General features: G+C 30.1%; 38 protein-coding genes and 1 tRNA gene. 5 read left to right on the top strand and 34 right to left on the bottom strand.

The annotated features are described in order from the left end of the window. The 13 genes from DW911_RS08290 to DW911_RS08230 form a co-directional block, all read right to left on the bottom strand. Positions 1-7372, bottom strand: a 7372-nt coding sequence (locus DW911_RS08290) for a discoidin domain-containing protein (protein ID WP_199669466.1), incomplete at its 3' end; no start/stop codon positions are given. A gap of 121 nt (positions 7373-7493) precedes the next feature. Continuing rightward, complete coding sequence (locus DW911_RS08285; RefSeq protein ID WP_118433235.1) at positions 7494-7997, bottom strand: AAA family ATPase; 504 nt, start codon at positions 7995-7997, stop codon at positions 7494-7496. A 15-nt stretch (positions 7998-8012) separates the two neighbouring features. Further along, positions 8013-9368 carry an MATE family efflux transporter gene (locus DW911_RS08280; RefSeq protein WP_118607698.1) on the bottom strand — a complete coding sequence of 452 codons (1356 nt, stop codon included), beginning with the start codon at positions 9366-9368 and terminating at the stop codon, positions 8013-8015. Further along, complete coding sequence (locus tag DW911_RS08275; protein ID WP_118433231.1) at positions 9349-9792, bottom strand: MarR family winged helix-turn-helix transcriptional regulator; 444 nt, start codon at positions 9790-9792, stop codon at positions 9349-9351. The genes DW911_RS08280 and DW911_RS08275 overlap by 20 nt, the downstream gene beginning before the upstream one ends. A gap of 88 nt (positions 9793-9880) precedes the next feature. After that, positions 9881-11236 carry an InlB B-repeat-containing protein gene (locus DW911_RS08270; protein ID WP_118433229.1) on the bottom strand — a complete coding sequence of 452 codons (1356 nt, stop codon included), beginning with the start codon at positions 11234-11236 and terminating at the stop codon, positions 9881-9883. A 117-nt stretch (positions 11237-11353) separates the two neighbouring features. Next, positions 11354-12307: a helix-turn-helix transcriptional regulator gene (locus tag DW911_RS08265; protein ID WP_118607697.1), complete on the bottom strand. Its 954-nt coding sequence runs from the start codon at positions 12305-12307 to the stop codon at positions 11354-11356. A 173-nt stretch (positions 12308-12480) separates the two neighbouring features. Next, entirely contained in the window at positions 12481-12744 is a 264-nt protein-coding gene (locus DW911_RS08260) for a hypothetical protein (RefSeq protein ID WP_118607696.1), read from the bottom strand. Positions 12745-12841: 97 nt separating this feature from the next. Then, positions 12842-12918: transfer RNA gene (locus DW911_RS08255), tRNA-Arg, on the bottom strand. An 83-nt stretch (positions 12919-13001) separates the two neighbouring features. Then, positions 13002-14165, bottom strand: coding sequence for an FprA family A-type flavoprotein (locus DW911_RS08250; RefSeq protein WP_118607695.1), 1164 nt, complete (start codon positions 14163-14165; stop codon positions 13002-13004). A 56-nt stretch (positions 14166-14221) separates the two neighbouring features. Next, positions 14222-15331 carry an AI-2E family transporter gene (locus DW911_RS08245; RefSeq protein ID WP_118433223.1) on the bottom strand — a complete coding sequence of 370 codons (1110 nt, stop codon included), beginning with the start codon at positions 15329-15331 and terminating at the stop codon, positions 14222-14224. Positions 15332-15390: 59 nt separating this feature from the next. After that, entirely contained in the window at positions 15391-16008 is a 618-nt protein-coding gene (locus DW911_RS08240; RefSeq protein ID WP_158568213.1) for a phosphatase PAP2 family protein, read from the bottom strand. Beyond that, positions 15980-16522 carry a serine O-acetyltransferase gene (gene cysE / locus DW911_RS08235; RefSeq protein WP_118433219.1) on the bottom strand — a complete coding sequence of 181 codons (543 nt, stop codon included), beginning with the start codon at positions 16520-16522 and terminating at the stop codon, positions 15980-15982. Before cysE ends, DW911_RS08240 begins: the two co-directional genes overlap by 29 nt. Before the next feature lie 308 nt (positions 16523-16830). Beyond that, positions 16831-17805 (bottom strand): glycosyltransferase family 2 protein, encoded by a 975-nt coding sequence (locus DW911_RS08230; RefSeq protein ID WP_118433217.1) that lies wholly within the window; start codon positions 17803-17805, stop codon positions 16831-16833. A gap of 113 nt (positions 17806-17918) precedes the next feature. On the opposite strand from DW911_RS08230, the gene DW911_RS08225 reads away from it, so the two are divergent. Next, positions 17919-18206 (top strand): hypothetical protein, encoded by a 288-nt coding sequence (locus tag DW911_RS08225; RefSeq protein ID WP_118433215.1) that lies wholly within the window; start codon positions 17919-17921, stop codon positions 18204-18206. A gap of 19 nt (positions 18207-18225) precedes the next feature. Here DW911_RS08225 and DW911_RS08220 read toward each other — a convergent pair whose 3' ends face one another. Together DW911_RS08220 and DW911_RS08215 are read right to left on the bottom strand one after the other, a co-directional pair. Further along, positions 18226-18738 carry a thermonuclease family protein gene (locus DW911_RS08220; RefSeq protein ID WP_118433213.1) on the bottom strand — a complete coding sequence of 171 codons (513 nt, stop codon included), beginning with the start codon at positions 18736-18738 and terminating at the stop codon, positions 18226-18228. Further along, complete coding sequence (locus tag DW911_RS08215; protein ID WP_118433211.1) at positions 18735-19322, bottom strand: ribonuclease H1 domain-containing protein; 588 nt, start codon at positions 19320-19322, stop codon at positions 18735-18737. Before DW911_RS08215 ends, DW911_RS08220 begins: the two co-directional genes overlap by 4 nt. A gap of 113 nt (positions 19323-19435) precedes the next feature. Here DW911_RS08215 and pepT point away from each other — a divergent pair, with 113 nt between their 5' ends. Genes pepT through DW911_RS08200 form a run of 3 tightly spaced genes read left to right on the top strand, consistent with a single transcriptional unit; the run spans position 19436 to position 22858 of the window. Further along, a complete protein-coding gene (pepT, locus tag DW911_RS08210; protein WP_118433209.1) occupies positions 19436-20638 on the top strand; it encodes a peptidase T in 1203 nt (400 codons plus the stop codon). Between the two features lie 2 nt (positions 20639-20640). Beyond that, the gene (locus DW911_RS08205; RefSeq protein WP_118433208.1) at positions 20641-21537 is read left to right on the top strand and encodes a diacylglycerol/lipid kinase family protein; all 897 of its coding nucleotides are present in this window, start codon (positions 20641-20643) and stop codon (positions 21535-21537) included. A 16-nt stretch (positions 21538-21553) separates the two neighbouring features. Continuing rightward, positions 21554-22858 (top strand): glycoside hydrolase family 32 protein, encoded by a 1305-nt coding sequence (locus DW911_RS08200; protein WP_118607694.1) that lies wholly within the window; start codon positions 21554-21556, stop codon positions 22856-22858. Position 22859: 1 nt separating this feature from the next. On the opposite strand, the gene DW911_RS08195 is transcribed toward DW911_RS08200, so the two are convergent. The 13 genes from DW911_RS08195 to pflB form a co-directional block, all read right to left on the bottom strand. Next, a complete protein-coding gene (locus DW911_RS08195) occupies positions 22860-23270 on the bottom strand; it encodes a hypothetical protein (protein WP_118433204.1) in 411 nt (136 codons plus the stop codon). Positions 23271-23293: 23 nt separating this feature from the next. Further along, a complete protein-coding gene (locus DW911_RS08190; RefSeq protein WP_118433202.1) occupies positions 23294-23479 on the bottom strand; it encodes a PspC domain-containing protein in 186 nt (61 codons plus the stop codon). A 158-nt stretch (positions 23480-23637) separates the two neighbouring features. Continuing rightward, on the bottom strand, positions 23638-25260 hold the full coding sequence (locus tag DW911_RS08185) for a peptide ABC transporter substrate-binding protein (RefSeq protein WP_118607693.1): 1623 nt from the start codon (positions 25258-25260) through the stop codon (positions 23638-23640). Between the two features lie 150 nt (positions 25261-25410). Then, positions 25411-26340 (bottom strand): ABC transporter ATP-binding protein, encoded by a 930-nt coding sequence (locus DW911_RS08180; protein WP_118433199.1) that lies wholly within the window; start codon positions 26338-26340, stop codon positions 25411-25413. Between the two features lies 1 nt (position 26341). Beyond that, the gene (locus tag DW911_RS08175; RefSeq protein WP_118433197.1) at positions 26342-27424 is read right to left on the bottom strand and encodes an ABC transporter ATP-binding protein; all 1083 of its coding nucleotides are present in this window, start codon (positions 27422-27424) and stop codon (positions 26342-26344) included. 2 nt (positions 27425-27426) lie between these two features. Further along, on the bottom strand, positions 27427-28353 hold the full coding sequence (locus tag DW911_RS08170; protein WP_118433195.1) for an ABC transporter permease: 927 nt from the start codon (positions 28351-28353) through the stop codon (positions 27427-27429). 2 nt (positions 28354-28355) lie between these two features. Beyond that, on the bottom strand, positions 28356-29300 hold the full coding sequence (locus DW911_RS08165) for an ABC transporter permease (RefSeq protein ID WP_118433193.1): 945 nt from the start codon (positions 29298-29300) through the stop codon (positions 28356-28358). Positions 29301-29383: 83 nt separating this feature from the next. Further along, positions 29384-31006, bottom strand: a complete 1623-nt coding sequence (locus tag DW911_RS08160) for a peptide ABC transporter substrate-binding protein (RefSeq protein WP_118433190.1) — start codon at positions 31004-31006, stop codon at positions 29384-29386. Positions 31007-31235: 229 nt separating this feature from the next. Next, positions 31236-32012 (bottom strand): nitrilase-related carbon-nitrogen hydrolase, encoded by a 777-nt coding sequence (locus DW911_RS08155; protein ID WP_118607692.1) that lies wholly within the window; start codon positions 32010-32012, stop codon positions 31236-31238. Between the two features lie 71 nt (positions 32013-32083). After that, positions 32084-33358 carry an O-acetylhomoserine aminocarboxypropyltransferase/cysteine synthase family protein gene (locus DW911_RS08150; protein ID WP_118607691.1) on the bottom strand — a complete coding sequence of 425 codons (1275 nt, stop codon included), beginning with the start codon at positions 33356-33358 and terminating at the stop codon, positions 32084-32086. Positions 33359-33423: 65 nt separating this feature from the next. Then, the gene (locus DW911_RS08145; RefSeq protein WP_118433184.1) at positions 33424-34299 is read right to left on the bottom strand and encodes an ROK family protein; all 876 of its coding nucleotides are present in this window, start codon (positions 34297-34299) and stop codon (positions 33424-33426) included. A gap of 131 nt (positions 34300-34430) precedes the next feature. Next, complete coding sequence (gene pflA, locus DW911_RS08140; protein WP_118433182.1) at positions 34431-35186, bottom strand: pyruvate formate-lyase-activating protein; 756 nt, start codon at positions 35184-35186, stop codon at positions 34431-34433. 68 nt (positions 35187-35254) lie between these two features. Then, positions 35255-37519, bottom strand: a complete 2265-nt coding sequence (gene pflB, locus DW911_RS08135; RefSeq protein ID WP_118607690.1) for a formate C-acetyltransferase — start codon at positions 37517-37519, stop codon at positions 35255-35257. A gap of 238 nt (positions 37520-37757) precedes the next feature. Between pflB and DW911_RS08130 the strand changes: the two genes are divergently transcribed. After that, positions 37758-38447 carry a BglG family transcription antiterminator gene (locus tag DW911_RS08130; protein ID WP_118607689.1) on the top strand — a complete coding sequence of 230 codons (690 nt, stop codon included), beginning with the start codon at positions 37758-37760 and terminating at the stop codon, positions 38445-38447. A gap of 19 nt (positions 38448-38466) precedes the next feature. Here DW911_RS08130 and DW911_RS08125 read toward each other — a convergent pair whose 3' ends face one another. From DW911_RS08125 to clpB, 6 genes are all read right to left on the bottom strand, one after another. After that, complete coding sequence (locus DW911_RS08125) at positions 38467-39921, bottom strand: UDP-N-acetylmuramoyl-L-alanyl-D-glutamate--2,6-diaminopimelate ligase (protein WP_118433176.1); 1455 nt, start codon at positions 39919-39921, stop codon at positions 38467-38469. Further along, on the bottom strand, positions 39922-41205 hold the full coding sequence (gene mtaB, locus DW911_RS08120; RefSeq protein ID WP_369831769.1) for a tRNA (N(6)-L-threonylcarbamoyladenosine(37)-C(2))-methylthiotransferase MtaB: 1284 nt from the start codon (positions 41203-41205) through the stop codon (positions 39922-39924). Between the two features lie 8 nt (positions 41206-41213). Then, positions 41214-41978, bottom strand: a complete 765-nt coding sequence (locus DW911_RS08115) for a hypothetical protein (RefSeq protein WP_118433172.1) — start codon at positions 41976-41978, stop codon at positions 41214-41216. Then, complete coding sequence (locus DW911_RS08110) at positions 41978-42718, bottom strand: RsmE family RNA methyltransferase (RefSeq protein ID WP_118607688.1); 741 nt, start codon at positions 42716-42718, stop codon at positions 41978-41980. The genes DW911_RS08115 and DW911_RS08110 overlap by 1 nt, the downstream gene beginning before the upstream one ends. A 52-nt stretch (positions 42719-42770) precedes the next feature. Further along, on the bottom strand, positions 42771-43577 hold the full coding sequence (locus DW911_RS08105; protein WP_118433168.1) for a YhjD/YihY/BrkB family envelope integrity protein: 807 nt from the start codon (positions 43575-43577) through the stop codon (positions 42771-42773). Between the two features lie 101 nt (positions 43578-43678). Next, complete coding sequence (gene clpB, locus DW911_RS08100) at positions 43679-46246, bottom strand: ATP-dependent chaperone ClpB (protein WP_118607687.1); 2568 nt, start codon at positions 46244-46246, stop codon at positions 43679-43681. Between the last annotated feature and the right edge of the window lie 148 nt (positions 46247-46394).

Genomic DNA, 46394 nt, shown 5'->3' with positions numbered 1-46394 from the left:
CAACAACTTTATATGAATATGTTCCAGCGTCTAATCCTGTTTCTTCATAACTGTTTGTATCGACTGTTGCTACTTCTTCATATTGTCCTTCAGCATTTGCTTTTAAGATTTGATATTTTGAAGCATGTTCTACTTTATCCCATGTTAATTTAACAGTATTTTTTGTTACTGCTACTTTTGGTGTTACTGCTTCTAATTGTTTTGTAACTTTATAAACATCACTTTCTACAGCATCACTTGATCCATAGTTCCCTGTTCCCTTAGCGATAACTTTATATTGATGTGTTCCTGGTGTCATTGTTTCTTCAAAGCTTGTTTGATTTGTTTCTAACACAAGTTTATATTCTCCATTGTTATCTTTACGGTAGACTTCATAACCACTTGCATGTTCTACTGCTTGCCAGCTTAGTTTTGCTTTATTTCCTTCTTGTTTTGCATCTAATACCACTGATGCCAATTTTTCTACTTTGACTGTAGCTTCTACAGCTTCACTTTCTTTTGATGTTGTATAAATTTCATCTCCTAAAACAACAACTTTATATGAATATGTTCCAGCGTCTAATCCTGTTTCTTCATAACTGTTTGTATCGACTGTTGCTACTTCTTCATATTGTCCTTCAGCATTTGCTTTTAAGATTTGATATTTTGAAGCATGTTCTACTTTATCCCATGTTAATTTAACAGTATTTTTTGTTACTGTTGCTTTTGGTGTTGCTGCTTCTAATTGTTTTGTTATTCTTGTAGATACTTCATTGCTATCTGTAGAATCTGCGTAGAATTCACTTCCTTTAGCAACTAATTTGTAACTATAATCTCCTGGATCTAAGTTTTTATCTTGATATGATAATTGATCAGTTGTTGCTATTTTTTGATATTCACCATTATTTTGTTTACGATATAATTCATAATTTGTTGCATTTTCAATAGCATTCCATGAAAGAGTTACATTATTATCATCTGTTGTTTTGTTTAATACTGGTGATTCTAATGAACCCATGACAGTTAAGCTAAATGTTCTTGAAATAGTACCAGATGACACAGTGATTGTAGCTTTTCCTGGTTTTAAAGTATGAACAACTCCATTAGTTACAGTAGCAACATCTGGATTATCACTACTCCATGATAATGTACTTGGATCTAATGTTGTTTTTACTTGAATTGTATAATCTTGATTTACACCTACTGTTGCAGAAGTTACATCTAAATCAATAGCAGTTGGTGCAGAAACTTTAATAGATTGTGCTCTACTTAAATCACTATCTAAATAATCAGCATCTCCACTACATGCTTGAACTTTATAGTAATATTTTCCATCAGTTAATTGATCAATAGAATAATGTGTATCTGTGATTGGTGCTTCATTAACTTTAGTATATTCACCATCTGCCTTATCACTTACATAAACATTATAATGATCTGCAAATTCAATAGCATCCCATGATAAATCTACACTATTATAAACTTTTTGGTCTAATGTTAATGAAGGTTTACTGATTTTTCCTGTTACTTTTACTTTAACTTCATATGTTTTGTTGTTAGCGGCAATAGCTGTAATTGTTGCTTCACCTAATTTTTTAGCTGTAACAACACCTTTAGCATTAACTGTTGCAACTTCTTCATTAGAAGATTTGAATGTAATAGATTGATCAGTTGCATTTGCTGGATAGAATACATAATTTAATTGTAACTTATCTTTTAAAGCAATTTTACTTTCTTGAGGTCCAACTAAGATATGATCCAATTCAATTGGTTCAACATATCCTGCCTTCATCGAATATAATGAAGCTGCCCAATCAGTACCTCTTTGATCACAACGTACTTTAACATAACGTGCATTCACTGTAGCAAAGCTTGCTGTATCATCTCCTACATGTCCTTGATCAGTAGAATAAACATCATCCCAAGATGAAGCATCATTAGATACTTGGATTGTATAAGCTTTGGCATAAGCTCCTTCCCAATTAAACTTAACTTCATTAATATCTTTAGCTTCACCTAAATCTATATAAATCCATTCATTTTGGTCATTTCCATCAGCTTGCCAACGATCTTCATCTTTTAATACTTTTATAGCATCTTGAGTATTTGTTGAAGCAACAGCATCAACACCATTATAAATAGTTTCTTTAGCTTCTTCATCTCTAGATGAACCTACTGTATAGACTTGTAATTCTTTAACATTGATTGAACCTTCAACATTATAATCAACTTTAATATAACGTGCATCAACTGCATCAAATGATAAATCAATGTTTTTATCTAAATTAGATGAATCAATCTTTGTCCAATTTTCACCATCTGTTGAATAAGAAATCGTATATGTTCCTTGTCCAGCTTGTTCATGATCAAAAGTCATACGATCAATGTTATATGTTTTAGCTAAATCAAATGTAAATGAACCTTGTCCAGATAATGTTGTTGATGTATCCATATTGCCATCATGTAAATTATCATAAGTGTCTCCTTCATACATTGCATCAACACCTACGTTTTGTCCAAATGGTTGTGCGTCTGTTAAATTTCTTACTTCCATTTCACGTAAAGCATAACCATAACCTTGACCTAATTTAATACCTTGCATTCTTACATAACGTGCTTTAATTGTATCAAAGTTACAAACATCTGTTGCATCATCACTATTGTTATTTGCTTGATTATAAATATAAACTGTCTTCCAATTCTTTTCATCATCAGATACTTGAATTGCATATTTATTACCTGGTGCTGTATTGTTAACCCAATGTAATTTTACTTGATTAACATCCATAGAAGCACCTAAGTCAACATAACAATATTCTTTATTTCGATCTTCAACATTTCTAAAATCAGATGACCAAGTAGAATCAATATTTCCATCAACAAGATTCTGTTTACTATTTTCATTTTCTAAAGAAGAGACAACAACATTTTTGTTGTAAGCTAAGTTACCACTAATTAATTCATTAGTATCTGATGCACCTTTTTCACCAGCAAGTAATTCTTCTTCAATTTCTTCATCTTCTTTTACACTAAATTTAGGTGCTTTATCATATAAGTCTTCATCACCTATATCTACGCCATTATTAATGACATAATTTCCACTAACGGTATCAGAAGCAAGCATTCCTTTTTTAAATGCTTTAACTTTAATATTTGTATCTTTAGTAAGGGTTAACCCCGGAATATATAATTTAGATTTTTCTGTTGGTTCACTACCATCAGTAGTATATCTAAATTGAACACCCTTTGTACCACTTGCTATACTTAAGAATTGATTTCCTTGATATGTTCCTGATTTCAATGATAATTGTGGTTTTGATATCTTACGTGCTTCATAAACACCAATTTCATAAAGTGAATAAGTATAATCAGTACCAGCTTGGTTCATTTTAATACGGACATATCTTGCTTTTGTTGGATTAAAGATAGCTTCATCAAAATTACCATCACCATTTGTTTCAGTGTATACTGTTTTCCAACTTGTTTCATCATCTGGAGTATTAGAAACTTGAATTTCATATCCTTTAGCATATGCTGATTCCCAACTTAATTTAACTTTATTAATATCATATTCTTGTTGTAAATCTACATAAATCCATTGATCATCTTTTTGGGCTGCTTCCCATCTCGTTTTAGCATTATGATCAGTAGCGTTACTTGCTACATTACCATTTTCACTAGAAGCAACAACTGGTTTATTAGTAGCAAGATTAATACCTGTAGTAATACAATTTGTATCAATATTGATTTTTACAGAATTCATTGATGAGTTAATATAATCATCTTTAACTGCAATTGCTTTTATTGTTGTTGATTCACTTACAGCAATTCTTCCTTTATATACAGGAGAATTTGTTGTTGGCGTACTTCCATCAGTTGTATAGTGAATTGTTGCACCTTTAGTTTCAGATGAAATCTTGACATATTGAGTATCATCATATGTATCACTTTCAACAGAGAAAGTAGGTTTTTGTGTTTGTACAGCATCTTTTTGAGTAGGATCTAAACGCAATAATGATTGTGCAGCTATTGTTGCATTTCCTACTACTTTGTTTTCACTGTTTTTAAATGTAACTTCAATATCATGATCTGTAGGATTCCATACCATAGCTTGGTATTGTTTTTTACCATCAACTTCCTTGACATACACTGATGAAGAAACACCACCAGTAGCACAGATATCAGTCGTTCTTTGTCCTAAATCTTTCATATTATTTAAGAACCAGTATGTATTAAATCCTTCTGCTTGTGATTGTGTATCATGATTTAATTCTTGCATTGCACGATCACTGTCGCTTAATGATAAAAATGGTAAGAAGATATGTTGCCAAGAGTTAAGCGTATCTGGATAATCAGTTACTTCAGGATGCGCTGCTTTTTGTCCATTTGTATCATCAATAACACCTTGATAAATATTAGCAGCCGCCTTTTTATCTACACCATAGTAACTAATATATTCTCCTACTGGACACCAGTGAATACCATAAATATAAGTTGGATATCCACCAAAGAAAGTACCATAGAAATAACTACTTCCATAAGTTTGTCCAATAATCTTACTTGGCCAATCTTCAGGCCAACCACTATGATCTAAACCATCATTTGATTTACCATAATAATTAAACCAATAATGTTCTACAGCATTTAATTCTGTTGTAAATCCAAAGATAGCCGAGTCTCTCATCTTTTTATCTTCACGTTTAGTTGCCCATAAATAAGCACCTACCCAACCAAATAATGATTCACTTCCTGCTTCTTGGTTATTTCCATCATCATTATCAGCATATCCACCAGCCCATGAATGACCCTCATAAGGATCGAAACTACGATAACGACAGAACATATTATCATTTTTATCAGGACTTGCATAATCACGAACAATTAAATCAATCATTTCTTTATAATCTTGATAGAACTCATCATCATATGTTGCTAGTACTGAACATGCAAAGACAAAATATCCATAAGTAAAGTGGTGGTCAGAAATGTCTCTATTAGCCCCAAATTCACTATCTTTATAATATAAAGTTCCCCAGTTTTTATCATAGAAGAAGAATGCCTGATCACCTTCACCACTATATGTTAACCAATCAGTTAAGATTGTTTTCATTTTACCTAAGAACTTATCACGATATTCTGTATTACCCACTTGATCAGCAACAAGAACACCCATTCCTAAAGGATGTAGTGATTTCCCTTGCCAATAAGCATCAGATCCAACTAAGTTTCCTTGAGTTCCTTGATCTAAGTTATCTAAATAAGATAATAATTCATTTTCATCATATTCTCCATTTGTTGGTGCTGTAAATTCAGGTACCATTCCATAGAAAGTATCTTGCATTTTAAATGAATTTCCATCATATAATTTAAGATTTCCACGAGGTGAATCATAAATGATATTTAACTTTGTTAAGTCTTGATCACTTGCATATTTATCCCATTGATGAGGGAACATACATTGATAAGATTGATCAGTAAATCCATCACGTTTAACTTTTGTTGTTAAATTATAGCTTGATGTAATCTTAGATGTAGATTCATCAAAATCATATGCAACATTAGTATCTGTTACAAAGGCATAACCATGTAAGTAGAATTGATTCAATTGACTTGCATCTGTCATTGTTCCAATTGACATATAAGAATCATCATCTTTAATTGTAATCTTTAATCCTGTATCTGTCTTTTCAAATTGAGTATCAGCTGGAACATTGACATCATAATAGTTTGTTTTATCTCCAGTTACAGTTTTAATACCAATGTGGTCTGTTGTTATTTTCCCTTCTTCTGTTAAAATATCTCCTTTTTCATCGAAGAATATTGCTGTTACACCAGCTTGTTCATCATCATTAATATTTAAAGAGATTGTCTTTTTATCATGAAAATCAAAGTATGTATATGGTGAACCCTTAACAAAAGTATTAGACATTGATAAACCATTAGCATCATAGTAATTTACACTAACATGATAATCACCATAACCACTTACTTTGTTGTAAGCTTGACTATCATCAAAATCACTAGGTTCTACATAGAATGCCATTGTTGATTCTGATTTAGAGGCAGTAACTGCACCTTGTGTATAATCATCTGCTTTATTCCATTTAGATTTACTATATGTTAATAATCCTAAACCTTTAGTTGGTTCATATTTAACTTTTAAAGGTAATAAAGATAAAGCATTACCTGTTTCATTAATGACTAATGATTGCCACCAGTCATTAGAAGCTAATGGTTTATTCTTTAAATTATCTTCAATATATTCTGGATATCTTGCTTGATTAGCAAAGTAGATATCATTTGAATTATAAGTTGCTTTTGAATTTTTAACTGAAACAACTTCTTTTTTAGGAAGATCTGGAATAGTATGTGTCACATCTTTTTCATCTTCCATTTGTCTAAAGATTTCTAATTCTTTAATCGCAATATAAGCATCTCTAAATTTGCTTCTACATAAAACACGAACATAACGTCCTGTAGCAGTTAATCTTATCTTTTGTTTTTTATTGTTACCTCTTAATTGACGATATACTGTTTGCCAATTTTGACCATCATTAGATACTTGAAGATCATAAATTGTTGCGGCTGCTTCACCATCATAAGTAATGTTAACTTGCCCGATTTTATATAATCCTTGTAAATCTACTGAGATCCATTGAGGTGTATTTTCTTTAAAATAAGAACTATCATTTCCTGAACGCCATCTAGATGACATATTCCCATCAACCGCATTTTTAGCGTCTGGTGTTTCCCCCGGTTTGATATTTCCGTTTTCATCTTTCATCCACCATTCATCTAATAATGATGAAGCTTGAACTGGTTTATTTTGTGCTAAATTGACTTTATATAAGCCATTAAAACCATAAACTTGGAATTCAAATAATGAAACACCATAAGCTATCATTGCTCTTTTTGAAGCATAAATTCTTACAAAACGCGCTGTAACTTGATCAAAATCAAAATCAATTTTTCCAGCTTTACCATCAGTTACTTCTTTTATATTTGTCCAAGAATCATCATCATCTGATATTTGGATTTGATATTCACTGGCACAGGCACCTTCCCAATTCAAATGAATTTTAGTGATTTTTGTTTCTTTCTTTAAATCAATTTTAATCCATTCTGCTTTGTCTCCACGCCAATCACTTTCCCAACGCGTATCATCACTTCCATCTGTCGCTAAATCACCTGTTGCATCACCACGAACTGAACTGACTGTCACTTCTTTATTTGATGACACTAAATAAGGATCGTTACTTTCAGTAATAACATCTTGTTGTTGAGCCATGATTGCACTAGGTCTAAACATAGATAACCCAGTAATTGGCTCTGCTGCCATATTAAGTGCTAGAAAACACGCTGCATATTTACTTATTGTTTTCTTTTTCTTCAATTTCTTTCTCCCCTCTACTTATTTCTTCCTCTACATTATCACATCCTTATTTATTCCTACATTGTTTAGTCACTTCTTGTAACGTGTTACATTTTATGTAACGGATTGTATACAAAAAGAATCAGGATAATCCTGATTCTATAATTTCATCAATGATTTCATTGATTGTTTTTTTTGTTGTATCTATTTTTATGGTATTTAATTGATTATATAAAGGTATTCTTTCTACACTACGTAAAAGAATACTTTCTTCTCTTTTACCTTCTTGAATATCTTTTAATAACCTTTGTTTAAGTGTGCTTTCATCACAAACCAATGATATAGGTATAATTTGACATTCTTTTAAATCTAAACGCTTTATGATATCATCAATAATACTTTGTTGATGCATAACCCAACAAAAAATAATATTTTCATAGACACTACAATGAATAAAATTATTAAGTACATAACAAATATTATCTAACACCATGTTTTTTGTTTCATTAGTCACACAAAAGGGATGACTATTCCAACACCAATCACCATCTAAAAAGACACTGCAATCCAAGTTTTTCTTCAGTTCTTGACAAATTGTTGTTTTACCCACTCCCATTGTGCCACCAATTAAATATAGTTTTTTCATTTTTTTATCTCTTTTCTATGCTATTTTGGTTTTTAGTTTTCTGCCTATTGTAAACCACATTGTGATGTAACAAGCTCCACCACCTATAAAATTGCTTACTGCTTCGGCAATAAAGACACCATTAATACCAATAAATTTGGGCAAAATAATAGTTAAAGGAGCAACGATAATGACTTTTCTAAAAATTGAAAAGAAAATAGCCTGTTTTGATTTTCCAAGACCGACCGCCGTGGCTTGACCAACCATTTGAAAAGCCATCATAAAAAAACCAAAGAAATATAAATGTAAAGCAGTCGTTCCATAAGTCAGCATTTTTTGATTATGGGTAAAAATATGAATAAAGATTTCTGGAAATAAAGTAATAATAAGCCAGATAAATAACATCATTAAAAAAGCAACAATCGTAACAAATTGAATACCATATAAGACACGTTTATACTCTTTTGCTCCATAATTATAACCTAATACAGGTTGACAGGCATTAGCCATTCCTTGACCAGGTAATTGCGCTATTTCACGAATAGAGTTAATGATAGTCATAATTGCTACATATAAATCACCGCCATAACTTTGTAATGTTGAATTACATACAATAGTAACAATTGAATTCGTCATTCCCATCATAAAACCTGCTGTTCCAAGTGAAAAAATACGTTTAACATATTTAAAGTTAAGTTTAAAATATTTCTTTTTTAATTTAAGAATTGTTTTCTTTCCCGTTAAAAACTGCAAAGTCCATAAAGCAGAAATAAACTGAGAAATAACAGTAGCTAATGCTGCCCCTTTTACATTCATATTGAAAACAAAGATAAAAAGAGGATCCAAAATTATATTTAAAATAGCTCCTATTAATACTGTCATCATTCCAGTTTTAGCAAACCCCTGAGCATTAATAAAACTATTCATTCCTAATCCAATTAAAACAAAAACTGTTCCTATTAAATAAATCGTTAAATAATCTAAAGCATAACTTATAGTATGTTGACTGGCACCAAAGGCCCATAGAATATCTTTTCTAAAAACAAAACCAATAAGCGTAAGTAAAATGCCAAAAATAACAAGTAACGCAAAAGAATTTCCCATAATTTCTTCTGCCTCATCATTTTTCCCTTGTCCTCTAGCAATCGAACACAAAGGCGAACCACCCATACCAAATAAATTAGCAAATGCCATCACTATTGAAATAATCGGTAAACAAATACCAAGTCCTCCCATAGCAAGCGTGGCTACATGAGGAATTCGCCCTATATAAATACGATCAATAATGTTATAAAGAACATTAATCAATTGCGCAACAATCATCGGTCCAGCTATGGACATAATATGATGAGGAATACTCCCTACAGCAAAGTTATTTTTTGTTTCCATCATCATCACTTCTTTCTAATGATTGATTAATTTCTTTAAATAAATTTAACAATTCTTGTTGTTTTTTTAAAGAGAGATTTTTCAAAATAAGTTGGTTTTTTTCTTTACAAATTTGATTAACTTGTTTAGCTTTCTCTTTACCTAAATCAGTAAGATATATTTGAATAGAGCGCTTATCATGATTTAAACTTTTCTTTTCAATATAATTCATTTTTTGCATCTTATTTAATAAAGTTGTCGTCGTTGACTTATCAATAATACAGTTTATTCCTATTTCTTTAGGTGTTAATGGACCATACTCATATAGACATTGCAAAACTTTACTTTGTCCTGGTAAGACATTTATTTTTATGGTTTCTTGGTTGATGAGTCTTTTTTGCTGATTAAAACATTTTAATAATTGATAATGAAATTGATTTTCTAACATAGCGCCCTCCTATATAGTTTGAATACAAACTATATTTTATACCTTTTCATATCAATTTCAAGAAAAAATAGTAACGATAATATCGTTACTATTTTTCATAATCTATTTTTAACCTATATAAAACAATCATTGTCAATACGATGCTTGATATGATCAGAACAACAAACCATGTATAAACATTATTCATAGTATCTCCTGTTTTGACTGCTTTCTTTTTTGTGTCAATCGAATGATTCGTTATATTGTTTGAATTTTGATTAGTAGTTGTTATTTTACTAGCAAGAGCATAATTTGAAAAGCTTGATGTTTCAAAAGTAATACTGTGGTCATAAGGATTATATGTTGTTGGAATTGTTTCATAGCTGCCATCATGCTTTTCGTGTACCACTATCATTTCATTACCATTAATATTGTTTTGTAATTGAAGTGAAATAGTTGCATTCTTTTGTAAATTCTTCAATTCATTTTGCCAAACTTCATCCTTGGTACCTTTATAAATGACTTGATTTAAATTGATATCTAAATATGATGAAATTTGATAGCCTGAAATTGACTTTTGAAAATTTGATTTTTGATTATCAGATAATGATGTATCATTAACTGATAAGACAACTGAACCGGTATCAATCTCTGAATTATCAATTTGTATTGTACCACTTTTTACTTCATTCGATAGCGTTTTAACCTGATCGTCTACTTTTGTAAAGATACCGCTAATATGAACATTCGTATCAGGCATTGTATAAGTAAATATAGATTGTTCTTGACTAGCTATCAATTCTTGATCATTGATTTTAATGGTTGTTAGTTGATACCCGTAATCAGGTTTCAATTTTAAAATTACTTTTGATCCGGGAATAATACTTGCCCAACCGTTATTCTTATTTAAGTCTTGTTTTACATCATTTAATCCTACTGAACTTCCATTTTCATCTTTGATATCAATAATTTCAATACTCCCATTTTTTAATAATTCATCATCATGTAAATCAGGATTATTTGTTTTATTACTATCCCATATTAATGTTCTAGGTATATGTGTTTCATCTTGTCTTTTTGTTACAACGATAGTGTAGTTACTTGCAGGATCAACTTCAAATGACACCTCATCTCGAACATCTTCATTTATGGTCATATTTTGACCATTGATTGTCACGCTTCCAATATTACCTGCACCAAAATCTAATTGAATTTTGATTACGTTATGAATTTGTCCTGAAGCATATCCTTTTGCTGTGCCTTGAATATGTGGTGCTGGTCCACCTTGAACTCGCTGATCATTTAAAAATATGTCCATAGCAAAGCCATCGAATGTAGCATCGATTTCAATATCATCTGGATAATCATTTTCAGCAAAAACAGAAACAGGTAACATTGTAAATATCATACATAATGATAATATCCACCCCATCACTCTACATCTTTTATTTTTTTTGTTCTTCATTTTTTATATTCTCCTTCCCTGTTCTTAAAATTATTATAAAAAAGTTTAAATTATAAAGGTATAAGGGATGTCCGCCAAATGTCATTTTATTAAAAAAGTCTTCTAAAAAGAAGACAATTATGTTTTTTGATTATAGATATTGATTAAACCAATTCTTGATTTAACACCTGTTTTTTTATAGATTGATGAAATATATCTTTCTAAAGTACGCTTTGAAATATATAAATGATCAGCAATCATTTGAATGCTGTCTTCACAAGAAACTAAACAATCAAATACTTCTGTTTCTCTAGGTGTAAAAGAAAATTCATTTTGAATTAATGCTAGCCTTTCTTCTTTACTTCGTTCTTTGTTTACTGATGTTATTCTTTCTGTCATCTTATTCCTTTGATAGATATATACAAATGTAATCATGCTTATTAGCACATACAATAAAACAATATAAATAGTCATTTTTATATCAGTATGTAAAGAAACAATTTTTAATGAGTAAGTTGTAAATAAAGCTGCTGTCATGTTATTAAGCGCACGTCCCAACCCTGCCCATAGATCAGGATAATACGTATAATATGACAATTCCATAAAACTGGTTGTAAAGAAAACAACAAAAAATCCGGCTGTCATATAGAAAATAATGAGTCCTATTAAAAATGGTTCAGAAAACTTAAGAACAATAATACATAAGGTAGAAAGTAACATCATACAATACATAACGGGACACATGAACTTTCGGTTTTGAAAATCAAAAATGATGCCTGCAATCAAGCCACTTAATGCTAGTAAAATTCTTGGTAATTGACCAATATCTACCACACCTGAAGCATGCACTAAAGTAACAGCATTATCAAGCGTGCTGAAAACACACGACATTAAAATAATCAATAATATTAAAGAAATCATAACACTTCTAATATTCGAATCATGCTTTTCATTGTATTGATTAAAAGCTTGAGTTTTTTGATTGTTTAATATGATCATAAAAATGAACATCACGATTGATAAAATACATACCTCTACAATCCTAGAAGATACTAAATTATTATTTAAAAACTGAAATATAATTCCTATCATATAAGAAACACCAACAAATCGTGCTAAATACTGACTATTTTGAAGAATATTTGCTGCTTTATAAAAGGTAACACTTCCTAAAAAGCCAAGAGTTAAAAATAAAATAAGCCCTGCTATAAATGTAATTTGATATGATAAATGATTGTAAATAACAAAGATACAAATAATAGTTATTAAAGAAAAAATATAATTTTGATCTTTTCATGTTTTTGTTTAAAAATTCGATTATATATCGGAAATAATAAAAATCCTAAACTACTCATTCCAAGCATACAATTTTGTGCCCATACTGAATGTTTACTTGATGTTGATAAAGAAATCATATCAACAAATAAGTATTCTATTCCTAAAAATAAAAAAGTGAATAAAGCCATCATCAATATTGTAGATATGTATACTTGTTTTTCCTGTTTAATTGTTTGAACTATATCATTCATTTTATTACTCCTTAACTTCTACATCATTTATTACAAATTAACATACTCTAAAATAAAAAACAACTGAAGGCATAAGTTAACCTTCAGTATTATTATCTGGCGTTCCCGAGGTGATTCGAACACCCGACCTACCGCTTAGGAGGCGGTTGCTCTATCCAGCTGAGCTACGGAAACATCTCTTATATCTTAACGATATATAAAGATAAATGCAATCATTTATTTAACCGAAATAACAAATAAAGTCGCGTATTGCGACCTTATTCGTTGATTTCATCAAGTAATTGATTAATTGCTTCAAGATTTTCATTTTTATATGTAGATTTAATTGTTACAGTATTTTGGCAAATATTGATATTTTTCATTGATTCAAGTAAATCTTTCATTACCTTATTAGCGAGTGGTGCCCAAGACCCATTTTCAATTAAACCAACTGTTTTATTTTGATATCCTTTATGTTGTAAACGGTGTAAGAAATCTTCCATTGGACTAAAAATGCCACCATCGTATGTAGCTGCTGCTAAAATCATTTTTGAATATCTAAAAGCATCTTCTATCGCTTCAGCCATATCATCTCTTGTTAAATCTGCAAAAGCAACTTTAATTCCTTTTGCTTTCAACATCTCAACTACTTTTAAAGCCACATCTTTTGTATTACCGTGAATAGAAGCACAAGCCACAAATACACCTTCATCTTCACTTTCATAACGACTCCAAATTTGATATTTATCAATGTAATAACTTAAATTATCTTTAAGGATAGGACCATGCAATGGGCAAATCATTTGAATATCTAAAGCACTTGCTTTCTTCAATAAAGTTTGAACCGGTCCGCCATATTTTCCTACAATATTAAAATAATAACGTCTTGCTTCACAAGCCCAGTCTTCTTCATATAATAAAGCACCAAATTTACCAAAACCATCTGCTGAAAATAGTATTTTTTCTTCTGTTTCATATTCTACCATCACTTCTGGCCAATGAACCATCGGTGCCATAATAAATTTTAAATGATGTTTACCTAAATCTAAAACTTGTCCTTCTTTTACAACCAAACATCTTTGATCGATGTCTTCAATATCAAAAAATTGTAGCAACATAGCTTTTGCTTTCGCACTTAAAACTAATTTAACTTGAGGATACTTTTCAACAAATAGTTGAATATTAGCCGAATGGTCAGGTTCTAAATGAGAAACTACTAAATAATCAGGTGTTCTGTCTTTTAATTCATGCTCCAAGTTAGCAAACCATTCCTTTGTTTTTCTTGCATCAACCGTGTCCATTACTGCAATCTTATCATCTAAAATAAGATAAGAATTGTAACTAACACCATGAGGAACTACATATTGACTTTCAAAAAGATCCAGTGTTGTATCATCCACTCCAATATACTTAACATCATCACTTATTATGACTTTATTCATAAAATACCCCCTTTGTTTCATTATAACACTATTAAATAAATATGTTTAAAATATACTTATGATACTTCGCTTCTTTTTTTATTTTTAGAATAATCTATAAAATCTCTAAATAACATTCTAATCACACAAATAAGTGGGACCCCTAAAAACATACCGATAAAACCAAACATATTGCCAAATACTGTAATAGAACAAATAATCCAGAATGGTGAAATACCAACCGTATCTCCTAAAATAGCTGGTCCCAAAATTAAACCATCAAATTGTTGTAAAGCAAAAATGAAAATAGCACTATAAATACCCGATGCTAAACCATTTGTAAGTAATGCAATAAAAACAACCGGTATCCCTCCAATAAAAGGTCCAAAATAAGGAATCATATTGGTAATAAAAACGATAAAAGCAAGTAATGGGAAAAACTTTAACCCTAATAATCCAAAACCTACTAACGCTATTAAACCAATAATAATAGAATCTATAAATTTCCCATAAATAAATGAACCAAAAATACGATGTGAACGATAAGCATATTCATGAATTAAATTAAGATTTTCTGGTTCAATAAATAGAAGCATAAAACGATCAAAAATACTAACTAATTTTTTGGCTTCAATTAAAACATAAGGGCAGAAAATAAGACCAATCAAAATTGTCATCATTGTACTTCCGGTTTTAGAAATTGTTTTTAATAGAGCACCTGCTTCAACAAATGATGGTGAATCAAAATAATGAATAATCATTCTTTCGCCTTTAATTACAAGATTATAAATCTGACCATGACCAAATGTTGTCAACATAGATGCTTCAAATTCGTCTACATAAGAAGTAATATTCTTCGCTAAATGAATTCCATAATTTACAACTGTTGGTATTAAAAACACCAAAAATAAAGCAATAATAAGAATAAATAATAAAAATACTAATACTGAACTTAAATTATGACTGTGTTTTAATAACCATTTATTATTTGATTTATCTAATCTGTTTTCTAATCCTAAAACTAATGGTTGTAAAAAATAAGCCAATACTGCTCCGATAATCAAAGGTAAAAATGCATTTAATATATATCCAAAAATAGTAACATCAAAAACTTTATAAAATATAGCAACTAAACATAAGACAATGAACAAATAACTATATTTTCTTAACATTTCTTTTTTATTCATAACTGATTCTCCTTGTTTTATTATTATATCATAGCTCCATTCTTAATCAAAATTAAATCCTAAGCATTATGCTTAGGATTTAATAAATAATGATATTTGATAAATAAATAATAACTTAAAGAAAATAAAAATCCACCTAATACATCAGAAAAGTAATGAACTCCTAAATATACACGACTTAAACAAATAAGAAATATAAGAGAATACATCACAATATGGATTATATTTTTATAAGGTAAAGATGTTTGTTGAAGATAGTCATCTAACATACAATAAGCAATCGTTGAAGCCATAGCATGACCACTGGGAAAACTATAATTTGTTTCTTTAACCAAATGATAAATTGGATTTGGTCGTGGTCTTTTAATGAAGGCTTTAATCATATTATTAATGATATGAACTAATCCTAAATGGATTCCATAGAGAATTCCTTTTTTATATTGGATGATTGCTACAACAATTCCCAGTCCTATTAAACAATAAGAACTTCCTAAAAAAGTAATCATTTTAAAAATTTGCGTAAGTACTGGGTTTTGAATAGTATGCAAAAATTGATAGACTTCTTGATCAATTCCTGTGCTAAGACGATAAGTAATGCAAAAAAAATCTAAAAGAAAAGCAATGAATGGTATTAACCACAACCATTGCTTATAATTTTTTGTTAATTCTTTGACCATTCTCTTTAACAATATATGCTGGTACACCAACAACCGTACAATTATCAGGAACATCTGACAAAACGACTGTTTGTGCTCCTACAATACTATTATTACCAATCGTCACATCACCAATCACTTTTGCTCCAGCTGAAATCATTACATTATTTAATAATGTCGGATGACGCTTTACCTTATGTTCACCAGTACCAACACCACCAAGAGTCACCCCTTGATATAAAACACAATCATCACCAATAATCGTTGTTTCACCAATAACAACACCCATACCATGGTCTATAAAAAAACGTCGACCAATCGTAGCTCCAGGGTGAATTTCAATACCTGTAATAAAGCGTGCTAACTGACTTAAAAAACGAGCAATCAACTTAAGATGACATGTTGTCCATAAAAAATGATTAATACGATAAAAAAACATCGCATGTACACCTGGATAGTTAATTACTACATTAAACCAATTTCTCGCAGCCGGATCTGTTTCTAGCACCTTTTTGATTAATCCTTTTTCTTTCACATTCCCACTCCTTGTGTGTATTCTATACAAAATGACATATATATTTCAAGTTATATGCTCATTTTTATTTTATGTTTACATTTTTATAAGTTTAGGCTATTAGAATATAAGAAAAGAACTCATCCCCCATGAGTTCTTTTCTAAACTTGATAGGTTTGACCCCTTCCCCTTATAAATCTATTGATTTATGTCTATCATTATATAAGAATAATAAACATTGTCAATAATTTTGTTTATTTTTTTAAAATTAACTAACTTATTTATGATTTTTACAAAAATATTACATATTCTATTTTGTGTGTATACAATCACATATGAAATTTACTTTTTAACAAATCATAATTCTTCATCAAAATCGTATTTCCTAATTTATTATCAAGACCTATGCGTCTTCCTGGTAGTTGATGATAAATAGCTTTAAATAACTTAGGATCATGTAAAGCCATTTCTTTCCATAATTTAATTTTGCTTGCTTCTTGATTTTCATTAACAAACCAAACCATCGCAATAATAAAGACAACAGATAGATAATGAATAAAATAATGTCTTTGTTTTCTACTCTTTAAAGCATAAACATCAATACTTGTAAATAAAGTCATTAATAAATCAGATATATATTGACTATCATATTGATCATATTGATATGGTTTTTTACCAAAACAATAGAAAGGAATGTTTAAATAATACATTGATTTAACATGAGTTAAAGCTAAATATGACCATAATTCAAAATAATTACCCATTTGTTTAACTTGATGTTGAATTTGTTTTAAAATACTTGTTTTAAAAGTCAATGCCGCATTATTAAACAAAGTCCACTGTGATATTTTTTTTAAAGAATGCCATCCAAATAACGTTTCCGTTGGTAATGTTTTTGCATAAGAATATAGATATTCTTTTTCTTCTGGAATAGCTACTTTATAATTAGTAAGTAACAAATCAAGATTAGCTTGTATACGTATAATATCTCTTAATGTCTCGATAACACTCACTAAAGAAGGTTGATCAAAATAATCTTGACATTGTAATACTTTGAAATAAAGTCCCTCACTGTGATCTATTGCTGCTTCTATGGCAGAATCATAATCACCAATTTTAATCACTTTTATCGTATCTGGATATTCTTTTTCATATTCTTTAGCTATCATATAAGTTTCATCAGTTGAATTTTCATCAACAATAATCACTTCAAGTTCTTCTTTCATTAGTAAACAAGAACTTATACTTTTATGCATTGTTGTTAGTGAATTATGACACGGTATGCAGATTGTTAGTAATTTCATAAATATACCCCCAATTACTTTTATCTTATCATAAATAGGAATTTAGCGCACGACAATATTGCATTTACCCTTATTTTATGATATTTTTATTAGGTATATAAGGAGGAATCGAAATGCATTTCGTTATTAATATGTTTATTGCTTTAGTATGCTTAGCTACAGTTATTTTATTTAAAGAAGTCTTAAAGAAATGGATTCAAGTCATTATTGGTTTAGTTGGATGTGGAACTTTTTCTTATGCTATCGCTATTTTAATTAAAAAATGTGGTGAATGGTTCTCTTGGTGGTCAGGAGATGCACAATATATTAAAAGCAATTTTATCTGGATTTGTCCAATCGTTATCGTTATAACAATTATCATTATATTTATTATTAATAAAAAGAATAAAAAACAAGCGTAACTTCATAGTTACGCTTTTATTAACTATATAAGCCTATACCTTTTCTTTTAGCTTCTTGGTCGGCTTTGATAATAACTGATTTGTATGTATAGTTACATCCATAATCATAAAACTTTTTGCAATAGCCTTGACTGGCTATTTTTTCTTGTAATAAAACATGATCTATAAATACCCATGCCAAAGTTCGATTATACTTATCTTTTTGATTGCCTTCAGGATTGTACTCTAATTCAATGGTTTGCGCATTTTCTAATTGTGTCTTTACATAACGACTTGCCTCTTTACCATAGGGTTCTATTGTTTTGGTTGATTCAGGGGTATCAATGTATAAAAAGCGCACTTTGGTTTTTTTTCCATCTATATTAAACCAAGCAGTATCACCATCTACACAACGATTTAAAGTTACTTCAAAACGTTTTGATGATTCTGTTTGACTTTCACGATACAAATTATAACCAAGCGCACATAGTATAATAAGTGCTCCTAAAAAAGTTTTTGATAATTTTTTAACTTTTGATTTGGGAATTTTCATTTTATTCCTACCGCCTTTTTAGCTAAGCTATCAGCTATTTCATTATAAGTATCTCCACTATGAGCTAAGACTTTTATAAAAGAAATATCTATTTGTTTTTGATATTCTTGTATTTTTTTTACATAGTTGATTGTTCCTGGTTTATTGGCTTTCCATAATCCTTTTGCCCATTTTTCTATTCCTTCATAATCATAATAGATGCAAATATGATGGTAATTATGTTTTATGGCATACTCTATTGCTTTTTGACATCCTAATATTTCTCCTGAGACATTTCTCATTGAAATATATTCTTCAAGGTGTCCTTTACCATAAAGCTGTTGAATAACTTGTTGTCCTTCAATAATAACACAACCATAACCATATTCTTTAGTTTTAATGTTATAACTTCCATCAACATAGGCAAGCAAATCGACTTCACTTAAATTTTCTTTTTTTACTTTTAAAAAATCTTTGGCTTCTTGTAACGAGGCAAATGATTTATATTCGGCACCTGAAAAACCAGATACTTGTTCCTTACACTCATTCCAAGTTTCAAATATTCCTGTTTTCTTTCCTTTTTTTACAGCATAGTATTTTTTCATAGTTACACCTCATTGCTTCATCATACCTAATTTTTTATTGGAAGTAAAGTTCTAATATTTTATTCACTTATAAAAATTGTTATAATAATGATTAGTGAAATGGAGGTTATAAAATGAATATCGAAGAGAGATTTTTAAAATATATCAGTTATAATACTCAGTGCGATGAACATTCATCTACTGTACCTTCTACTTCAAATCAACTTGTTTTTGCTAGAGAACTCGTTAAGGAAATGAAAGAATTGAACATCAGCAATGTTGAATTATCAAAAGAAGGTGTTATCTATGGAACAATCAAAGGAAATGGTGGTAAACAAGATATTATTGGCTTTATTGCCCATATGGATACCAGTCCTGATGCATCTGGTGAAAATATCAAACCACAGATTATAAGAAATTATGATGGAAATGCAATTAAACTTAATCAAGAATTATCTTTAAATCCTCAAGAGTTTCCAAAATTAAAGAAACTAGTAGGTCATGATTTAATCACAACCGATGGGACGACTTTATTAGGTGCAGATGATAAAGCTGGTATTGCTATCATCATGTCCATGGCGCAATATTTGTCAAACCATCCTGAAATTAAGCATAATGATATTCAAATTGCTTTTACTCCTGATGAGGAAATAGGGCGAGGAAGTGATCATTTTGATGTTGATCGTTTCCATAGTCAATATGCTTACACTATAGATGGTGATGAAATTGATGTTTATAATTACGAAAATTTTAATGCCTACAGTGCTCAAGTCAAAATTAAAGGAAAATCTATTCATCCTGGTAGTGCTAAGGGGAAAATGATCAATGCGAGTCGAGTTGCTATCAAATTTGATCAACTTTTATCCGAGTTTATGCGTCCTGAATATACTGAAAAATATGAAGGGTTTAATCATTTGCATCATATAGAAGGTCAATGTGAATATTGTCAAATGGATTATATAATAAGAAATCATGATAAAAAGATATTAGATCAACAAATCAAGCAATTTAATCGTGCTAAAGATTTCTTAAATGAACAGTACGGTTATCATTGTATTGATGTTCAATTTACAGAATCATATCTTAATATGGCAGATATTGTTTTACAACATCCTAAAATTATCGAACGTTTAAAAAATGCCATGGAAAAATGTGGTATTGAAGCACAGGCTCAACCTATTCGTGGTGGAACAGATGGTGCCTTGTTAACATATAAAAACTTACCATGTCCAAATATTGGTACTGGTGGTGGCAATTTCCATGGTCCATTTGAATATGTTTCACTAACAAGTATGAAAAAGGGAGTTCAATTATTAATTGAACTCGTAAGGGAATAAGTATGAAAAAATGTTTATTTATTATTAATCCATCATCAGGTCAAAATATTTTACAAAATAAATTAGACCAACTCATTGGTAAATTAGTTCTTCAAGGAATTGTCAATCATGTTGACGTTTTTTATACCCAAAAGAAAAATGATGCGTACTATAAAGCAAAAGATACTGATGAAAAAGATTATGACTTTTTCATCAGTGTTGGTGGAGATGGCACTTTAAATGAAGTTATCAGTGGGATGGTAGATAGTCACAAACATATACCTTTATGTTTGATGGCTGCCGGTACTGTCAATGACTTTGCTAATTACTTAAATTTGCCAACTGAAGTTGATGCCATTATTTCGATGATTAAAAATTTTAAAACAATAAAAAGTGATGTTGGTAAAATAAATAATCAATATTTTATTAATGTAGCTGCTGGAGGTATGTTTAGTGATATCTCTTTTACTGTAAGCAAAGAGGATAAAAAGAAATTCGGTCCATTAGCTTATTATGTTAATGGTCTATTAAATTTACATAGTCAATTAAAAACAAACTTAGAATTAGAAATTGAAGCTAATCATCAAACACTTCATCTAGAGGCTTATATGTTTGCTATTACAAATACCAATCGTGTCGGTGGCTTTGATGGATTGATTCCATATGCTGATATTTGTGATGGCAAATTGGATTTAATGGTTGTTAAGCGTTGCAGTATTACTGATCTCATTGCTTTGTTTAAAGATTATTCTTTTGGTAAACATGATAAAAGTCCATTTATCGAATATATACAAACTTCTTCAATGAAAATATCTTGTTTAAATCAAGATGTGATTATTGATATTGATGGTGAACAAGGTAGTCATTTACCCGTCACCATTGAAAATGTCAGTCAAGCTATTACACTATTAGTACCATAAAAAAGGAGAAATTACTATGCACCCAAAATTACATTTATCACCAAATAAGAATTGGTGTAATGATCCTGTAGGATTTATTTATTATCAAGGACAATATCATCTATTTTATCAGTATTTCCCTTATGGTTGTACATGGGGAACGATGCATTGGTATCATGCTGTATCTAAAGATCTTGTTCATTGGCAAAATCTAGGTATTGCTTTATATCCTAGTAAATATTATGATGCCAATGGATGTTTTTCAGGTTCAAGTATTGAAGTAGATGGAAAGATGTACATTTATTATACATCTGTTAAATATTTACAACCTAACCCTGAAAATATACATAAAACTTTAAATGATGCCTTTGAAGCAAGTCAAAGTATGCTAATTAGTGAAGATGGCATCCATTTTGATAATATTAATCAAAAAAGACTGATTATTCCAGCCTTTAAAGAAAATGAAATTGGTCATCCAACACATACCCGTGATCCTAAAGTATGGTTTTATAACGGAAAATATTATATGGTCATAGTAAGTAAATATTTTGACGAGCACAATCATGGGCAAGGGCAACTCTTATTCTATACTTCTGATGACGCTATAAATTGGTCTTATCAAAATAATTATCGTGGAGTTCAATTAGGTGATATGTGGGAATGTCCTGATATTTTTACGGTTAATCAACAACAATTACTGATTATGTCACCCGAAAGAACTGAAACACACGGTTATCCTAGTCATACTCGAATTACAACATGCTATTTCAATCATGAAAATTGTACAATGAGCCAGTTAGGTGAACTTCGTTTCTTAGACTATGGTCGTGATTTATATGCTCCACAAACCACACTTGATCAAGATGGTAATAGAATCTTTGTTGGTTGGATGCGTATGCCTGTAAAAGATCAAGGCGACTGGCGTGGTTTATTTACAATGCCAAGAATTATAGAATATCATGATAATCACATTTATACTGATGTACATCCAAATATTAAAAATCAATTTATTGTTGATACTCAACAATTTGACTATCAAAAACCAACTATGATTCATGTTTGTTTAAAACACGGAGATTCTATCAATATTGGTGGTTATGTATTAACTTATCAAGATTGCTTATTAGCAAATAGAGAGAATGTATTTATTGATTGTGATGAGGATGTTGATTTAATTTGTCAAACTCCTCCTATTGACTATTGTGAACTTGATATATATATTGATCAATATATTATTGAAACATATGTTAACCATGGATATTATGTTTTAAGTCATATTGTTTATCATTTAGATAATACAATCCAATGTAATTGTAAGTACGAAATAAAAACGGTTAAATAATTTAACCGTTTTTTACTTGATGATAAATTTTTTCTAATTGTTCACGTGGTACCTTTTGTAATAAAGTATATAGGAAGCGATATTGACAGCTTTCCTTTAGAAAATTCTTTAATATTTTATGAATACGATGACCTATAAATAGTAACAAAATAAGGGAAAGTATTTTAATAATGATTGTTAAATAACTCATCTTTATCCACACTATTGCACTTATAAAAATAAATAAATCAATGATAATCATCAAAATCATACAATTATTTGTATACCTTCGATTAAAATAGTTTTTTACTTCTTTAACTGCCTGATCATCTTTTAGGTAGTAACCAATTGTTTTGAACAACTGATGATTATCATGAATATGTCTTTGAATATAATCCATTATCTTTTGACTATCATCTTGAAAATCAATCATAACATTATCTCCTTTAGTAATTTCTATTCATCTTCATAAGGTATAACAATGGCACATATAATGTAAGCTAAGATACCACTTCCACCTACACATACAAATAAAATCCAGGCAAGTCTTACCAATGAAGGATCTATATCAAAATATTCAGCTATTCCTCCACAAACACCGCATATTTTTTGTTCCCTTCTTGATTTATATAATCTTTTCATCTCATAACTCCTTCGCTTTCTCTATATTCTCTATTTATATTAAATAAATGTATGAACATGACTTTTAACATAATATATGTCTTCTTACATTATTTGTCAATGTATAAATAATAAACCTCTTTAATTAAAATTATTAAAGAGGTTTATTGTTCAAATATTTATTTTTTTACTTGAATATAATTGAAAGTCGTAACAACAACAGGTCTTTGAATAATTCCTTGTTTCTTTGGATTTAATAATGTTGCTGTTCCTTTTTCAAATACGGGGATAACTGCGTAATCATCCATACAAATCTTTTCTGCATCTTGCATTGCTTTCCAACGTTGCGTATTGTCAGTTAAAGTTTTAACTTCATCCATTTTATTATTATATTCTGTACTAGAATATTTACCGTAGTTATTTGAATTATTTTCCAATAATAAGTTAAGGTAAGTTGTTGGATCACTGTAATCTGGTCCCCAACGTGTTAAAGCTATATCATAATCACCATTTTTTTGTTTATTATAAATACGATCTTGCTTTGTTGTAGCAACCATATCAATTTTTAATCCATTTAATTTAGTAAATGCGTTTTGTAAATATGTTGCCATTTGATCCATTGGAGATTCATCAGTTCCATATGTTAAACTTAATGTAATATTATTAACACCTAATTCTTTTAATCCTGCATCAAAATACTGTTGTGCTTTTGTCATATCATAACCAGTATATGTAGGTGATGAAGCTCTAAAATCATTACCTTTATCATCAGTTGTTAATCCTGAAGGAATAAATCCTTTAGCAGCAAATGATCCATCTTTTAATACATTATCACAAAAATCTTCACGATTAATTGCATATGATAAAGCTTTTCTAATATTACTATTAGCTAAGTATTGATTTTTAAAATTAATTGATAAGTAAAATAAATAACCTTCTTTAAAAGTACGATAATCTTTTTTACCTTTATATTTATCAACTAATTCTGAATTAATAGTAGCGTAATCAACTTTTCCGCTGTCATAGTTTGTAGCTGCAACTTTAGGTTCAACTACTAAATTAAAGACAAGTTTATCTAATTTAATGTTTTTAGCATTCCAATAATCCTTATTTTTCTCATATACAGCTTTGCTACCAGGATTCCATGTTTTCATAACGAATGCCCCATTAGATAAAATATTTTTAGGACTCTTACCATATTGGCTACCTTGTTCCTTACAGAATTTTTCATTTATTGGATAATAACAAGGAAATGCCATCAATTCATCAAAATATGAGATATATCTTGTTGTTTTTACTTCTAAAGTTTTTTTGTCAATAGCTTTAACACCAAGTGTTTTCAAATCCTTATCAGTAATTTTTTCCTTATCCTCTTGCTTTTTCACTAATTCATCAGCACCGGTAATTGATGCTGCATCGCTACTGAACATATAAGCATAATTTCCGTTATTTTTAAATATTCTACGCCATGCATAAACAAAATCATTAGCGGTAACTTCATCCCCATTTGACCACTTTGCATCTCTTAGTTTGAATGTATGTGTCAAACCATCTGCGCTTACCGTATGTTTCCTTGCTATTGCATAAATCGCTTTCCCATTTTTATCTGCTGACATAAGACCATCAATACATGCATGCATTGCCATAAATGACATTCCATCATCAGCATCAGATGAATCTAGATTTTTAATATCTAATTCACTAGCATAAGTAAATGTTTTTTCATTACTACTTGACTTCCCACATCCCGTTAATGTAAAAACCATAATCATTGACAAAATTATCGAAATTACTTTTTTCATATTTCCTTTCCCCCCCTTTGTATAAGATTGTATACAACCTTATGTTGACATTATTGTTGCACACACATTACTATTTGTCAATATATTTTTATTACCTTAATATTTTTTTATCATTAATAAAAACAAAAAAACATGGTTAGACCATGTTCTTTATTGTTTTGTCCATTTTTCAAATTCTTCATCAGTAGCAAGTACATAGTGAGTACCACCAACATGATGCTCAGTTCCAACAGTATAATCTACATCGCTTTGGTCATGATCATAAGTTAATGACTTACGTGTTTTTTCAACATGTGGGTTAGGAACTGGAATAGCACTTAATAATGATTTAGTATATGGATGAATTGGGTTAGAGAAGATTTCTTCAGTTGTTCCTGTTTCAACTAAATGTCCTAAATGTAAAACACCAATATGATCCGAAATATATTTTACCATTGATAAGTCATGAGCAATGAATAAAAATGAAGTATTGAAATCTTTTTGAATTTTCTTCATAAGATTAACTACTTGTGCTTGGATAGAAACATCTAAAGCCGAAATAGCTTCATCGGCAATAATTAAATCAGGATTCATAATTAATGCTCTCGCAATACCAATACGTTGTCTTTGTCCACCAGAGAATTGGTGTGGATAACGATTAGCATGTTCTTTAGATAATCCTACTAACTCTAAAATATCATAAACTTTTTGTTCACGTTCTTTTTGTGAACTATATGAATGATGAATATCTAAACCTTCAGCAACAATATCCATAACTTTTTTTCTCGGATTTAAACATGCCATTGGATCTTGGAAAATCATTTGCATTTTAGTTCTTAACATACTGATTTCTTGTTTAGACATTTTACCTGAAATATCTTGTCCATTAAAGATAATTTGTCCATCAGTAGGTTTATATAAACGAATAATACTTCTCCCTGTTGTAGATTTACCTGAACCAGATTCACCTACTAAACCATAAGTTTCACCAGGCATAATTTTAAATGAAACTCCATCTACTGCTTTAACAGTAAACTTACGACTTATTTTAAAGTATTGTTTTAAATTTTTAACTTCAAGAATAGGTTGTTTTTCTTCCATCTTATTTGCCTCCTTTTTCCATCTTTTCTAAACGTTTTTTTAGTGCATGAGGCATTTCAATTTTTGGTGCATTAGGATGCATTAACCAACTTGCAACTTTATGAGTAGTTGATCCAGGCACTTCAAACATAGGTGGTTCAACTCTTAAATCAATATTTAATGCATATTGATTACGTGGAGCAAAGGCATCACCTTTAACTGGTACTGCTAAGTTAGGTGGTGTACCAGGAATTGTATATAATTCAGGATCATTTGTATCTAAATCAGGCATTGCTGATAAAAGACCCCAAGTGTATGGATGACGAGGATCGTAGAAGATTTCATCAATTGTACCTGTTTCAATAATTTTACCAGCATACATAACATTGACATAGTCTGCTACTTTAGCAACAACACCTAAGTCATGTGTAATGTAAATAACTGATAAATTCTTTTTCTTTTGGATATCTTGAATTAATTCTAGAATTTTTGCTTGAATTGTTACATCTAATGCAGTAGTAGGCTCATCACAAATTAACACATATGGATCACATGATAAAGCAATAGCAATAACAATACGTTGTCTCATCCCACCAGATAATTGATGAGGATAGTTTTTCATACGTTTTTCAGCATCAGTAATTCCTACTAATTCTAGTAATTCTAAAGATTTTGCATAAGCTTCTTCTTTTGATTTACCATAATGATAAATCATTGGTTCCATAATTTGTTTACCAATAGTCATAGTTGGATTCAATGAAGTCATTGGATCTTGGAAAACCATCGCAATCTTACGACCACGAATTTCTTTTTGCATTTGTTTTTCATTTAATTTAACAATATCCTCAGTTCTCACTTCACCAGTATTTTCATCATGCCAAGTATATTCAATTGAACCACTATCAATTGTACCATTATTAGCCATAATACCCATGATTGCTTTTGTTGTAACTGATTTACCTGATCCAGATTCACCTACAATAGCAATTGTTTCACCACGATATAAGTCTAAATTAACACCACGAATTGCATTAACTGTTCCACTATCTGTTTTAAATGAAATATTTAAATTTCTAATTTTTAATATTCTTTCTCTTTCAGCCATGATTACATCTCCTTCATAGTTGGATCAAGAGCATCACGTAATCCATCTCCAAATAAGTTAAAACTTAACATTAATAATGAGAAAATCACTACCGGAATCATCATCATATATGGATAAACTAAGAATGAGTTAAATCCATCATTAATTAAAGTTCCAAGTGATGCAAGAGGAATAGGTAAACCTAAACCTACGAATGATAAATATGCTTCATAGAAAATAGCATTAGGAATTGACATCATAACCATGATAATCATTTGACTATAAATATTTGGTAAGATTTCTTTAAAAATAATGAAGAAATCACTTGCACCTAAAGTACGTGAAGCTAATACGAATTCATCTTCTTTTACTTTTAAAACTTGCGCACGGGTAATACGTGACATACCAATCCATTCAGTGAATGATAAAGCTAAAATAATTGTAAATAAAGAAGATTTCATTACCATTAATAATAAAGTTAAAACGACTAAAGTAGGAATAGAGTTAATAATTTCTTGAATTCTTTGTAAAACAGAGTCAACCATTCCACCAAAATAACCAGAAATTAAACCATAAGTAATCCCTACAACAACATCAATAAAAATTGCAACAACTGCAATAAACAATGAATAACGTGTACCAGTCCAAATACGAACCCATAAATCACGCCCATATGTATCTGTACCAAACCAATGTTTTGCACATGGTCCAATATTTTTCATACTTGTATCAATAGCATCAAATTTCCAGCTAGAAAACATTGGTGCAAAAATAGCAAGTAAAGTAATAATTAAGATAACTGCACATCCAATAACAGCACCTTTATTTTTACAAAAACGTCCTAAGGCATCTTTCCAAGCAGGTTTAGCTGGAGAGACAACATCTTTAGTAATATCTTGTTTGTCACCGACTAATTGAAAGTCATCATCTAAAAATTTAATATCTTCCATTACTAATCATCCTTTCCTAAACGAATTCTTGGATCAATAATACCATAAGAAACATCGATAATTAACATCATGAAAATGTACATAACTGCATATAAGAATGAACATGCAAGAATAACATTATAATCAGATGCTTGAATACTATTGATTAATAATTTACCTAATCCAGGTACACTACAAATCTTTTCAACAACCATAGTACCAGTCATTAAATTGACTAAGATTGGTCCTAAGATTGTAATAACTGGAATTAATGCATTACGTAATGCATGTTTGAAAATAACAGTTTTACCATCTAACCCTTTAGCTTTGGCTAAAGTAATATATTCACTATTTAATACTGAAATCATTTCAGTTCTTGTAAAACGCGCTACATTGGCAATAACACCTACTGATAAAGCCAAAACTGGCATAATTGATGAATAAACAACTTGTGATTCATCATACATCGTAGGAATAAGCTGTAAATCTGCAGCGAAGAAAATCAATATAAATAATGCAAATACAAATGAAGGGATAGAAACTCCAATTACAGAGATAACAGTTGCAAGGGTATCCCAGATAGTATTTCTATGTAATGCAGCAAACACACCAAGTAAAATACCGATTACAGAACCAATAATAACTGCACAAATACCATATGCAAAAGAAATTTTAGCTGCATCTCCTACAAGAGAACTAACTGGCATATCTTTATAAAGGTTCATTGAAACCCCAAAATCTCCAGTTAACATATTTTTAAAATAATTGACATATTGAACAATGAGTGGTTTGTCCAATCCATATTTTGCCTCAATAATAGCCCTTTGAGCATCACTCAATTTTTCGTTATTAATTGGTGATCCTGGTAGGAACCTAACCATGAGGAATAATACAACAGAAATAACAAGTAATGTTGCACATGAAATCAACAAACGCTTACCAATATATTTTAGTGTTGATTTATTCATAATATCCTCCTTTTCTTATTAAAGATAAACACAATATAGAAACTATATTGTGTTTACCCAAATCATTTTCTTTTTTAAATAACTTATTTGATATCAACATAGTTGAATGTATAAGGAACACCAACAGCTTTTTGAACTAAGTTTTTAACTTTAGGATTCTTTAATGCAGCAGCACCTTTTTCGAATACTGGGATAAATGCATAATCATCCATTGCAATTTTTTCAGCTTCAATCATTTTTTGCCAACGATCTTTAGCATCACTTGCATCAGTAACTTCATTCATTTTTTCTTCATAAGCAGCATTTGAATACTTACCATAGTTATTTGCGTTACCGTCTAATAATAAGTTTAAGTAAGTAGTTGGATCTGCATAGTCAGGTCCCCAACGAGTACAACAAATATCGAAATCACCATTCTTTTGTTTGTTGTAAATTCTGTCTTGTTTAGTTGTAGCAACCATTTCGATTTCAAGACCATTTAATTTACTAAATGCATTTTGTAAATAAGTAGCCATTTGATCCATTGGTGACTCATCAGTACCATAAGTTAATCTTAATTTGATTTTACTTACACCTAATTCTTGTAAACCTTTATCTAAATATTCTTGAGCTTTAGCAGCATCATATGATACTAAAGTTCCAGCTTCTTCACGGAAGTCTTTTCCATCTGGGCTAGTTGATAATCCACTAGGAACATATCCTGTAGCACCTTTAGAACCATCTTTTAATACGTTATCAGCAAAGTCATCTCTGTTAATAGCGTAAGATAATGCAGTTCTTACATTTAAGTTTTGTAATTCTTTTGTTTTGAAGTTTAAGCTTAAATAGAATAAGTAACCTTCACCAAATGTTGTATAAGCTTTATCTTTTTTGTATTTATCTACTAATTCAGAGTTGATTGTAGTGAAATCATTTTTACCACTCTTGAAGTTAGTAGCACCTACTTTAGGTTCTTGAACTAAGTTCATAACTAAAGTATCTAATTTAACTGCTTTTTTATTCCAATATTTATCATTCTTTTTGAAAGTAGCTTTGCTACCTGGTGACCAAGAATCCATTACGAATGCTCCATTTGATAAAATGTTTTTAGCACTCTTACCATATTGATCTCCAGCTTTTTCACAGAATTTTTGGTTAATTGGATAATAGCATGGGAATGTCATTAATTCTTCAAAGTAATCAATTTTTCTAGTAGTAGTAACTTCTAATGTTTTGTCATCTACTGCTTTAACTCCCATTGCATCATAATCGCTATCAGCAACTTTTTCTTTGTTAGCGATTTTTTCCATGATTTCATCAACACCAGTGATAGCTGCACCGTCAGTACCTAACATATAAGCATAGTTACCATTGTTTTTAACAATTCTATGCCATGCATAAACGAAATCTTTTGCTGTTACAGGGTCTCCATTAGACCATTTAGCATTTCTTAATTTGAAAGTGTGAACTAATCCGTCATCACTTACAGTGTGATCTTTTGCAATAGCACCAACGATATTACCGTCTTTATCAAGACCCATTAAACCATCGATACATGCATGTAATGCATCAAATGACATACCATCATCAGCATCAGATGAATCTAAGTTTTTAATATCTAATTCACTTGCAAAAGTAAATGTTTTTCCTGCACTTCCTGAACCACCACATCCAGCTAGTGTAAGAGCCATTAATGCACATAGCATTAACGATAATAATTTTTTCATAATATTCTCCTCTTTTCCCCTTCTAGTTGCATAAATGTATACAATCTAATTTTTATGCACTTATAATCCCACATATATCGACATAAGTCAATAGAAAATGCATACTAAATTGAATTTTTTTTAGTACGATTCCTTTATTATCTAAATATTTTTGTGTTATTTAGATATTTTATAAAAATATAAAATTTGATATTAAAAATATTTTATTTATTTATTAAATTAATAATTTTTATTCACCACTCATTAGTTTTAGATATAAATCTTCTCTACGATCTTTTTTAAACTGATTCCCTTGTTTTGCTTTTTCAATATCATCTAAATGAATTTCTAAATATATGTTTTCTTCATCAGTTGATAAACGCGTCAGTCTTTTACCGTTACTGTCAAAGACACAACTATGACCAATATATTGATTATCCTTATCATACCCTACACGATTAACCCCTATGACATAACATTGATTTTCAATGGCTCTTGCTTTTAGTAAAGTAAGCCAGTGATCATCTCTCCTTTCAGGCCACGAAGCAATAACAATAATAATCTGACTTTTTTTAGACGCCATTTGAAATATTTCAGGAAATCTTAGATCATAACAAATAAATGGTGAAAAAATGAACTCATCTATTTTTTTAGAAATAATCTGATTGCCTTTTTGATAATAATTTGCTTCATAAGTAAATGGATGAATTTTATTATATGAAAAGAGCACTTCACTACCATTAACAGCAGTAAAATTATTAAAAAATCCTTTTTCGTTTTTTAACACTTGCCCAAACATAATTTTAATATGATAATCTCGCGAAAGTTCCATCATTAATTTTTCAGTTTCATGATTGGTCTCACCAATTAATTCTGTATTCATACTAAATCCGGTACACGACATTTCAGGGAAAATAATAAGATCCGCATGATTATCATGAGCTTGACTAACAAACTCTTCAATCATGACATAATTTGTTTTCTTATCTTCAAAATACATGTTAATTTGCCCTAATGCGATTTTCATTTTTACCACCTCATCTATACTATACTTATTATGCTATGCAAAAATTGTCAAATTGAAAAAGGACTGTTTTATTAAATTTTATCAAAGGCTTGTTTTAAATCTGCAAGAATATCTTCAATGTCTTCTAGTCCAACAGAAAAACGAATAAGATCTGGTGCAACACCTGCTGCTTTTAATTGTTCATCACTCATTTGACGATGAGTATGACTTGCTGGATGTAGTAAACATGTTTTAGCATCTGCAACATGTGTGACAATAGAGGCTAATTTTAAACTATCCATAAATATTTCTGCTTTTTCTCTTTCTCCTTTTAAGCCAAATGAAAGAACCCCACATGTTCCTTTAGGGCAATATTTTTTAGCAAGCTCATGATATGGACTACTTGGTAAATCTGCATATTTTACCCAAGCGACTTTCTCATTTTGTTCTAAATACTTAGCTACTGCTAATGCATTTTGACAATGTTGTTTCATTCTTACCGCTAATGATTCTAACCCTAAATTTAGGTAGAAAGCATTTTGTGGTGATTGAATTGGTCCTAAATCTCTCATTAATTGAGCAGTTGCTTTTGTAATATAAGCAAGTTTCCCAAATTTCTTTGCATAAGTTATTCCATGATAAGATTCATCAGGTGTTGTTAAACCAGAAAACTTATCACCATATTGAAGCCAATTAAAGTTTCCACTATCAACAATAGCACCGCCTACACCACTTGCATGTCCATCCATATATTTAGTTGTTGAATGAGTTACAATATCGGCACCCCATTTAATTGGTTGACAGTTAACTGGTGTCGCAAATGTATTATCCACAATTAATGGTACACCATTTTGATGGGCTACTTTAGCAAATTTTTCAATATCAAAAATACTAACTGTAGGATTTGTAATGGTTTCCCCAAATACACATTTTGTATTTTCTTTAAATTCTTTTTGTAAGTCTTCTTCACTTATTTCTGGATCTACAAAAGTAACATCAATACCCATTTTTTTCATTGTAACGCCAAATAAATTATAGGTTCCTCCATAAATAGCAGACGAAGCTATAAAATGATCTCCTGCTTCACAAATATTAAATACCGCAAAAAAGTTAGCAGCCTGTCCAGAAGAAGTAAGCATTCCAGCTACTCCCCCTTCCATTGCTGCTATCTTAGCAGCAACAGCATCATTAGTAGGATTTTGTAATCTTGAATAAAAATATCCAGAATCCTCTAAATCAAATAATCTTCCCATTTCTTCACTAGTATCATATTTAAATGTTGTACTTTGATAGATTGGTAATGAACGTGGTTCACCTTTTTTAGGAACCCATCCTTCATGTAATCCTTTTGTTGCAACTTTAGTCATTTTTATTTCTCCTCCTTTTAATACTTATAAGTAAATTTTAATAAGAAACAAAAAGAAAAACAAGCTTATTTTAAAGCTTGTTTTGCTAGAGCTAAAGCTCCTACGACACCTGCGTTGTCCCCAAGTCCTGGATAAACAATATAGTCTTTGATTTTGTCAGTTGTCACTTCTTCTTTTTGAATATATCCATTTAAGAATTCTTGAGTATATTTATGAATCATAGGGAATAATTGTTTTTGATGCATGACTCCTCCACCTAAAATAATCTTTTTAGGTGATAAAGTTAAAACATAATTAGCCATTGCTTGACCAATATAATAAGCTTCTAAATCCCAAGCTGGATGATCTTCAGGAATATCTTTTCCTTTCATTCCCCATCTTTCTTCAATTGCTGGACCAGCAGCTAAACCTTCAAAACATGTACCATGATATGGACATTTACCAGCATAATGATCATCTTCTCTAACAATCATTTTCATATGTCCCATTTCTGGGTGAAGTAATCCATGTACTAATTGTCCACCGACAACGGCTCCGCCACCAATTCCAGTACCAATAGTTAAATACAATGCACTATCTAATCCTTTTGCAGCACCAAACGTTGCTTCTCCTAGTGCAGCACCATTAACATCAGTATCAAATCCCATTGGGATATCATATCTTTCTTTTAATGCTCCCATAATATTATAATTATTCCATCCTGGTTTAGGCGTTGTAGTAATATAACCATATGTTGGACTTGATAAATCTGGATCAATAGGTCCAAAACTTCCTACTCCTAATGCTTCAATATCTTTTCCATCAAAAAATTTAAATACATTTGCCATTGTTTTTTCAGGTGCTTCTGTTGGAAATGAATCTCTTTCTAAAACTTGACCATTTTCATCTCCAATACAAACAACAAATTTTGTTCCACCTGCTTCTATAGCTCCTAATTTCATTTTATGTCTCCTTTTACCTAATCTAATTTTATTTTAAACAACTCCAAGATAATTGTAAATATAAGAAATAAAAAAAGAAAAAGAGTTTCATAGTCAAGAATAAATAGTCTTTAACATGAAACTCTTTTTAATTATTTTTCTAAATATTTTGTATATTGATCAACATGTAATAATGCTTTAGCATTTTCTACACGTTCTTTAGTAGGTGGTTTAATTCCATCTAATTTATAAGGAATATTCAGTTCTTCCCACTTAAATACTCCTAGAGTATGGTATGGAAGAATTTCAACACGTTCTACATTAGATAATGAAGATATAAATTTATCTAATTTTATTAAATCTTCATCATAATCACTTCTTTCAGGAACAAGAACGTGTCTTATCCAAATTGGTTTATGAATATCTGAAAGATAGCGTATCATATCTAGAATATGATAATTGTCTTTTCCTGTTAAAGCAACATGTCTATCATTATTGATTTCCTTGATATCTACAAGTAGTAAATCTGTATATTCCATTAATTCTTTAAACTTAGAAAAGAATGGTTCTTCTCTTGTAAAGCAACCCCCACTTGTATCAATGCATGTATTGATTCCTTCTTTTTTGGCTAATTTGAATAATTCAATTAAAAAATCAATTTGAACAAGTGGTTCTCCACCACTAACAGTAATACCACCTTTTTTACCCCAATAAGATTTATACTTCATAGCTTGTTGAAGTGCTTTTTCTGGTGTATATTCCTCATATTTTTTTGATCCCCATGTATCTGGGTTATGACAAAATTGACAGCGAAGAGGACAACCATGTAAAAAATAAATATAACGAACTCCTGGTCCATCTACAGAACCAAAACTCTCTATTGAATGAATTCTTCCGATTGTTTCCATATTTCCTCCGGTAATAAAACAGCCTCAAATGAGGCTGTTTACTAATTAAATGTTATTAATCTAATTGATTACATATGATCATGACAAGTTCTTGCGATAACGTCTAATTGTTGTTCACGAGTTAAGTCAATGAATTTAACTGCATATCCAGATACACGAATTGTGAAGTTTGCATATTCTTCTTTTTCTGGATGTTCCATAGCATCAATTAATTTTTCAGTTCCAAATACGTTTACATTTAAGTGATGAGCACCTTGTTCAAAGTATCCATCCATAACTTGTACTAAATTTGTAACTCTTTCGTCTTCATTATGTCCTAAAGCATCAGGGTTGATTGTTTGAGTATTAGAAATACCATCTAATGCCCATTCGTATGGTAATTTAGCAACTGAGTTTAATGAAGCTAATAAACCACTTTGTTCAGCACCGTATGATGGGTTAGCACCTGGTGATAATGGTTCACCTGCTTTACGTCCATCTGGTAATGAACCTGTAGCTTTACCATAAACAACGTTTGAAGTGATAGTTAAGATTGAAGTTGTTGGTTCTGAATTTCTGTAAGTATGATGTTTTTTGATTTTAGCTAAGAATTCACCTAATAACCATACAGCGATATCATCAGCACGATCATCATCGTTACCATATCTTGGGAAGTCACCTTCAGTTTCGTAATCAACAACGATACCATCTTCATCTCTGATAGTTTTAACTTTTGCATATTTGATTGCACTTAATGAGTCAACTACATGAGAGAATCCAGCGATACCTGTAGCGAATGTACGTCTAACATCAGTATCAATTAAAGCCATTTCAGCAGCTTCATAATAATATTTATCATGCATGTATTGGATTAAGTTTAATGTATTAACATATAAATCAGCTAACCAATCCATCATTTGTAAGTATTTATCCATTACTTCGTCATAATCTAAATATTCAGAAGTGATTGGACGGTATTCTGGAGCAACTTGTTGTTTAGTTTTTTCATCAACACCACCATTGATAGCGTAAGTTAAACATTTAGCTAAGTTAGCACGAGCTCCGAAGAATTGCATTTCTTTACCAGTTTGAGTAGCTGATACACAACAACAAATTGAGTAATCATCTCCCCATACAGGACGCATTACATCATCGTTTTCATATTGGATTGAGCTTGTATCTACAGAGATTTTAGCTGCGAATCTTCTGAAGTTTTCCGGTAATAATTTAGTATATAAAACTGTTAAGTTTGGTTCTGGAGAAGGACCCATGTTTTCTAATGTATGTAAGAAACGGAAACAGTTTTTAGTAACCATTGAACGTCCATCAGTTCCTAAACCAGCAACTTCTAATGTAGCCCATACTGGGTCACCAGAGAATAATTGGTTGTATGAAGGAATACGAGCAAATTTAACCATTCTACATTTCATTACGAAATGGTCAACTAATTCTTGAGCTTCTTCTTCTGTAATTGTTCCGTTTTCTAAATCTCTTTCAACATAGATGTCTAAGAAAGTAGAAACACGACCAACTGACATTGCAGCACCGTTTTGAGTTTTGATAGCTGCTAAATATCCGAAGTATAACCATTGGAATGCTTCATGAGCGTTTGTAGCAGGTTTAGAGATATCATATCCATAAATCTTAGCCATTTCTTTCATTCCATTTAATGCTTTAATTTGTTCTGCGATTTCTTCTCTTTGACGAATGATATCATCTGTCATTGATCCACTACCACAGTTAGCAAAATCTTTTTGTTTTTCTTCAATTAAGAAATCAATACCGTATAAAGCAACACGACGATAATCTCCAACGATACGTCCACGTCCATAAGTATCAGGTAATCCTGTAATTACTTTGTTGTGACGAGCTTTTTTGATTTCTGGTGTATAAACATCAAATACAGCTTGGTTATGTGTTTTATGATATTTTGTAAAGATTTCATGTAAATCTGGATCTGGTTCATATCCGTAAGTAGCTGCAGCTTGTTCAGCCATTTTAATACCACCGTAAGGCATGAATGCTCTTTTTAATGGTTTATCTGTTTGTAAACCAACTACTTTTTCAAGATCTTTCATATCTTCTGAGATATATCCTGGACCATAAGCAGTAAGTCCACTTACTACTTTAGTTTCACATTCAAGAACTCCACCTTTAGCTCTTTCTTCTTTTTGTAATTCTTGAAGTTTTCCCCAAAGCTTGTTAGTTGCTTCAGTAGGACCAGCTAAAAATGATTCATCTCCATCATATGGTTTGTAGTTGTCTTGGATGAATTGACGAGTATTAACTTCTTCTTTCCAAAGTCTACCCTTAAATCCTTTCCATTCTTCATTAAATTTGTCTGTTAAAGTCATCTTTAATCCTCCTATCAAATTTCTTCATCATTATAGCACTTGACTTTTAGTTAAACAATGATAAAGTTGCATAATTTCAAAGTTTTTTTTGATATATCAATCATTACTTTTTACAACTTTAATATAGCAACTATTCCTTAATTTTTCTACTCAAATGCTTTATTTAATTTTTTTTGATTTTGACTAGATTTTTTGATGTCATTAGTATATCATATACATATTGATTGGAGGGATGAGCATGACTCTTGCGATTCATTCAAATGAAAATTTTGATTTAACAAAACAACAGATTACTCATGACATTAGACAAGTCATAGAAGATCGTCATTTATTTTTATCTACTAACTCTATCAACAATCTTGCAATTCATTTAACAATTGCAGTTATTAGAATAAAATCGGATAACTATATTCCTCTAAGTCAAGGACAAGTTGAATATTATCGTGATAATGATAATTTCAAATACGCTCTTGATTTATGTTCTATGTTAGAAAAAAAATATGATATTCAATTTCCTGAGTCAGAAGTAGCTTTAGTATCGATGTATTTATCTAAAAATAAAGCTTTAGATATCGAATTAAATCCGGGATTTGATTTATTAGATGAAGATGTTGCTGTTATATTAAGAGAAACAATGCAACGTATTAAAGATGAAAAAGATTTAAATTTTAAAGATGATGATAAATTATTTGTTTCTATTGGTTTACATTTGACTCCTGCTCTTGAGCGTTTACAAAATGATAGTCAAATTGATAACCCATTAGTTGATAAAATCAAAGAAAGACATCAGTTTGAATTTTCTTTAGCGAGTATTTTAAATGATGTAGTTGAAGAAAAATATCAAAAACGATTCACTGATGACGAAATCGCATATATTGCTTTACATTTTGTTGTTTCAACAAGCAAGCTAAAAGGACATCTTGATTAGATGTCCTTTTTTATTATTCCTATTCATCTTCACTATCTGTATCATAAATACGCTGAATTGCCCTCAATGCTACAACCTTGTCTCCTGGATAAGGACTTTGCCCTACTTCCATTGAAATAAACTTCTCATGTCCTTTTCCTAAAAGCAAAACAACATCTCCTGGACAAGCAATATCTATAGCCTGTTCTATTGCGACTGACCTTCTTGAAACAATGACACTCGTAATATCTTTGATTTCACTTTGAATATCTTTACAAATATCAACTGTATTTTCACCACGATCATCTAACTCTGTTAAAATAACATGATCAAGATATTCATTAGCTAATTTTCCAATTTGTTTTCTTCTTTTCAAATTACGTTTACCAGGTGCTCCCATAACTGCAATAATTCTTCCCGAAGAAACTTGAGAAACAAATTCAAATAAATCGTGATAATTCTTTGTATGCTGGCAATAATCAACAATAACTGTAAAAGGCTGGTCGTGCTTAATAATTTCCATCCTTCCTTCAACTTGAGGAATACTTTCAACAGCATCAATAATCATTGAATTATCAAACCCCATCCCAATTAAAACACCTACAACTGCTAATACATTATAAACATTAAACTTAGCCAGTACCGGACAATTAACATGATACTCATTTCCCTTAAAGGATAAATCAAATTCACTATGATCTAAAAATAATTCAATATTTTTAGCCATAATCTCACTTTCTTTTTCTATTCCATAAGTCATCACTCTTGAATGACAGTTTTTACTAATTGTTTCATAATGCTCATCGTCATGATTTAATACTGCTAATCCAGTCGGTGGTAGCATCTCAAATAATTTTTGTTTACTTGCTACATAACGTTCCATTGTCCCATGAAAATCAAGATGTTCTTTGCCAATATTTGTTAAAACAGAAATATCAAATTGTACTGCATCAATCCTTCTTAATGCTAAACCATGACTGCTTGCCTCCATTGCCACAACTTTAATGCCATGTTTGACCATATCTGCTAATTTTTGTTGAACATATAAGGTTTCTGGTGTGGTATAGGGACATTGTTCTTTAATTCCATCGTATTCTAAGGATATGGTTCCCATATAAGCACTTTTGCAAAAACGATCCATAATCATTTTTACCATAGAAGCCACAACCGTTTTACCACTGGTTCCCGTTACCCCAATCATTTTCATTTTATGACTAGGATGATCATAAAAAATACTTGATACTCGATTCAATTCATCTAAAGCATCATTGACACGTATGTAAATAATTCCTTTACGATAGCTTGGTAAATCTTTTGTATGAACAATGACTTTAGCTCCTTGAAAGATGGCATCGTCAACATAACGATGACCATCTACACTTAATCCCTCAATACAAAAGAATACTGAATAAGGTTTTACATATCTTGAATCACTATGAATTGAATAGATTTTCATTTCATTATCTATGTCAAATAATTCATTTAAACGTTTCAATTATCTCACTCTTCCTATTAGTATGTCTTGATATGAATCAATTATAACATCCTTAATTTGTCCTATCAATTCTTCATTGCTTTTGACTTTAACGAGTAAATAATCATCAGCATGACCTACATAATAGCCATCTTCTTCTTTTTCAAATAAAACACTTAAAGTTTTACCAATTTGACTCAAAGCAAATTGGGAATTTAGTTCTTGTGATAACTCAATTAAACGATTCACTCTTTGATGTTTAATTTTTTCATCTACTTGATCTTTCATCTTTGCTGCAGGTGTTCCTTTTCTAGGCGAATAAGGGAAAACATGTAATTGAGTAAAACCTATTTGTTTGATAAATTGATATGTTGTTTCAAAGTCTTCTTCACTTTCATCCGGAAAACCTACAATTACATCAGTAGTAAAGGCAATTTGAGGTAAAAGACTTCTTATTTTTTCAAGTTTAGCTGCATATTCTTGACAATTATATTTTCTATTCATCCTTTTTAATATCTTGTCACAACCTGATTGTAATGGAACATGTAAATGGTTAACAATGATTTTACTGGTACTCATTAAATCTATAATCTCGTCAGTAATTTGACTCGTTTCAATTGAAGAAATACGTAATCTTTTTAAACCTTTAATTTGACATAGTTCTTTTAATAAATCAGAGAAAGTATAATGATCTAAATCTTCACCATACCCGGCTGTATGAATTCCTGTCAATACAATTTCAACATATCCATGATTCACTAATTCTTGAGCTTGATGTAAAACACTTTCTGGTTTTCTTGAACGCACTCTTCCTCTAGCATAAGGAATAATACAATATGTACAGAAATTATTGCATCCATCTTGAATCTTTAAATAAGCTCGTGTGTTATGAAAACGATCAATATTTAAATCTTCAAACGTATCGACTTTCATGACATCATTGACTTTGACAATCATTTGTTTTGTTTCTTGATATTGTTTTGCTAATTCAACAATTTGATTACGGTATTGTGTACCTAAAATAACCCCTACACCCTCAATAGCTTCTATCTCTTGAGGCGCACTTTGACTATAACAACCTACCACACAAACAGTTGCTTGTGGATTTTTTCGAATCGCTTTACGAATCATCTGTCTAGATTTACTATCACCGGTATTTGTTACTGTACAAGTATTAATAACATAAACGTCAGCCACTTCTTTAAAAGGAACTTCTTGATACCCTGCCTGTTCAAATAATCTTAACATAGCTTCCGATTCATATGAGTTAACTTTGCATCCTAATGTATGGAATGCTACTTTCATAATTTCACCTACTTTAATTTTTTCTTAATTTTTTTATATATTTTTTCACTTAGCCATTGTTTTTCATACAATGTATCTACAAGTGATTGCACATCTTCATTAAGATATATTTTAACAATTTCTTTTACATCTTCTAATGAAGGATCTATATCTTGATATTTATCAATAAAAATAAGTTCATCAATGCATTGATAATCATTTTGATCAAATAAATAAACACGTTTACTTTCTGGATAATAAAAATATGCATAATGATCATCTTTTCCAATTGGTTTTAAAGAAGAAAATGAAGATATAAATGGATAAAATTGATATAAACGATAAGGCTTATTGATATCTTTAGAATATTGTTTTATGTATTCTTGATATTGTTTTAAAGTCAACATTTGATAGTCATTGATATAACGGCTATTCATATCTAGATCATAATGAGGTAAATAGACTAATTGTCCACTTTCAGGCTCTTTAAAACAGTGACATTGTTCTAAGATAGGTTTTAAATCTTGATCAAACATTTTTCTTTTCTCATCATAATTTAAATAATCTAAAACATCATAGTTTGTATTAATAAAATGGTTATAAGCTTCATCAATTTTATTTTTATTAGACAAACTATGATAAAGAACTTCATACTTAAATAATTCTTCATATGTTTTTATTTTAAATGGATATCCTGCTTGCTCAAAGATATCTTTATTTTCCTCTAAAAAGCAGTATAACTTAGTTTTATGAAGATTTGTTTCCTTCCCATATTTTTTTAAATATTTCATCATTATTTTAAAATCTCCCTACTATAGCCAATCACACTTAATAAATAAAGTGGTGCCGTCTCACTTCTTAAAATTCTTTTTCCTAAACTACAATTTTTAACACCTAAACCATTTAAAAATTCAACTTCCTGTGCATCAAACCCACCTTCACTACCTACAATAATAACGAGATGATCGCCTGGACAAATCTGTTGTAAAGTTAAAGCCAGTTGTCCATGTTTATTGGCTTTAGCAGTTTCTTCATAAGCTACTAAATTATAATCTCCTAAATAAGATTCAATATCTTTTAATTGGATTACAGGCATAATTTCAGGTATTTGGCTTCTAAGTGACTGTTCACTTGCCTCTTTTAATATTTTTTTATATCTTGTTACTTTTTTATTGAATTTTTCTAATGTTAGTTTTGCAACACAACGTTTAGTTTGCATAGGAATAATTCTTGTTACACCTAATTCTGTTGCTTTTTGTAACACCATTTCAAACTTATCCCCTTTAGGCATAGCATAAATAAGTGTCACTTCTATATCCAACTCATTATTAACATCAATGAGTTCAATGGGTTCTATTGTTCCTTGATTAATATTTTCTATCTTTGCTAAATATGTTTTTTTATTTTTATCAATACAAATAATTTGATCTTGATTTTGTAATCTCATAACATGCTTTATGTGATGCAAATCATCTGAATCAATTTCAAATGGGTGATGTATTTGTAATGTTTGATCAATAAAATATCTTTGCATAATTTTTTCTCCTCGCCCTATTTTAGCATAATATGATAAAAGTTAAAGAAATTTAACGAAAAGTATCATAGATTTGGTTAATGATTTGGCTTAGATACTCATAATAAGCAATATGCTTATATTCATGAAATTGATAACTTTGACCATAGATTCTATTTAGACAATAACCAAAATAAATAATACTACTAATAAGATACACTGATAAAAATAAAACAACTAATGAAGCAAAAGGTCCATACAAACTATGATAAGATGTGAAATACTCAACGAACCATAAAAATAGACGCCCTACCCCTACAATCGCAACACTACTAAAAACACTACCTAATAAGCCATAACTTAACGGTTTTTTTTCAAAAGATAACACTCGATAAAATAAATAGAAAATAGCAATTAAACTTAAAATAAAAAATAATGAATTAAGTGCTAATATATATTGATTCATAATAGAAATAGCACATATAGCAATCATAAAAAGAGCAAAAGAAACAAAAGCTTTCAATCTTACTAAAATTAAAGGAATAATAAAATTCTCATCTTGCATCGATATAATCATAAATGAATAAAAACTTTTACTTGCTACATATGTAGCAACAATCAATGTGATGATAATAGACATAATGGAATGATAATTTTTATCACTCACAAATTGAATAAAAGGAGATAATAATTCTTGTGGTATAAAATCATAAAGAGCATTAACAAGCACTGTTGGATCAATCGCTATTTCATTAAAAAAATAAAATATAATGACTAATGCCGGTAATAAAGATAATAATAAACAAAAACTTAATGAATAACGAAATAACGTTGCATCATCTGATAAATATATATTGATTACTTTTTTTAATTTTTCCATACGCTACCCCTTTTATTAACTATCTCCATTATAATATATCATCTTCTTGTAAGAATAAACAAAAATTCTCCAAAGATATATAATCTTTGGAGAATTTGCTTTTATGCTCTCTTTAATACAATATCATCTTGATAGTCAACTAAAATATGGTCACCAGATTTAATAGTTCCTTTAATCATCTCCTTAGCAAGTTTTGTTTCAATGTGAGATTGAATATATCGTTTTAATGGTCTTGCACCATAAACCGGATCAAATCCTTCATCTTTAATATGTTGGTATGCTTCACCTGTTAATTCTAATGAAATCTTTTTATCTTCTAATCGAGATTCTAATTGATTAATAAATTTATCAATAATTTTATTAACAACACTATCATCTAATGAATTGAACATAACAACTTCATCAATACGATTTAAGAATTCTGGTTTAAAGTGTGCTCTCAATTCTTCTTGTACTAATTTTCGATTTTCAGGTGTGTTACCATTTAATAAGTATTGAGAACCCATGTTACTTGTCATAATAATAATTGTATTTTTAAAACTTACCGTATTTCCTTTACTATCTGTAATACGTCCATCATCTAATACTTGTAATAAAATGTTGAAAACATCAGGATGTGCTTTTTCAATTTCATCTAACAAGACAATACTATAAGGATGACGTCTTACGGCTTCTGATAATTGTCCACCTTCTTCATAACCAACATAACCTGGTGGCGCACCAAGTAAACGAGAAACACTAAATTTTTCCATATACTCAGACATATCAATTCTGACAATATTACGTTCACTATCAAATAATTGTTCAGCTAATGCTTTGGCAACTTCAGTTTTACCAACACCAGTTGGTCCTAAAAATAAGAATGATCCAATTGGTCTATTTTCATCATTAATACCAGCTCGCGATCTTAAAATAGCGTCAGTTACTTTTTCAATTGCATCATCTTGTCCAATGACACGTAATTTTAAAGTATCATCTAAAGCTAATAATTTTTCACGTTCAGATTCCATTAGTTTATTCATAGGAATTCCAGTCCAACGAGCAATAACCTCACTTACACTGTCAACCGTCACTTTTTCTTGAAGTAAATCATTATCTTGTTTTTTAGCTTGTAATTCTTCAATTTCTTTTGTAAGTTTTGGTAAAGATTCATATTTAATTTTAGAAGCTTCTTCTAAATTACCTTCACTTTGATATTTTTCTTTAAGTGATTCTAAATGCATTCTTTCACTTTTTAGTTCTTTAATATGATCTAATGATGATTTTTCTTCTTTCCATTTTGCTCTTAAACCTGTTTCTTGTTCAGTCAAAGAAGCGATGTGTTCTTTGATTTCTACTAAACGTTTTTCATTATCTTCATTACGATCTTCTTTTTCAATAGAAATTCTTTCCATTTCTAAACGATTCTTTTCACGGGTAATACCATCTAATTCTTCAGGTAATGAATCAATTTCCATACGAATCGAAGCACAAGCTTCATCAATTAAATCAATAGCTTTATCTGGTAAAAAACGATCAGTAATATATCGTTGAGATAAGTTTACTGCACTAATAATAGCACTGTCTGTAATTTGAACCCCATGGTGACGTTCAAATGAATCTTTTAAACCACGAAGAATAGCGATACTATCATCCATATCCGGTTCATCAACTTGAACTTTTTGGAAACGTCTTTCTAATGCAGCATCTTTTTCAATGTATTGACGATATTCGTCTAATGTTGTGGCACCAATACAATGTAATTCACCACGTGCCAACATTGGTTTTAATAAATTAGCCGCGTCCATCGCACCATCAGTTTTACCAGCACCTACTAATTGATGAATTTCATCAATAAATAAGATAATATTACCTTCTGCTTTTTTAATTTCATTTAAAACTGCTTTAAGTCTTTCTTCAAATTCACCACGATATTTGGCACCAGCAACTAAAGATCCTAAATCTAATTCATATAGTGTTTTGTTTTGTAAGGACATAGGCACATCATTTTTATAAATACGCCAAGCAAGACCTTCTACAATGGCTGTTTTACCAACACCAGGTTCACCAATTAAAATAGGATTATTCTTTGTTTTACGTGATAATATTTGAATAACACGCCTAATTTCATCGTCACGTCCAATAACAGGATCTAATTTACCATTTTCAACATCTTTTGTAAGATCACGCCCATATTTTTCTAATACTTCATATGTGTTTTCAGGATTAGGATTATTAACCATATGATCACCCCTCATTTCTAATATTGCTTTTTTTACATCTTTTTTATTGATATGATATTGATTTAATAAATCTTTTAACCAAGGTTCATTAATGTCAAATAAAGCCATAATTAAATGTTCAACAGAAACATATTCATCTTTAAATTGTGACATTTGGTTCATCGCTTTAGATAATAGGTCATTTAAACCATAAGAAATACGAATACTATTGACATCTATATTTGTTACTTGTGGCTTTTCTTTAATTCTTAATAATAATTGATTTTGCAATTGTTTAACATCTATATTTAATTTAGATAAAACTCTACAGAAGATACCGCTACTATCTTCCAATAAAACATAGAGAATATGTTCAATGTCAATTACTTGATTTTTATATTCTAAAGCAAGTTGACTAGCACTAGATATCGCTTCTTTCATTTTATCTGTAAACTTTTCTATATTCATTGTTATCACTCCTTTAGCACTCTCTTTCCTCTTGTGCTAATATCATTATAAACTATTTATTAGCAGTGTCAAGCATTGAGTGCTAATTTTTTTATAAAAAAAAGAACTGGCAGTTCGCTATTGTTGCACCGTAGCACTATCGTCGCCG

It is taken from the genome of Erysipelatoclostridium sp. AM42-17 (assembly GCF_003480255.1).
GTDB lineage: Bacteria > Bacillota_I > Bacilli_A > Erysipelotrichales > Coprobacillaceae > Faecalibacillus.
The sequence above is the reverse complement of the archived record's forward strand: the minus strand, read 5'-3'. Positions and strand labels throughout refer to the sequence as shown.

Coding starts and splice junctions, on each gene's coding strand:
- DW911_RS08285 (WP_118433235.1), bottom strand. CDS start 7,997: ATGAAAAAACTATATTTAATTGGTGGCACAATGGGAGTGGGTAAAACA.
- DW911_RS08280 (WP_118607698.1), bottom strand. CDS start 9,368: ATGATGGAAACAAAAAATAACTTTGCTGTAGGGAGTATTCCTCATCAT.
- DW911_RS08275 (WP_118433231.1), bottom strand. CDS start 9,792: ATGTTAGAAAATCAATTTCATTATCAATTATTAAAATGTTTTAATCAG.
- DW911_RS08270 (WP_118433229.1), bottom strand. CDS start 11,236: ATGAAGAACAAAAAAAATAAAAGATGTAGAGTGATGGGGTGGATATTA.
- DW911_RS08265 (WP_118607697.1), bottom strand. CDS start 12,307: ATGATAGGAATTATATTTCAGTTTTTAAATAATAATTTAGTATCTTCT.
- DW911_RS08260 (WP_118607696.1), bottom strand. CDS start 12,744: ATGAATGATATAGTTCAAACAATTAAACAGGAAAAACAAGTATACATA.
- DW911_RS08250 (WP_118607695.1), bottom strand. CDS start 14,165: ATGAATAAAGTCATAATAAGTGATGATGTTAAGTATATTGGAGTGGAT.
- DW911_RS08245 (WP_118433223.1), bottom strand. CDS start 15,331: ATGAATAAAAAAGAAATGTTAAGAAAATATAGTTATTTGTTCATTGTC.
- DW911_RS08240 (WP_158568213.1), bottom strand. CDS start 16,008: ATGGTCAAAGAATTAACAAAAAATTATAAGCAATGGTTGTGGTTAATA.
- DW911_RS08230 (WP_118433217.1), bottom strand. CDS start 17,805: ATGAAATTACTAACAATCTGCATACCGTGTCATAATTCACTAACAACA.
- DW911_RS08225 (WP_118433215.1), top strand. CDS start 17,919: ATGCATTTCGTTATTAATATGTTTATTGCTTTAGTATGCTTAGCTACA.
- DW911_RS08220 (WP_118433213.1), bottom strand. CDS start 18,738: ATGAAAATTCCCAAATCAAAAGTTAAAAAATTATCAAAAACTTTTTTA.
- DW911_RS08215 (WP_118433211.1), bottom strand. CDS start 19,322: ATGAAAAAATACTATGCTGTAAAAAAAGGAAAGAAAACAGGAATATTT.
- pepT (WP_118433209.1), top strand. CDS start 19,436: ATGAATATCGAAGAGAGATTTTTAAAATATATCAGTTATAATACTCAG.
- DW911_RS08205 (WP_118433208.1), top strand. CDS start 20,641: ATGAAAAAATGTTTATTTATTATTAATCCATCATCAGGTCAAAATATT.
- DW911_RS08200 (WP_118607694.1), top strand. CDS start 21,554: ATGCACCCAAAATTACATTTATCACCAAATAAGAATTGGTGTAATGAT.
- DW911_RS08195 (WP_118433204.1), bottom strand. CDS start 23,270: ATGATTGATTTTCAAGATGATAGTCAAAAGATAATGGATTATATTCAA.
- DW911_RS08190 (WP_118433202.1), bottom strand. CDS start 23,479: ATGAAAAGATTATATAAATCAAGAAGGGAACAAAAAATATGCGGTGTT.
- DW911_RS08185 (WP_118607693.1), bottom strand. CDS start 25,260: ATGAAAAAAGTAATTTCGATAATTTTGTCAATGATTATGGTTTTTACA.
- DW911_RS08180 (WP_118433199.1), bottom strand. CDS start 26,340: ATGGAAGAAAAACAACCTATTCTTGAAGTTAAAAATTTAAAACAATAC.
- DW911_RS08175 (WP_118433197.1), bottom strand. CDS start 27,424: ATGGCTGAAAGAGAAAGAATATTAAAAATTAGAAATTTAAATATTTCA.
- DW911_RS08170 (WP_118433195.1), bottom strand. CDS start 28,353: ATGGAAGATATTAAATTTTTAGATGATGACTTTCAATTAGTCGGTGAC.
- DW911_RS08165 (WP_118433193.1), bottom strand. CDS start 29,300: ATGAATAAATCAACACTAAAATATATTGGTAAGCGTTTGTTGATTTCA.
- DW911_RS08160 (WP_118433190.1), bottom strand. CDS start 31,006: ATGAAAAAATTATTATCGTTAATGCTATGTGCATTAATGGCTCTTACA.
- DW911_RS08155 (WP_118607692.1), bottom strand. CDS start 32,012: ATGAAAATCGCATTAGGGCAAATTAACATGTATTTTGAAGATAAGAAA.
- DW911_RS08150 (WP_118607691.1), bottom strand. CDS start 33,358: ATGACTAAAGTTGCAACAAAAGGATTACATGAAGGATGGGTTCCTAAA.
- DW911_RS08145 (WP_118433184.1), bottom strand. CDS start 34,299: ATGAAATTAGGAGCTATAGAAGCAGGTGGAACAAAATTTGTTGTTTGT.
- pflA (WP_118433182.1), bottom strand. CDS start 35,186: ATGGAAACAATCGGAAGAATTCATTCAATAGAGAGTTTTGGTTCTGTA.
- pflB (WP_118607690.1), bottom strand. CDS start 37,519: ATGACTTTAACAGACAAATTTAATGAAGAATGGAAAGGATTTAAGGGT.
- DW911_RS08130 (WP_118607689.1), top strand. CDS start 37,758: ATGACTCTTGCGATTCATTCAAATGAAAATTTTGATTTAACAAAACAA.
- mtaB (WP_369831769.1), bottom strand. CDS start 41,205: ATGAAAGTAGCATTCCATACATTAGGATGCAAAGTTAACTCATATGAA.
- DW911_RS08115 (WP_118433172.1), bottom strand. CDS start 41,978: ATGATGAAATATTTAAAAAAATATGGGAAGGAAACAAATCTTCATAAA.
- DW911_RS08110 (WP_118607688.1), bottom strand. CDS start 42,718: ATGCAAAGATATTTTATTGATCAAACATTACAAATACATCACCCATTT.
- DW911_RS08105 (WP_118433168.1), bottom strand. CDS start 43,577: ATGGAAAAATTAAAAAAAGTAATCAATATATATTTATCAGATGATGCA.
- clpB (WP_118607687.1), bottom strand. CDS start 46,246: ATGAATATAGAAAAGTTTACAGATAAAATGAAAGAAGCGATATCTAGT.